Annotated in this window: 49 protein-coding genes and 1 pseudogene; 26 read left to right on the top strand and 24 right to left on the bottom strand. The window is 70.5% G+C overall.

The genetic code is table 11. The features are described 5' to 3' along the window. Nucleotides 1-126: 126 nt before the first annotated feature. The 3 genes from HII36_RS17975 to HII36_RS17965 are packed head-to-tail and all read right to left on the bottom strand — an operon-like array spanning nt 127 to nt 3,496. Nucleotides 127-1,548, bottom strand: coding sequence for a S41 family peptidase (locus HII36_RS17975; protein WP_328807762.1), 1,422 nt, complete (start codon nt 1,546-1,548; stop codon nt 127-129). Next, nucleotides 1,545-2,609: an ABC transporter permease gene (locus HII36_RS17970; protein ID WP_173524350.1), complete on the bottom strand. Its 1,065-nt coding sequence runs from the start codon at nt 2,607-2,609 to the stop codon at nt 1,545-1,547. Before HII36_RS17970 ends, HII36_RS17975 begins: the two co-directional genes overlap by 4 nt. After that, nucleotides 2,606-3,496 carry an ABC transporter ATP-binding protein gene (locus HII36_RS17965; protein ID WP_173524349.1) on the bottom strand — a complete coding sequence of 297 codons (891 nt, stop codon included), beginning with the start codon at nt 3,494-3,496 and terminating at the stop codon, nt 2,606-2,608. The genes HII36_RS17970 and HII36_RS17965 overlap by 4 nt, the downstream gene beginning before the upstream one ends. A 252-nt stretch (nt 3,497-3,748) precedes the next feature. Between HII36_RS17965 and HII36_RS58670 the strand changes: the two genes are divergently transcribed. Together HII36_RS58670 and HII36_RS17955 are read left to right on the top strand one after the other, a co-directional pair. Then, entirely contained in the window at nt 3,749-5,095 is a 1,347-nt protein-coding gene (locus HII36_RS58670) for a sensor histidine kinase (protein WP_328807761.1), read from the top strand. After that, nucleotides 5,092-5,769, top strand: a complete 678-nt coding sequence (locus HII36_RS17955) for a response regulator (protein WP_173524348.1) — start codon at nt 5,092-5,094, stop codon at nt 5,767-5,769. The genes HII36_RS58670 and HII36_RS17955 overlap by 4 nt, the downstream gene beginning before the upstream one ends. A gap of 33 nt (nt 5,770-5,802) precedes the next feature. On the opposite strand, the gene HII36_RS17950 is transcribed toward HII36_RS17955, so the two are convergent. Next, nucleotides 5,803-7,269 (bottom strand): alpha/beta fold hydrolase, encoded by a 1,467-nt coding sequence (locus tag HII36_RS17950; RefSeq protein ID WP_173524347.1) that lies wholly within the window; start codon nt 7,267-7,269, stop codon nt 5,803-5,805. 185 nt (nt 7,270-7,454) lie between these two features. Between HII36_RS17950 and HII36_RS17945 the strand changes: the two genes are divergently transcribed. The 3 genes from HII36_RS17945 to HII36_RS17935 all read left to right on the top strand — a co-directional run bounded on the left by HII36_RS17945 (nt 7,455) and on the right by HII36_RS17935 (nt 11,432). Then, nucleotides 7,455-8,759 (top strand): sensor histidine kinase, encoded by a 1,305-nt coding sequence (locus tag HII36_RS17945; RefSeq protein ID WP_217369652.1) that lies wholly within the window; start codon nt 7,455-7,457, stop codon nt 8,757-8,759. 12 nt (nt 8,760-8,771) lie between these two features. Next, complete coding sequence (locus tag HII36_RS17940; protein WP_173524345.1) at nt 8,772-9,416, top strand: LuxR C-terminal-related transcriptional regulator; 645 nt, start codon at nt 8,772-8,774, stop codon at nt 9,414-9,416. Between the two features lie 96 nt (nt 9,417-9,512). After that, a complete protein-coding gene (locus HII36_RS17935) occupies nt 9,513-11,432 on the top strand; it encodes a tetratricopeptide repeat protein (RefSeq protein ID WP_173524344.1) in 1,920 nt (639 codons plus the stop codon). A gap of 82 nt (nt 11,433-11,514) precedes the next feature. Here the strand turns inward: HII36_RS17935 and HII36_RS17930 are convergent, their stop codons facing one another. Both HII36_RS17930 and HII36_RS17925 read right to left on the bottom strand, forming a co-directional pair. Next, nucleotides 11,515-11,874: a hypothetical protein gene (locus HII36_RS17930; protein ID WP_173524343.1), complete on the bottom strand. Its 360-nt coding sequence runs from the start codon at nt 11,872-11,874 to the stop codon at nt 11,515-11,517. Nucleotides 11,875-12,019: 145 nt separating this feature from the next. Further along, nucleotides 12,020-13,507: an MFS transporter gene (locus tag HII36_RS17925; RefSeq protein ID WP_217369651.1), complete on the bottom strand. Its 1,488-nt coding sequence runs from the start codon at nt 13,505-13,507 to the stop codon at nt 12,020-12,022. A 132-nt stretch (nt 13,508-13,639) separates the two neighbouring features. Here HII36_RS17925 and HII36_RS17920 point away from each other — a divergent pair, with 132 nt between their 5' ends. Further along, nucleotides 13,640-14,197 carry a TetR/AcrR family transcriptional regulator gene (locus tag HII36_RS17920; RefSeq protein ID WP_173524342.1) on the top strand — a complete coding sequence of 186 codons (558 nt, stop codon included), beginning with the start codon at nt 13,640-13,642 and terminating at the stop codon, nt 14,195-14,197. Nucleotides 14,198-14,267: 70 nt separating this feature from the next. Here the strand turns inward: HII36_RS17920 and HII36_RS17915 are convergent, their stop codons facing one another. Together HII36_RS17915 and HII36_RS17910 are read right to left on the bottom strand one after the other, a co-directional pair. Continuing rightward, nucleotides 14,268-14,891 (bottom strand): HEAT repeat domain-containing protein, encoded by a 624-nt coding sequence (locus HII36_RS17915; protein WP_173524341.1) that lies wholly within the window; start codon nt 14,889-14,891, stop codon nt 14,268-14,270. 114 nt (nt 14,892-15,005) lie between these two features. Continuing rightward, entirely contained in the window at nt 15,006-15,401 is a 396-nt protein-coding gene (locus HII36_RS17910) for a MerR family transcriptional regulator (protein WP_173524340.1), read from the bottom strand. Nucleotides 15,402-15,458: 57 nt separating this feature from the next. Between HII36_RS17910 and HII36_RS17905 the strand changes: the two genes are divergently transcribed. The 4 genes from HII36_RS17905 to HII36_RS17890 all read left to right on the top strand — a co-directional run bounded on the left by HII36_RS17905 (nt 15,459) and on the right by HII36_RS17890 (nt 20,446). Beyond that, the gene (locus tag HII36_RS17905) at nt 15,459-17,009 is read left to right on the top strand and encodes an MFS transporter (RefSeq protein ID WP_328807760.1); all 1,551 of its coding nucleotides are present in this window, start codon (nt 15,459-15,461) and stop codon (nt 17,007-17,009) included. A gap of 413 nt (nt 17,010-17,422) precedes the next feature. Further along, on the top strand, nt 17,423-18,517 hold the full coding sequence (locus HII36_RS17900) for a ThiF family adenylyltransferase (RefSeq protein WP_173524339.1): 1,095 nt from the start codon (nt 17,423-17,425) through the stop codon (nt 18,515-18,517). Next, complete coding sequence (locus HII36_RS17895) at nt 18,514-19,743, top strand: hypothetical protein (RefSeq protein WP_173524338.1); 1,230 nt, start codon at nt 18,514-18,516, stop codon at nt 19,741-19,743. The genes HII36_RS17900 and HII36_RS17895 overlap by 4 nt, the downstream gene beginning before the upstream one ends. A 118-nt stretch (nt 19,744-19,861) precedes the next feature. After that, on the top strand, nt 19,862-20,446 hold the full coding sequence (locus HII36_RS17890) for a dihydrofolate reductase family protein (RefSeq protein WP_173524337.1): 585 nt from the start codon (nt 19,862-19,864) through the stop codon (nt 20,444-20,446). Between the two features lie 74 nt (nt 20,447-20,520). Here the strand turns inward: HII36_RS17890 and HII36_RS17885 are convergent, their stop codons facing one another. Next, nucleotides 20,521-21,528, bottom strand: a complete 1,008-nt coding sequence (locus HII36_RS17885) for an RNA polymerase subunit sigma-70 (protein ID WP_173524336.1) — start codon at nt 21,526-21,528, stop codon at nt 20,521-20,523. A 162-nt stretch (nt 21,529-21,690) separates the two neighbouring features. Continuing rightward, nucleotides 21,691-22,137, bottom strand: coding sequence for a DUF2690 domain-containing protein (locus HII36_RS17880; RefSeq protein ID WP_173524335.1), 447 nt, complete (start codon nt 22,135-22,137; stop codon nt 21,691-21,693). A gap of 120 nt (nt 22,138-22,257) precedes the next feature. Here HII36_RS17880 and HII36_RS17875 point away from each other — a divergent pair, with 120 nt between their 5' ends. Then, nucleotides 22,258-25,026 carry an AfsR/SARP family transcriptional regulator gene (locus HII36_RS17875; protein ID WP_173524334.1) on the top strand — a complete coding sequence of 923 codons (2,769 nt, stop codon included), beginning with the start codon at nt 22,258-22,260 and terminating at the stop codon, nt 25,024-25,026. Between the two features lie 32 nt (nt 25,027-25,058). On the opposite strand, the gene HII36_RS17870 is transcribed toward HII36_RS17875, so the two are convergent. Together HII36_RS17870 and HII36_RS17865 are read right to left on the bottom strand one after the other, a co-directional pair. Then, the gene (locus HII36_RS17870; protein WP_173524333.1) at nt 25,059-26,597 is read right to left on the bottom strand and encodes an amidohydrolase family protein; all 1,539 of its coding nucleotides are present in this window, start codon (nt 26,595-26,597) and stop codon (nt 25,059-25,061) included. Nucleotides 26,598-26,627: 30 nt separating this feature from the next. Next, complete coding sequence (locus HII36_RS17865) at nt 26,628-27,197, bottom strand: NADPH-dependent FMN reductase (protein ID WP_173524332.1); 570 nt, start codon at nt 27,195-27,197, stop codon at nt 26,628-26,630. Between the two features lie 86 nt (nt 27,198-27,283). Here HII36_RS17865 and HII36_RS17860 point away from each other — a divergent pair, with 86 nt between their 5' ends. Beyond that, nucleotides 27,284-27,736, top strand: coding sequence for a MarR family winged helix-turn-helix transcriptional regulator (locus tag HII36_RS17860; protein WP_217369649.1), 453 nt, complete (start codon nt 27,284-27,286; stop codon nt 27,734-27,736). A gap of 183 nt (nt 27,737-27,919) precedes the next feature. On the opposite strand, the gene HII36_RS17855 is transcribed toward HII36_RS17860, so the two are convergent. After that, nucleotides 27,920-30,031 carry a S8 family serine peptidase gene (locus tag HII36_RS17855; protein ID WP_173524331.1) on the bottom strand — a complete coding sequence of 704 codons (2,112 nt, stop codon included), beginning with the start codon at nt 30,029-30,031 and terminating at the stop codon, nt 27,920-27,922. A gap of 850 nt (nt 30,032-30,881) precedes the next feature. On the opposite strand from HII36_RS17855, the gene HII36_RS17850 reads away from it, so the two are divergent. Beyond that, a complete protein-coding gene (locus HII36_RS17850; protein WP_173524330.1) occupies nt 30,882-31,331 on the top strand; it encodes a hypothetical protein in 450 nt (149 codons plus the stop codon). Between the two features lie 238 nt (nt 31,332-31,569). Further along, complete coding sequence (locus HII36_RS57905; RefSeq protein ID WP_268959549.1) at nt 31,570-31,698, top strand: hypothetical protein; 129 nt, start codon at nt 31,570-31,572, stop codon at nt 31,696-31,698. Here the strand turns inward: HII36_RS57905 and HII36_RS17845 are convergent. Then, nucleotides 31,695-32,405, bottom strand: coding sequence for a TetR/AcrR family transcriptional regulator (locus tag HII36_RS17845; RefSeq protein ID WP_173524329.1), 711 nt, complete (start codon nt 32,403-32,405; stop codon nt 31,695-31,697). The two genes, HII36_RS57905 and HII36_RS17845, sit on opposite strands and share 4 nt — an antisense overlap. An 89-nt stretch (nt 32,406-32,494) precedes the next feature. Between HII36_RS17845 and HII36_RS17840 the strand changes: the two genes are divergently transcribed. The 3 genes and pseudogenes from HII36_RS17840 (at nt 32,495) to HII36_RS57895 (ending at nt 33,667) form a co-directional block, all read left to right on the top strand. Further along, nucleotides 32,495-32,860 (top strand): SgcJ/EcaC family oxidoreductase, encoded by a 366-nt coding sequence (locus tag HII36_RS17840; RefSeq protein ID WP_173524328.1) that lies wholly within the window; start codon nt 32,495-32,497, stop codon nt 32,858-32,860. Continuing rightward, nucleotides 32,857-33,183, top strand: a pseudogene (locus HII36_RS57900) (NmrA family NAD(P)-binding protein); the annotation flags it as partial. The gene HII36_RS17840 and the pseudogene HII36_RS57900, both read left to right, overlap by 4 nt. 112 nt (nt 33,184-33,295) lie before the next feature. After that, a complete protein-coding gene (locus tag HII36_RS57895) occupies nt 33,296-33,667 on the top strand; it encodes an NmrA family NAD(P)-binding protein (RefSeq protein WP_268959548.1) in 372 nt (123 codons plus the stop codon). 211 nt (nt 33,668-33,878) lie between these two features. Here the strand turns inward: HII36_RS57895 and HII36_RS17830 are convergent, their stop codons facing one another. Further along, nucleotides 33,879-34,505, bottom strand: coding sequence for an STAS domain-containing protein (locus HII36_RS17830; protein ID WP_173524327.1), 627 nt, complete (start codon nt 34,503-34,505; stop codon nt 33,879-33,881). Nucleotides 34,506-35,070: 565 nt separating this feature from the next. On the opposite strand from HII36_RS17830, the gene HII36_RS17825 reads away from it, so the two are divergent. Then, nucleotides 35,071-35,553: a hypothetical protein gene (locus tag HII36_RS17825; protein WP_173524326.1), complete on the top strand. Its 483-nt coding sequence runs from the start codon at nt 35,071-35,073 to the stop codon at nt 35,551-35,553. A gap of 344 nt (nt 35,554-35,897) precedes the next feature. Here the strand turns inward: HII36_RS17825 and HII36_RS17820 are convergent, their stop codons facing one another. Together HII36_RS17820 and HII36_RS17815 are read right to left on the bottom strand one after the other, a co-directional pair. Further along, nucleotides 35,898-36,581, bottom strand: coding sequence for an ATP-binding protein (locus HII36_RS17820; RefSeq protein WP_173524325.1), 684 nt, complete (start codon nt 36,579-36,581; stop codon nt 35,898-35,900). A gap of 412 nt (nt 36,582-36,993) precedes the next feature. Beyond that, entirely contained in the window at nt 36,994-37,722 is a 729-nt protein-coding gene (locus HII36_RS17815; protein ID WP_217369648.1) for a DUF4394 domain-containing protein, read from the bottom strand. Between HII36_RS17815 and HII36_RS55725 the strand changes: the two genes are divergently transcribed. The 4 genes from HII36_RS55725 (at nt 37,715) to HII36_RS17800 (ending at nt 43,319) form a co-directional block, all read left to right on the top strand. Then, nucleotides 37,715-38,008 carry a hypothetical protein gene (locus HII36_RS55725; RefSeq protein ID WP_217369647.1) on the top strand — a complete coding sequence of 98 codons (294 nt, stop codon included), beginning with the start codon at nt 37,715-37,717 and terminating at the stop codon, nt 38,006-38,008. The genes HII36_RS17815 and HII36_RS55725 overlap by 8 nt on opposite strands. 352 nt (nt 38,009-38,360) lie before the next feature. Continuing rightward, entirely contained in the window at nt 38,361-39,506 is a 1,146-nt protein-coding gene (locus tag HII36_RS17810) for a helix-turn-helix domain-containing protein (protein ID WP_217369646.1), read from the top strand. A 666-nt stretch (nt 39,507-40,172) separates the two neighbouring features. Next, nucleotides 40,173-41,150, top strand: coding sequence for an SDR family NAD(P)-dependent oxidoreductase (locus HII36_RS17805; protein WP_173524322.1), 978 nt, complete (start codon nt 40,173-40,175; stop codon nt 41,148-41,150). A gap of 621 nt (nt 41,151-41,771) precedes the next feature. Continuing rightward, nucleotides 41,772-43,319, top strand: coding sequence for a PI-PLC domain-containing protein (locus tag HII36_RS17800; protein ID WP_328807759.1), 1,548 nt, complete (start codon nt 41,772-41,774; stop codon nt 43,317-43,319). A gap of 538 nt (nt 43,320-43,857) precedes the next feature. Here the strand turns inward: HII36_RS17800 and HII36_RS17795 are convergent. Both HII36_RS17795 and HII36_RS17790 read right to left on the bottom strand, forming a co-directional pair. Then, nucleotides 43,858-44,178, bottom strand: coding sequence for a hypothetical protein (locus HII36_RS17795; RefSeq protein WP_173524321.1), 321 nt, complete (start codon nt 44,176-44,178; stop codon nt 43,858-43,860). Between the two features lie 668 nt (nt 44,179-44,846). Next, complete coding sequence (locus HII36_RS17790; protein WP_173524320.1) at nt 44,847-45,557, bottom strand: SIP domain-containing protein; 711 nt, start codon at nt 45,555-45,557, stop codon at nt 44,847-44,849. 424 nt (nt 45,558-45,981) lie between these two features. On the opposite strand from HII36_RS17790, the gene HII36_RS17785 reads away from it, so the two are divergent. Next, nucleotides 45,982-46,635 (top strand): TetR/AcrR family transcriptional regulator, encoded by a 654-nt coding sequence (locus tag HII36_RS17785; RefSeq protein WP_173524319.1) that lies wholly within the window; start codon nt 45,982-45,984, stop codon nt 46,633-46,635. Nucleotides 46,636-47,019: 384 nt separating this feature from the next. Here the strand turns inward: HII36_RS17785 and HII36_RS17780 are convergent, their stop codons facing one another. Both HII36_RS17780 and HII36_RS17775 read right to left on the bottom strand, forming a co-directional pair. Beyond that, on the bottom strand, nt 47,020-47,493 hold the full coding sequence (locus HII36_RS17780) for a VOC family protein (protein WP_173524318.1): 474 nt from the start codon (nt 47,491-47,493) through the stop codon (nt 47,020-47,022). After that, a complete protein-coding gene (locus HII36_RS17775; protein WP_173524317.1) occupies nt 47,490-48,902 on the bottom strand; it encodes a diaminopimelate decarboxylase family protein in 1,413 nt (470 codons plus the stop codon). The genes HII36_RS17780 and HII36_RS17775 overlap by 4 nt, the downstream gene beginning before the upstream one ends. A gap of 128 nt (nt 48,903-49,030) precedes the next feature. Here HII36_RS17775 and HII36_RS55720 point away from each other — a divergent pair, with 128 nt between their 5' ends. Further along, the gene (locus HII36_RS55720; RefSeq protein ID WP_217369645.1) at nt 49,031-50,074 is read left to right on the top strand and encodes an Lrp/AsnC family transcriptional regulator; all 1,044 of its coding nucleotides are present in this window, start codon (nt 49,031-49,033) and stop codon (nt 50,072-50,074) included. Between the two features lie 16 nt (nt 50,075-50,090). On the opposite strand, the gene HII36_RS17760 is transcribed toward HII36_RS55720, so the two are convergent. From HII36_RS17760 to HII36_RS17750, 3 genes are read right to left on the bottom strand one after another with little or no spacing between them, the layout of a single operon-like run. Further along, complete coding sequence (locus HII36_RS17760; protein WP_173524316.1) at nt 50,091-51,140, bottom strand: MaoC family dehydratase; 1,050 nt, start codon at nt 51,138-51,140, stop codon at nt 50,091-50,093. Next, nucleotides 51,137-51,973 (bottom strand): HpcH/HpaI aldolase/citrate lyase family protein, encoded by an 837-nt coding sequence (locus HII36_RS17755; protein ID WP_173524315.1) that lies wholly within the window; start codon nt 51,971-51,973, stop codon nt 51,137-51,139. The genes HII36_RS17760 and HII36_RS17755 overlap by 4 nt, the downstream gene beginning before the upstream one ends. Beyond that, nucleotides 51,970-53,172 carry a CaiB/BaiF CoA transferase family protein gene (locus HII36_RS17750; protein WP_173524314.1) on the bottom strand — a complete coding sequence of 401 codons (1,203 nt, stop codon included), beginning with the start codon at nt 53,170-53,172 and terminating at the stop codon, nt 51,970-51,972. Before HII36_RS17750 ends, HII36_RS17755 begins: the two co-directional genes overlap by 4 nt. A 102-nt stretch (nt 53,173-53,274) precedes the next feature. Between HII36_RS17750 and HII36_RS17745 the strand changes: the two genes are divergently transcribed. Beyond that, entirely contained in the window at nt 53,275-54,435 is a 1,161-nt protein-coding gene (locus HII36_RS17745; protein WP_173524313.1) for an acyl-CoA dehydrogenase family protein, read from the top strand. A 497-nt stretch (nt 54,436-54,932) separates the two neighbouring features. Continuing rightward, the coding region (locus HII36_RS17740) for a DUF6223 family protein (protein ID WP_407940805.1) at nt 54,933-55,161 on the top strand (229 nt) is incomplete at its 3' end.

Raw genomic sequence — 55,161 nt, 5'->3', positions numbered from 1 at the left:
GGTGACGGGTCCGGCCGGCGTGGCCGGCCCGGCGGCTCTGGGCGGGGCGGGCGCGGAGCACGCGGACGCGGCGAGCAGGGCCAGCCCCGCGGCGACCGCCGGCAGGTGTCTCATCGGGCGTTCCCTTCACTCGTGCAGCAGGGTCAGGGCCCTGGCCAGGGCGGGGTCGCGCCCGGCGGCCGCGTCCTCGGGAGTCAGGGGCACGTCGTGGTCGGGCGGCACGCCGATCCGGTCGACGACCTCGCGGTTCGGCCCCAGGTGGTACCTCGTGGGCAGGCTCAGGACGGTGTTGTCGGCGAGCAGGTACTTCCGCACCGGCCCGGAGACCAGGCCGGCGGTCCTGGCGCCGACCAGCGGGCCGGCCCGCAGGTCCTTGACCGCGGCGGCGAAGTGCTCGCACGCCGAGGCGCAGCCGCGGTCGACGATCACCACCAGTGGCAGGCCGAGCAGCGCGACGGTGTCGTCGGTCCGCAGGCTCTGGCAGGCGTCGTCGGCGGTGCAGTGATAGGCGGTGACCGCGCCGTGCACGAACGCGCTCAGCAGCCGGGTCGCTTCCGTGGCGCTGCCCGCGCCGGCGCCGCGCAGGTCGAGCACGACACCGGACAGCGTCCGGCCCTTGCGCAGCCGGGAGATCGCCCGCGCTGTCCGATCCGCGGAGTCGGGCGGGAGGCCGGTCGCGCGTACGTGGGCGATGTCGTCGTCCAGCAGCTTCGACCGCACCACCCGCAGGTCGGAGAGGTCCTGCTGGAACAGGCCGGGCTGGAGCGTCACGCTCCAGCGGCGGCCGGAGCGGGGCCGCAGCAGGGTCAGCTCGACCGGGCGCGCCTCCGGGTAGCGCGGATAGAGGGCGCGGATCGCCGGGGTGGCCCGCCGGTCGATGAAGGGCGCCGAGCCGTTGATCGACTCGATGACGTCGCCCGGGCGCAGCCCGGCCGCCTTCGCCGCGCCAGCCCGTACGGCGATGACGAACAGCGGCGGCACGGCGGCGTCGAGGTCGCCGGCCGCCTGCGACGCGTTCACGTTCGCCTCGAGGCCCAGGCCGTAACCGTCGCCGTCGTGGTGGTCCGGCGGCTGCTCGACGTCGTGCGCCCAGGAGGCGTGCTCGTCGTCGAGAGCGGCCACGATGGCTTCGAGGGTGACGACGCCGAGCCGGTCGCGCAGGTCGGGCACCTGGCCGGTGATCCTCCGGTAGACGGTTTCGAAGGCGGCCCAGTCGGCTTTCCTGTCGCCGGTCAGCGCCGGGAACCGCGCCTCGGGCAGGTCTCGTCCGGCGCGGTGGAGCTCCCGGGTCAGGGCGGCGAATCCGGCGGTGAGCAGGGAGCGGGCGTCCAGCGTTGCGCCCTTGTAATGGTTGCCGAGTACGCAGAAGTACGCCTGCTCGACGACGTCGATCGTGGTGGCGCTCTTCTTGCCAGGGGCGCCCGTGGGAGGCGCGCAGACCGTGCCGGCCGCCGTGCCGCTCTCGCCGCGCGGCGGCGCCGGCGCCGTGCACGCCGTCATCAGGAGGAAAGCGAGCCCGGCGGACGCGACCCGGACGACGGCGGTCACGACAGGCCTCCGCGTATCCGCCTGAAGCAGAGCCAGGTGAGCCCCAAGGTGAGCAGGGCGTAGATCCCGGTCTCGATCCACTGGAAGGGCCAGAAGCGCGCCAGCGGCTGGTAGGTCGCCCGCTGCCGGTAGCCGAGCCGGTTGATCTCGGCGGTGCACGCGTCGGTGCCCAGACCGCCCATGGGGGCGCAGGGTCCCGACGTCGTGGAGACCGGGACGGACCGCGCGATCGTCGAGGACGGCCCCGCCGCTCCGTGACCGCCGCCGGCCCGTCCGGATGGGGCGACCAGGTCGCTGGACAGGACCCAGGCGCCCGCGTGGCCGGGCACGGCCGACGTGCTCAGGAAGATCTGTACGGCGCCGCCCTGCGGCACGAGGCCTTCCACGTTCGTCCGGCCGAGCTCGAACGCCGACGTGACCGGGGGCAGCAGATGGGGCCGGACCAGCAGCGGCATGGCGACCTGGATCGCGGCGAAGGCGATCAGGGTGAGTGCCATGGCGGGCAGGGTGCGGCGCACCAGCACGCCCAGGGTCACGCCCAGGACGAAGGCGAAGGCCGCGTACCCCATCGGCGTGATGCCGCGCGCGCCGAACACCAGCGGAGCCATGCGCGCCATCTCCGGCACGGCCGACCGGTCCAGCGGATCGGACCACCAGGTGACCGCCAGCGCGCACACCCCGGCGGCGGCCATGGCGGCCAGGCCGGTGAGCCCGAGCTTGACCGCCAGCCAGCGGGCGCGGGTGACGCTCTGGTTCCACACCAGCAGGTGCGTGCCCGCCTCCAGCTCACGCGTGACCAGCGGGGCGCCCCAGAAGAGCCCGGCCAGCGCCGGCAGGATCAGCACGACGAGGGTGAGCGCCAGGAAGGGGATCTGGTGCTCGCCGAAGAACCGGTCGAAGAAGTCGGCGCAGGTGTCGTCCGGGGCGCAGGCGGCGATTCCGGCGGCGTAGCGGGAGGCCAGACCCGGGCCGGACACGGCCAGGGCGATACCGAGGACGACGAGCACGGCGGCCGTCATCGCGGCCGAGCCGCGGAACTGGCGCCAGGTCAGCCAGATCATCCCCGCACCTCCTGGGCGGCCCGCCGGTGCTCGGCGGCGCCCCGGTCCAGGTAGGCCAGGACGAGGTCCTCCAAGGTGATCCGGCTGACCGTCCGGTCCGGGTCGCTCATCGGGGCGTCGGCCCTGACCACGAACGTGCTCCGCCGGTCGGTGTGCCGGGCGGAGACCACGTACTGGCCGGCGGGCGGATCGCCGGGATCGCGGCGCGGGCCGGTGATCCGGTGATGGGCGGCCACCAGCCGGTCGGTGCTCCCGGCGATCTGGACGCGGGAGTCGACGAGCACGACCAGGTAGTCGCAGACCCGTTCCACGTCGGAGACCAGGTGGGAGGAGAAGACCACGCTCAGCCCGTGCTCGGCGGCGGCCTCCGTCAACCCCCGCAGGAACTCGTGGCGGGCCAGCGGGTCGAGCGCGGCCGCGGGCTCGTCCAGGATCAGCAGGTCGGGCCGTTTGGCCAGGCCCAGGGTGAGGGCGAGCTGGGCGCGCTGACCGCCCGACAGCCGGCCCGCCCGATGCGCGGGGACGAGGCCGAGCCGCGCGATGCGTTCCCGCGCCATGCCGTCGTCCCAGCGGGGGTTGAGCCGGGCGCCCAGCCGCAGGTGTTCGGCGACGGTCAGGTTCGCGTAGACCGGGGTGTCCTGGGCGACGAACCCGACCTTGGCCAGTTGCGCGGACGTGCCTCCCGGCCGGCCGCCGAGCACGGTGATGCCGCCCGCCGTCGGTTCGAGCCGGCCGCAGGCCAGCTTCAGCAGGGTGGACTTGCCGGCCCCGTTGGGGCCCACCAGCCCCACGACGTGGCCTGCCGGGATGTCGATGGTGCACTCGCGCAGCGCCCAGCGCCCGCCGTACTTCTTGCCCAGTGCCTGGGCTCGCAGAACAGAGGTCACACTATGCCCTCCTGTGAACGGCGCCTCGATCGTCGAGGCATGCCGTACGGGGCCGCGGTCGCACCACGGCCTGGTGCCGGGAACGAAGCTAGGCGCGGCCCCCACCGGCGCGCTTCGGCCGTGCTGCCGAGATCATCTGGCGCTGGAGAACGAGGCGCGGCCGGGTCATCCTCGCGACCTAGTTCTGAAGAGCGGGCGGTCCCGTCACGCCGGCCGATGTGGAACTTACCGGGCAGGCGTGACAATGTGCCGGTGGAGACCAGCGAACGACGGCCGTGGTGGCGGCGGGTGCTCGACCTGTACCGCCGGCTGAACGAGGACGACCCGGCCCCGGACGCGCCAGGGCGGAGCGGCGGCGGGTCTCCGCGACCGTCTCGCCGGGCCCTCGTCTTCGACGTGGTGTTCGCGATCGTCCTGACGGTCCTCGCGGTGACCGTGGCGGCGCAGAATCCGGCGATCGGCGGCGCGGCGCAGCAGCCCGGAGTGATCGAGAGCCTGCGGTTCCCGGCCGACCCCCGCCTCCCCTTCCCCAGCCCGGCGGAGCTCTCCGCGCAGGTGCGGCTTCCGTACCAGGAGGCGCCCGCGTTCCTCGTGGCGCTGACGGCGTTGCCGCTGGCGGTGCGGCGCCGCTACCCGCTCGTCGCCTTCTGGACGGTGCTGCTCGCGACACGGGCCACCCACGCGGACGCGACCTGGATCACCGTGCTGACGTGCGCGATCGCCGCCTACGGCGCCATCGCGCACAGCCGCAACCGGGTCCTGGCGATGGGTGGCCTGGTGCTCGCGGGCGGGCTGCTCGGCGCCGGGTTCGGGGACGTCACGCCGGTGCTGCCGGGCTGGACGGGGCCGTTCTTCGCCCTGCTGGGCGTCGGCGTGCTCGGCAACTTCGTGCGCTTCTGGCGGCGGCGGCTCACCGCGATGCGGCAGGAGCAGGCGGACGCCACGCGCCGGGCCGTCGCCGAGGAGCGCGCCAGGATCGCCGCCGAGCTCCACGACGTGGTGACCCACAATGTGAACGTGATGGTGATCCAGGCCGGCGCCGCCCGCAGCGTGATGGACGCGGCGCCGGAACAGTCGAAACAGGCCCTGCTCGCGATCGAGTCCGGCGGCCGGGCCGCCATGGCCGAGCTGCGCCACGTCATGGGCCTGCTCGCCGGCCCCGGCGGGGAACGCCTCGACGGGCCCGCCGACGGGCTCGAACCCCAGCCCGGGCTCGACCGGCTCGACGCCCTGATGGACCGGGTCCGCGCCGCCGGCGTGCCGGTGGACGCCACGGTGTCGCCGCCCGGGCCGCTGCCTCCGGGGATCGACCTCGCCGCCTACCGGGTCGTGCAGGAGGCTCTCACCAACACGATCAAGCACGCGCCCGGGGCCGCCGCGTCCGTGACGATCGGCCAGGACGGCGACCGGCTGGAGATCGAGGTGACCGACACCGGCGGCACCCGCGGCACCCGCGGCGCCAGGCCCAGGACCGGCGGCGGCAGGGGACTGATCGGGCTGCGCGAGCGGCTCGCCGTCTACGGCGGAACCCTCGACGCCGGACCGGCGGCCGGGGGCGGATACCGGGTCAAGGCCCGCCTCCCGTGGCGGACCGCATGACCGAGCCCCTGCGCGTCGTCATCGCCGACGACCAGGCGCTGGTCCGCACGGGATTCCGCATGATCCTCACCGCCAACGGCATCGACGTGCCCGCCGAGGCCGCCAACGGGGACGAAGCCGTCGCCGCGGTCCGACGTACCAGGCCGGACGTCGTGCTCATGGACATCCGGATGCCGCAGATGGACGGACTCGAAGCCACCCGGCGCATCCTCGCAGGCGGCAGTGCGGACACCCGCGTGCTGATCCTCACCACCTACGACCTCGACCACTACGTGTACGCCGCGCTCGCCGCGGGCGCGAGCGGGTTCCTGCTCAAGGACGTCTCGCCCGAGCACCTGGTGGCCGCGGTACGCCTGGTGCGCTCCGGCGACGCCCTGCTCGCCCCCACCATCACCCGCCGCCTGGTCGAGCGTTTCGCCCGCCGCGACGACCTCAAGCCCATCGTCCACCGCGAGCTGTCCGAGCTGACGCCCCGGGAACTGGACGTGCTGCGCCTGCTGGCCACCGGCCTGAGCAACGCCGAACTCGCCGAGCGGTTGTCGCTGAGCGTGGCCACGGTGAAGACCCACGTCGCCGGCATCCTGGCCAAGCTCGGCCTGCGCGACCGGGTCCAGGCCGTGGTGGTCGCCTACGAGACCGGCCTGGTCTCTCCCGGCGGCGCCGAGCGTCGGTGAGGTCATGCCGCGGAGAGCCGTTCGACACGACTGTCATTCGGCGGGGCAGGTGGTGCCCGGCTCGGCCGGCCTGAGGTCGGTCAGGTACGTGGTGGCGTGTCGGATGGGGCACTTCTTGCCCGACAGGTACAGGACATGGCCCGGCCCGTCGTAGCCGATGGTCACCGATCCCGGGATCATCCTGGTGAAGCTCTCGGTCCACGCGTAGTCGCCCCACGTGCTGCCTGCTCCCAGGAACGGCGGCAGGCCGCGAGCCGGCAGCGGGCGGGACGGGTTGGCGACAGGCAGCGGCCAGCCGGTGCAGCCGAGCGCGTCGAACGCGGCTCCCCCGAAGTTCGGCGAGACCTTCCGCGCCTGGCGGCGGAACTTCTGCAGCTGCGCGTAGCCGCGGTAGCCACGGTCATCCGCGCAGGTCATCGCCAGGACCCCGGGCGCGGCCCAGATCCGTGCGTTGCCGAGAGCGAAATCGGCGAAGCCCGACCCGTCCCCGCGCCGGGCCTTGTCGACCGCCGCGGCGAAGGCGAGCCACCGCGAGTCGTCCGGTCCGGGGTCGCTGATGAAGCCGAAGCTCCGCAGGTGCCATCCGGTCAGCTCGCCCTTGCCGAACTCGGACGACGTGACCGGGATCGGCCTGCGGTCGGCGTCCCGGATGAGCTTGCGCCAGACCGCGCCGGCGTCCTGACCGTGCAACGCGCAGGCGGGGGTGTCCGCGCACCAGGTGGTGAAACGGGTGAAGACCCGTTCCAGGACGGGCAGAGCCCGCAGCGTCTGCTCGGGCCAGCCGTCGACCTGGTTGATCGTCCCGTCGAGATACATGGCGCGGATCCGCTGCGGGAACAGCCGGGCATAGGCGCCGGCGGCCACTCCTCCGTAGGAGTTGGCCATGAAGCTCAGCCGCTCCTCGCCCAGGGCCTCGCGGACCGCGTCCATGTCCCTGGCCACCGACAGTGCGTCCAGGTGGGCGAACAGCCCGGTCTTGTCCGCGCTCCGGCAGGCTTCGAAGGCCCTGGTCATCGCCGCGGCCATGGCCTTGAACCGCTTCCGGCTCCGCGGGTCGGACAGCGACGTTCCAGGCCGCATGCACGACGGGGGCATCTGATCACGCCACACGGTGGCGCGTGGCTTGTAGGCGACGAGGTCGAACCTGCGCCGCAGTTCGGTGAGGTCGGCCGCGCCGCTCTTCAGGTCCTCGATCCCGTCGGCCCCGGGACCGCCGGGGACGCCCAGCACGCTGCCGATCCGGTGCGCGGGCTCGGTGGCGGGCAGCCGGGCCAGGTCCAGTTCGACCTTCGGGCCGTCCGGCTCGGCCCAGTCCACGGGCACCTCGATCGCCGCACATTGCATGCCGGCCGGTATGCCCTGGCCGGCGCAGTCCTGCCAGGTCGGCTGCGTATCCGGGGCGGCGGAGGCTCCCGGGGTCATCCCCGCCAGCGCCGCCGCCACCGTCACCCCGATGATCGCTGCTCTGGTTCGACCGCGCCGCTGCTTGGTTATCGTCATGGTGATCACTCTGGTTTCGCCGACCGGATGGCCACCACCGGGACGTCCTCCGTGTTGGTTTCGGGATGTCCCCCACGGGCTGTCCGGGTGTTGGCGCGCGGGCGGTGTCCGTCAGGCTTGGACGGCGCGCGGCGTGCGGCGTGTGCTGGCCGGTGTCCGGCGTTCGGTGTTCGGCGAGGAGGAGCGTGGACAGGCAGGCGGAGAGGTGGCGGGTGCTGATCGCCGCTCCGGTGCGGGCGCGATCGCGGCGTGAGCTCGCTTACGTGCTGACGTTGCCGTTCCTGGTGGTGACCGGTCTGGTTCATCTCGTTCTCATGCTGCTGAGCGTCATCCTCACGGCGAATCTCGTCGGAGTGCCGATGCTGGCCCTGAGCGTGATGGCGGGCAGACGGCTCGGCACGGCCAATCGACGGCTGGCACGAGCGTGGGCCGGGGTGCGGGTGCCCGATCCCGGCCCGTTCCGTGCCGGGCCGGGCCTGGTGAACCGGCTCGGCGCGGCGCTCGGCGACGTGACGGGATGGCGCGCCGTCATCCACGGCCTGCTCCGGCTGCCGGCGGCCGTGGTCGCCGGTGCGTCCGCCGCCGGGTTGTGGGGAGGTGGCCTGCTCCTGCTCGGCTGCCCCCTGTGGGGGCGGTTCGCCGCCTTGGCCCACCTGTCTCCTCCAGGCTGGCCGGTCGCGGCGCTGCTGAGCGCCGCCGGACTGGCGCTGCTGCTCCTCGCTCCGTGGGGCGTTCACCTCGCCCTGGGCCCCGAGCGCATGCTCGCCCGTACGCTGCTCGGGCCCGCGCCGGGCGACACCCGGATCCGCCGGCTGGAGCAGGCACGGGCGCTGGCGGCGGAGGACGCGGTCGCCAGGCTCCGCCGTATCGAGCGCGACCTGCACGACGGGACGGCGGCACGACTGGTGACGCTGGCCATGAGCCTGGGCATGGCCAAGGACGAGCTCGAACAGGCCGAGCAGCACGAACATGATGAGCAGCATCAGCAGCAGGAACGGCTCCAGCGCGCCCGCGTCCTCGTCGACAGTGCGCACCGCAGCGCCAAGGAGACCGTCGCCGAGCTGCGTGACCTGATCCGCGGCATCCACCCGCCGGCACTCGACCAAGGGCTGGAAGCAGCCCTCGCCACGCTCACCGCCCGGAGCCCGATCCCCGCCCGGTTCGCAGCCGACCTGCCCGAGCGACCGGCTCCCGCCATCGAGGCCATCGCCTACTTCTGCACGACGGAACTGCTCGCCAACGTCGTCAAGCACAGCGGCGCCAGGCACGCCGCCGTCGAGGTCCGGGCGCGTAATGGACTCCTGACCCTGCGGGTGCGCGACGACGGCACCGGGGGTGCGGTGATCGGTGCCGGCGGCGCGGCGATCGGCGCCGGATCCGGCTTACGCGGGCTGGCCGCCCGGGTCCAGACATTTGACGGCATGATCGACATCCAGAGCCCGCCCGGAGGACCTACGGTGATCACAGCCGAACTCCCCTTGCACATCTGAACGGAGCCGTGCATGCGCATCGTGATCGCCGAGGACGCCGGGATGCTCAGGGAGGCCCTGTGCATGCTGCTCACCTCTCGCGGCCACGAGGTGGTGGCCGCCGTGGGCGATGGCGACGCGCTCCTGACGGCCGTGGCGGAACACGGCCCCGACATCGCCGTGGTCGACGTCCGCATGCCGCCTTCCCACACCGACGAGGGACTGCGGGCCGCGATCCAGATCCGCCGAGATCACCCGGAGGTCGGCGTGCTGGTGTTCTCGCAGTACATCGAGACGCGTTACGCGACCCAGCTGCTCGCCGGCGGCGCCCACGGCGTGGGATACCTGCTGAAGGAGCGCGTCGCCGACATCAAGGACTTCCTGGCCGCGCTCGACCAGATCGCGGCCGGGCAGACCGTCCTCGACCCCGAGGTCGTCACCCAGATCATGGGCGCCAGCCGCCGCGCGGAGACCCTGGGCACGCTCACCCCGAGGGAACGCGAGGTGCTGGCCATGATGGCGGAGGGCCGTTCCAACAACTCCATCGCCGCCGCGCTGTTCCTGTCGTACGGCTCGGTGGAGAAGCACGTGACGCAGATCTTCACCAAGCTCGGCCTGTCTCCGTCGGACAACGACCACCGCCGGGTACTCGCCGTCCTGCACTACCTGCAGGCCTGACCATCCCACCCGCGAGGTGTGTCCGGGAACTTCTACCTTCCGGCGGACCCGACGGTTGATGTCGTTCTGTCGTCGGGCCACGATATCGTCCCGATCATGGCGCTCGATCGGATCACTTCGGAGATGTTGCTTCAGCACCCCGTGGCACCTGACGGGCCCAATCCGGATCTGCGATACGCACAGGTACTTGCGAAACAGGTCGAGGCTTTGCGTGAACAGCCCCGCGAAACCTGGCCCAGCCCGGACGCCCCGGCGGGACCGCTCAGGAGCCTCGGCGCCGAACTGAAGCATCCAGGCTGGTACGACCTCGCGCGCCTGGCATATCTCGAGGCGATCGACGTCTACCGCGAGGACGTCGCCACCGACCATCTGGACGATTACCGCCACACGTTGTGGTCCCTGGGACGCGTTCTCGTGGAGCTCAGGCGCTACGAGGACGCGCTGCCGATCCTGCAGGAGGAGCGGCTGGTGAGCCTGCGCCTGGCGGTCGTTGACGGCTCCGCCCTCGATCTGGCGGACGACGCGCGAACCACGTCCATCGAGATTCTGGTGAGACTCGGACGGCACGGCGAAGCGCTCGACTCGGCCGCGGAAGCAGTCCGTGAAATCCGTCAGCAATCAGCTGGCCGGCGGAAAGACCATGCGTTGGCGTACGCGCTCGGCCGGTTCGCGGACCGCCTGGCCGGCGCCGGCCGTTTCGACGAAGCGGTCGACGCCGCGGCCGAGGCGGAGAAGATCTGGCGCAGGTACAACGACGCCGATGACGAACCGGATTGGAACATCAACACCCAGCACGGCAAAGCGTTGGAGCGGCTGAGCGAAGCTTTCGCCCAGGTCGGCCGATACGAGGAGGCGTACGCGGCCCTCGTCGAACGCGTGGAGATGCGCAAGCGACTGGTCGACGCGGACGACGACTTCAACGAAGAGTTCGTGTCGCGCGGCCTCGCCATCACCCTGAACAACGTGGCCCTCGATCTGGGCCGGTTAGGCCGGCATCACGAAGCGCGGGCCACCTTCGAAGAAGCCGTAAGTCTCGATCGTGCACTCGCAGCGCGAGCGCTGGATCGTCAACACCGGTTCGAGCGCTTGTTCCCCGACGAGGAGGACTTTCTCGACGCAGGCGATGAGCCGATCGGCAGGGAGCTTTTCGACGACGGCGGACTGAGTGAGGTCAACGACCTTTTCGATGACGAGGAACTGGACGAAGAATTCATCGAGACCATCGAGTTCGACGACCAGATCCGGGACGATCACCTCACCGATTTCCGCACGAAGGTTCGCGAGGCCGACCTGCACCTGTGCGTCAGCCTCTACAACCTGGGCTCATGCCTCCACGGGCTGAACCGGCTCGAGGAGGCGTTGGCGGCGGACTCCGAGGCGGCCGAGATCGCCCGCCGCCACCAAGGCGCCGACTCGCAGCTCGCACTGGCGTTGAACAACAGGGCATGCGTCCTGGCGGACCTGGGCCGTCATGAGGAGGCGCTGGAGGCCGTACTGGGAGCCGTCAACCTGCTCATCACCCTCGCCGCCACCGACCCCGAGGCGCATGAGCGGACCCTCGCGCTCGCATTGCATACGTTGAGCGTGTCAGCGTCGGGGCTGAACCCGCACGAGGAGGTGGTCCTGACCGCCTCACTGCAGTGCCTGGCCCTCTATCGGCGCCTGTACCGACGCGACCCCCACCGTCTGGCGGGAGATCTCGCCTGCGCGTTGGCCGATCACGGCCTCGTACGATCCCGGCGAGGCGAGCACGCCGAGGCGCTGGCGGCCACGGCGGAGTCGGTGGAGATGTACCGGCGGCCGGCCACCCGACATCCGGCGCGCTACAACAGCGGACACGCGCATGCGCTGCTGACCTTCGCCGAGGTCCGCACGGCCGTCAGCGAAGCCCAAGCCGAAGGACGCGCGGCCGCGGAGGAGGCGGTCGCGCTGCTCCAGTCGCTCGCCGCGACCGTACCCGAGGCCTACGAGCACCGCTTGAGCCCCGCGCGCTCAGTCCTGCGCCGCCTGGATTAGACGGACGTTCTTCCCTGGTGCTGCGCCGAGATCCCTGCCGGTTTCGGCGCCGTACTCGTCCACGACCGTGAAAGACGCGTCCTCATGCCCGCTTCGTGACCAGCGCGCGTACCCACAGGTAGCCGAGCAACGAGAGCCCGGCGCACCCGGCGATCGCCATGATGACCGGCCCCGCCGACGGCGGGCCGGACAGCAGGCCGCGCAGGGTCTCGGTGAGCGGGGTGAACGACAGGTGCCGAGCCAACGACCGCACACCCGGCCCCCGCTTGCCGGCCGGCACGAGCCCGATCGTGATCCCGATGGCGACGAGGCTGGCGAGCATGGCGTCGTAGCAGGCCAGCGGCACCCGCCTGGGGCAGCGGAAGTCGATGCCGTCCAGGACGATCTCGTTCCGGTACGCCCTACGCGGCCTCGCGGCGGCCACGATCAGTAAACCGTTCATGGTCGCTACGGTCGTTGAACGCTCTGATGCCCGGCCGATGCCGCGCTGACACGACCGCTGACGCGGGCGCCGCCAGCCCTCATGCCTCACGCATCCGACAAGATCAGAAAGTTCTGACCTGAGAGAATTCGCCAAGGGCCGGAGATCAGTAGTCCGACTTCGCCAGGTCGGCTTGTGCGGAGACGCCGCGCAGCATGACGGCTGCGAAGATCGCCACCCCGGTGAGGATCAGGGCCGCGAGGCCGCCCGTCCACGCGAGCGCCTGGGTGAACGACGTCACCGCGGCGTCGGCGAGCGCACGTCCGAGCGCGGTGGGCAGTTCGGTGGCGAAGGCGAGGGCTGCGGCGAGCGTCTCCTCGGCCGCCGAGAGCACATCGCCGGGCAGGCCGGCGGGCGCATGGGAGGACAGGCCGGTCCGGTAGAAGCCGAGCAGGACGGAGCCGAGAACGGCTGTGCCGAGGGCTGTGCCCACTTCGTAGGCGGTCTCGCTCACGGCTGCGGCTTGTCCGGCGTGCTCCGGGCGTACGGAGCTCATGATGATGTCGTTGGTCAGCGTCAGGCCGACCCCGGCGCCGAGCCCGACCAGGCACAGCGAGATGGCGATCACGAACGGCGGGGTCTGGGGTGTGAGGAACAGCAGCATCCCGAATCCCGCCGCGGTGATGACGCCGCCCGCCGACACGAGGATCGACGCGGGGATCTTCTTGATGAGCGCGGCGGCGAGGAACCCCGCGATCGCGGAGACCGCGGCCTGCGGCAGCATCCAGAGGGCGGCCTGAACGGTGGAGAGTTCCGCGACGAGCTGCAGGTGCTGCGTCAGCGCGAAGAGCGCGCCGACCAGGGCGAACACCGACAGCAGGTCGACCACGACCGCGCCGGTGAAGGAGCGGACCCGAAACAGCCGGACGTTGATCATCGGGTTCGTGATGCGCAGCTGGCGCACCACGAACAGCACCAGAAGCACGGCGCCAACGACGAACGTGATGAGCGCCGCCGGCGGCTTCTCTCCCTCAGCGAGGGTCTTCACGCCGTAGACGAGCGTCACCATTCCGGCGAGGGAGAGCGCGATGCTGGGGACGTCGATGCGTCCCGGCATCGGGTTGGCGCTCTCGGGCACGAAGATCGGGGCGAGCGCCAGCAGGATGATCATGACCGGGATGTTCATCAGGAAAGCGGCCTGCCAGCTGAAGGCTTCGATGACCCAGCCGCCGACGATCGGGCCCGCCGCGGCGCCCGCGGAACCCATCGCGGCCCATACCGCCATCGCCGTGCGGCGCTGGTTCCGATCGAGGAACATGTTGCGGATGATCGACAGCGTCGAGGGCATGATGGTCGCGCCGGCCACCCCGAGCAGCGCTCGGGCGAGGATCAGCATCCACGCCGCGCTCGCCAGCGCTCCCAGCACGGACGCCGCCGCGAACCCCACCGCTCCGATCAGCAGGAGCCGGCGGCGGCCGATCCGGTCGCCGAGGGACGACATCGTGATCAGCAGACCCGCGAGCATCAGCGAGTAGATGTCGAGGATCCACAGTTGCTCGGTGCCGGAGGGCTGGAGATCCGTGGTGATCGCGGGCAGCGCGAAGACCAGCACCATGCCGTCGATGGCGATCAGCAGCATCGGCAGCACGAGCACTGCCAGTCCGATCCAGGTACGAGCTGTCGCTCGCTGCGTGTTCTCGGTCGTCTCTCCCTCTCGAGCCAGTTACTTCACCAAACGGTATACTACACCAAGCGGTATACTAACCCTGGAGGCGAGGAGGGTGACATGGCACGACCGAGCGGGCGATCAGCGATGATCGAGGCGGCCCTGCGCGTCGTCGAGGAACGCGGCATCACCGCGCTCACCCTGGACGCGGTCGCCGTCGAAGCCGGGGTGACCAAGCGCGGGCTGATCTACCACTTCCCGACGAAACACGCGCTGCTCGCCGGGATTCACGAGTTCCTCGCGGATCGCGTCGAGCGGGGACTGCGCGAGGCGACCGGCAAGGAACCGGAGGACGCGACGCTCGTCGAACGCACGAGGGGATACGTGCTGGCGTGCACCAGCGCCTCCACGCGTCTGGAGACGCGTCTCATCGCGGAGGCGGGCAACGAGCCCGACTGGATGGCTCCCTGGCAACGGGTCTACGACCGCTGGTTCCCCGGTGACGCGGTGCCGATCGACGAGCGCGACGACGAGGCGATGCGGTGCCTCATGGCGCGTATGGCCGCCGACGGGTTCTGGGGATACGAGAACGCCCTCGGCGCCTCCCTGCCCAGCGGGGTCAGGAAGCGGCTCGTCGACGAGATTCTCGCTCTCATCCCCGAGCCGCCGGCGCCCTGAGCGGCAAGGCTCTTTCCGCTTCCTTCTGCTGCCCGAACGATCAGACTGCCCGAACGATCAGACTGGCCGACTACAGAGTCTGATAGTCGCGATATTCGCGGGAAATCGACAGCTTCGCGACTTCCTCGAGGTCCCTTCGGCCTGATTCAGCGCACCGAAGAAGAAAGTCGTGGACGATTTCTCTCGGCCAACCGGCGGCGGCCGCGGCCGGCCAGACGCGGAGCATGTCGATCGGATCGCGTTGCTCCACGAAGCGCAGGATCCTGCTGATGTCATCGTCGTCCGGAACCATCCGCAGCATGGCCATCGCCCGGAACGCGCCATCGGTCAGGTGGTCGTCATCCAATTCCAGGCACCAGAAGATCGGCGATGTGTCGCGGTCGGAGGATCTCCCCAGCCGGACGATGGCATTGCCCAAGGCCGCGTACGTGGCTGCATATGCCGGTTTACGAGAGACGGCGAGATCCTTCAGAAAAGGCAAGGCCCGGTCATCCCCGCACATCCCCAGAGCCATGATCATCTGATACTGCGTCTCCCAGGTGCGGCGCTTTTCTACTTCTCGCCGCAGGGCGGCGAGAAGGGCCGGTACGGCCGCCGGATCCTGCAGTTTCCTCAGCCTCTTGGCGGCGGCGCGCCGTCGAGGCGATGAAGCATCCGCCAGTTGATCCACAGCCTCGCGAAAGCTCAACGTCATATCTTCTCCCCATCGGGTGAGCTGGTCAGAACTTCCAGAAAAAGGCACCATGTTCGCCGCCGTTCGGCATTTTACTTCTCTGGCCTTTGTCGTGGAGCGTCCGAACCGGAATCGTCAGGACGCCGGGGTGAGCAGGGCGCGGGCGGCGCGCTCGGTGTCGGGGGGTGCGGTGGCGATGACCGCGTCCAGGGTGGTGCGGGCGGTCTCCAGCTCGTGGATGGCGGCCTGGATGCGGGCGCGTTCGCGGTGCAGGTCGAGCAGGAGTTCGGGGCAGTCGGCGATGAGGGCGTCGCCGTCCTTGCCCATGCAGGGCAGCAGGTCGGCGATGGCGGTCGTGGACAGTCCGGCGGCGAGCAGGTTGCGGATGTGGCGGACGGTCGCGACGTCCGATTCGGCGTACTCGCGGTAGCCGCTGGGCAGGCGCTCGGGGTGGAGGAGGTCCTGTTCCTCGTAGTAGCGCAGGAGACGCCGGTTGACCCCGGTGCGGCGTTCGAGTTCCCCGATGCGCATGGTTCCTCCGGCGTGCGGCTTGACTGTCACATCGATGTGACAGTTTAGCTTGGCCGCATGACACCGCCATCTGAACGAGAAGTCGCAGGTCGGAGCCCGGATGCCGTCGGGGCGCGACAGTGGGCCGGGCTCGCGATGCTGGCCCTGCCCACCTTGCTGCTCGCCATGGACGTCACGGTGCTCTACCTCGCCGTGCCGCGATTGTCGGCCGATCTACGGCCCACCGGCGAGCAGCTGTTGTGGATCACCGACGTGTACGGGTTCATGATCGCCGGTTTCCTCGTGACGATGGGGACACTGGGCGACCGGATCGGGCGACGCAGGCTGCTGATGTGGGGAGCGGGCGCGTTCGGCGTGGCATCGGTGGCCGCCGCGTACGCCCCCAGCGCGGAGGCGCTGATCGCCGCCCGCGCCCTGCTCGGGATCGCGGGCGCGACGCTGATGCCCTCCACGCTGGCACTGATCAGCAACATGTTCCGTGACGCACGCCGGCGAGGGACCGCCATCGGCATCTGGGCGGCGAGCATGTCCGGCGGAGTCGCCCTGGGGCCGGTGGTCGGCGGGGCGCTGCTGGAATCGTTCGGATGGGGGGCGGCGTTCCTCATCGCCGTGCCGGTGATGGCGCTGCTGCTGGTGGGCGGGCCGCTGCTGCTCCCGGAGTACCGCGACACCACCGCGGGACGGTCCGACCTGGTCAGCGTCGCACTTTCCCTGATCACCATGCTGACGATCGTGTACGGCGTCAAGCTGCTGGCCCACGGCGGCGACCCGATCCTGAGCGGCGGGATCGTCCTGGCCGGCCTGGCCGCCGGAGCGGTGTTCCGGCGGCGGCAGCTCAGGCTCGCCGCCCCGGTGCTCGACGTGACGCTCTTCCGCAATCGCGCACTCACCGGCGCCCTGCTCGTCCTGCTCCTGGGCCTGGCCGCCACCGGCGGCACCTACCTGTTCGTCACGCGATTCCTCCAGGGCGTCGCGGGACTGTCACCGCTGGCGGCGGGCCTGTGGCTGGTTCCCTCGTCGGTCGCCATGATCCTCACCTCCCTGGCCGCCCCCGTCCTGGTACGGCGGCTGCCCGTACGGTTCGTGGTCGCCGGGTCCCTGGCGGTATCGGCGGCCGGCTTCCTCCTGCCGGCCCTGCTCGACCAGGCGGCCGGGCTCCCTCTCCTGATCGCCGGCATCGTCGTCGTCTACGTCGGCCAGGGCCCGATCATGGCGCTGGGCACCGGCCTCGTCGTCGACTCCGCCCCGCCGGAGAAGGCCGGATCCGCTGCGGCCATGTCGGAAACGAGCACCGAACTCGGCCTGGCGCTGGGCGTGGCCGTCCTGGGCAGCGTCGGAGCCGCCGCCTACCGCCAGGCCATGCCTGACGCGCTGCCCGCCGGCCTCCCGCCGGAGGCGACCTCCGCCGCCCGCGACTCGATCGAGGCCGCGGTCACCGCCGCCACACGGCTTCCGCCCGCTCAGGCGGAGGCCGTACTCGTCCCCGCCCGGGAGGCGTTCACCATGGGACTCAACCTGGTCGCCGGCATCGGCGCGGCCGTCACCCTGGCCCTGGCCGTACTCGCCTTGATGGTCCTGCGCAGACGGTCACCGGCCGCGGACGCCTGAGACCCGCCACGGCCGAACGGCCTCTTCGACCTCGGTCACGCCCAGGTAGCAGGTCACTTGGCGGGTGAAACCCGGGAATTCCTCGCCGCACTCGCGTCCCCCGGATCCGCGACTGCAGATTTTTTGCAGCCGTTCTGCATACCCCGTCTGTGATCTTGCCAGTGGACGCGCGTGCGTATGTGCTCGAACGCCCGATCACTCACCCCACAGGAAGGTGGAGGCATGGAAAAGATCGAACGTCCGGTCGACGAGAGCTCGCCCAAGAAGAAGGTCAAGCTGGAGATCAAGCGACTTGAGAAGGTCGAGACCACTCAGGTGGCCCGCCTCAACGGCTGATCGTAGGTAAGTGCTCCATCGGCCGGTCAGACGCATTCTGGCCGGCCATCCCACGTCCAGCCAGCGAAAGGGATCTCGTGCGTCTGCCCCGCGTCAAGCGTGTCCACCAGCCGACGGCCCTGCCGAGGGACCGCATCCTGATCGGCCTCATGCAACTGGGGGTCTCCGCCGAGATCCAGGACGACGAGGACGGCTCGATCGCCCGGCTGCTCGATCTGATGGACGGCACCCGGACCGTCGAGGAGATTCTCGAAGCCTTCGCCGAGACCCATCCGGGCGCCGACGAGGACGACCTGCGCGAGGTCATCGACGGCCTGGTCGCCAACGGGTTCGTCGAGGACGCCGGTGCCCCCGTTCCGGCCGATCTGACCGAGCGCGAGGTCGCCCGGTACGCGTCGGCCAGTCACTACTTCGCCTGGATCGACACCACCCTGCGCAGTTCCCCGTACGAGATCCAGGCTCGGCTGAAGCAGGCTCGGGTAAGCCTGCTCGGCGTCGGCGGCACCGGTTCCGCGGTGGCGGCCGGGCTGGTCGCCAGCGGCATCGGCGCGCTGCGGCTGGCGGACTTCGACGTGGTCGAGGAGGACAACCTCACCCGCCAGCTGCTCTACACCGAGGCCGACATCGACCGGCCCAAGGTCGAAACCGCCGTGGCCCGGCTGCGAGCCATGAACAGCCTGTGCGATGTCACCGGAGACACGGTCAGGGCCGAGGGCCCCGACGACATCGTCAAGCTGATGGAAGGCTGCGACGTGTTCGTCCTGTGCGCCGACGAGCCGGACCCCGACATCATGTTCTGGACGAACGAGGCGGCGCTCCGCACGCGCACGCCCTGGTTCGTCAGCTTCTACACCGGGCCGATGGCTGTGGTCGGCTCGTTCGTGCCCGGCGAGACGGGCTGCTGGGTGTGCCTGCGCAGGCAGGAGGACCAGCGCGAGATGAACGCGCATGGCCGTGCCCTCACCGAAAAGAGGCCGAACGCGGTGATCGCGGCCAGCGCCAACGTCAGCGGGCACCTGTGCGCGCTTGATGTGATGTACCACTTGGGCGGGCTGCCGGTGCAGGCTCGAGGCCAGCTCTTCCACTGGAACTACGCCGTCTGGGATCACTCCTACAACGTCCAGGTCCCGCGCTTCGACGACTGCCCGGCCTGTTCGGTGAACCCGTCGTGACCGGCGCGGTCGAGTTCCACCCGCTGATCAGCCGCCCGGACGACGACGATCCCGACGTGGTCGTGGTCGGCCGGCCGGAGATCGGCGAGTTCGTCGAACTGCCCGCCGAGTACGGCGAGGCCATCCGCCTGCTCGGCGACGGCCTGACGGTCGAGGAGGCCGAGCGACGGCTTGCCGACGAGCGGGACGTGGAGATCGACGTCGCCGAACTCGTCGAAGTGCTCTCGGACCTGAACTTCGTCGCCTCGGTGGACGGCAGGAAGCTGCCTGCCACCGAGGTGCCGCGCGTGCACTTCCCCCGCCTGGCGGCCCGGCATGTGTCGTGGATGTTCAGCCTGCCGATGAAGGCGCTGTGGGTGCTCGTCGTGGCCGCCGCCGTGCTCACGCTGGTCGCCGATCCCGGGCTGCTGCCGCACTACGAGCACTTCTTCTGGAGCGAGTACGTCGGATTGTCGGTGCTGGGCGCCACCGTCATGATGTCGGTCACGCTGAGCGTGCACGAGATGATGCATCTGGTGGCGGCCAGGTCGCTGGGCGTGCCGGGACGCATAGGTTTCGGCACCCGGCTGCACAATCTCGTGGTGCAGACCGACGTGACCGCGGTATGGGGCGTGCCCCGGCGGCGGCGCTACCGCGTCTACCTGGCGGGCATGGCGGGAGACGTGTTCCTCCTGGCGACGCTGACGCTGATGGTGGCACACCTGCCGCTGCCCGGCCTGGTTTCGGCGCTGTGCCGATCGCTCGTGGTGGCCGTGCTGATGACGATCCCGTTCCAGCTCCAGGTCTACATGCGCACCGACCTGTACTACGTGCTGCGTGACCTGCTGCGGACCCGCAACCTCTTCGACGACGGCCTCGCCTACGCCGGCCACCTGCGTGACCGGGTACTGGCCCGGCTGCTCGGACGTCCAGGGCCGGGCCAGGATCCCACCGCGGAGCTGTCCGTCCACGAGCGGCGGGCCACCCGGATCTACTCGGTGTTCCTGGTGACGGGAGTGACGATCACGCTGACCTCGGTCGTGCTGTTCGCCGCGCCGATCGCGATCGCGGGACTCCTGCGGGCAGTGGGCGACGTGGCCGGCGGGCTGACCGGCGGGCCGCTGCTGCCGGGGCTGGACGCGGGCCTGCTGATCCTCATCGAAGGCTGCATCCTGATGCTGTTCGTGGTGACCTTCGTGCGCGGGCACCGGCACTGGTTCCGCCGCCGCCGTCCGCGGACAGCCTGATCGCGAGCCGGCGTCGCGAGGGATCGCCCACCTCCTCTGGACGCGGATCGCGCACCGATCAGGTTTCCGCGCGGCGACCGTCTGTACCAGTGAGATCGACTCACAGGAGGCTGGCACGATGCGGAAACTGACCTTCGCGATGAACGTGACCCTGGACGGCTACATCGCCGCGCCCGGCGACGACCTCGGCTGGAGCGGCGGGGACGGACCGGACGCGTCACCGAACGCCGAGCTGTTCCAGTGGTGGTCCGACCGGGTGGCCGCGACCGGCCTGGCCCTGTACGGGCGCAAGCTGTGGGAGACGATGAGCTCCGACTGGCCGACCGCCGACAAGCGGCCGGGCGCCACACCGGCGGAGATCGAGTACGCGCGCCGCTGGTGTGACATGCCGAAGGTGGTGTTCTCGTCGACGATCGGCCAGGTCGACTGGAACGCCCGCCTGGTCACCGGAGACGCGGTCGCCGAGATCGCCCGGCTCAAGGCCGGGGACGGCGGCCCGATGGACATCGGCGGCGCCACGCTCGCCGGTGCCGCCATGCGTGCCGGACTGATCGACGAGTACGTGCTGGTCACCGCGCCGGTCCTGGTGGGCGGCGGCACGCCGTTCTTCACCAGGCTGGACGGCTGGGTGAACCTGAACCTGGTCGAGACGCGGACGTTTCCCGGCGGCCTGCTGATGACCCGATACGAGACGAGGCGATGAGGAAACCCCTGCTCGTGTCCCGCATGAACTGCTGACCGACTCGCTGAAGACGAGGACGCCGGCCCGCGCGCTGGTCACAGCGTCGCGGGCAGGCCCAGCCACGGTTTGTCGGTGGCGTCGAATCCGGTGAGCTCGGCGATCTTCCCGTCGGCGATGCGCAGGACCGCGATGGTGAACAACCGGTGTTCCGGGTCGCCGGGGGCGCGCAGGTACAGCGCGGCGGCGGGCATGCGGTTGACCGTCGTGGCGATGCAGCGCCAGTCGTCGTAGCCGCGCCGGAAGAGCCCGCTGGAGACCCAGCCGTCCACCGCGTCCTCGGCCGTGACGACCAGGGCGCCCGGGTCGGGCAGCATCGTGAAGCGCAGGTCGTCGCGCAGCAGGGCCGTCAGCCCGTCGAGGTCGTTGCGCTCGTGGGCGTCCATGTACGACCGCACCACGCCGCGCTCGTCGTCCGACAGCTCGTGCGTGGCAGGGCTCCGCCAGTCGAGGCGGCGGCCGGGCAGCCGCTCGCGCATCGTGACGCGCGCCCGCTGCAGCGCGCTGGTCACCGACGCGACGGTCAGCTCGAGGACGTCGGCGGCCTTCGACGCAGGCCAGCCGAGGACGTCGCGCACGACGAACACCGCCCGCTGCCGCGGCGGCAGATGCTGCACGGCGACGATGAACGCCAGCTCGATCGTCTCCCGCGCCACCACCGATTCCTGCGGGTCCTCCGGGAGCATCCGGTCCGGGTAGGGCTGCAGGTAGTGCACCTCCGAGCCGGCGCCGGGCAGCTCGGCAGGCACGGGTACGCGGTCGTTGCGCTTGTCCAGGAAGTCGAGGCAGGCGTTCGTCGCGATCCGGTACAGCCAGGTCCGCAGCGCGGCGTGACCTTTGAAGGACTCCCGCTTGTTCCACGCCCGCAGGAACGTCTCCTGCGTCATGTCCTGGGCGTCCTCGTAGTGGGCGAGCATCCGGTAGCAGTGCACGTGCAGCTCACGCCGGTAGCGCTCGGTGATGAACGCGAACCGTGCCGCGTCCTTCGAGCGGGCCGCCGCGATGAACGCGTCCTTGTCGTCGCCTGGCAGGCTGCCGTCGGTCATGGTCGTCAATCCTTCCGCGGGTGGCGAGGGGCTACCAGGACTGACGACGTGACGGAGGATTTCTGATCGGTGAATTCGCCGCGCTGCGGAGGGCCTGGGGGGTGACGCCCACTGAGCAAAGGGGGTCCACCGCGGCGGCGGACCCCTCGTGAGCGCGCTGCGTCAGTCGCAGGCACTTCTTCCAGTGGCGCCCTTGCCCTGGTTGGCGCTGCCCGAGCCCTGATTGGCCGTGGCGGTGCCCCAGACGCAGATACCGGGCGCCCAGAGCATGTTGCCCCAGTGCCAGCCGTTGTTGCCGGCCTTGTACGTGAAGCTGTCGCTCCGCCCGTCCTCGGTCCAGATGCGGATCACGCCCGTCGCGCGGGATGAGACCTTGATCTGCACCCAGTTGGTCTTGCATTTCGCCGACCAGTACAGGTAGAGCGTCCCGAGCTGCTCGCCGCCCGAGTTCTTGATGGGGACCGTGAGCCGTTTCGAGGCTCCCTCGTCGCAGTTCGTCGCGTACGGATCCTTGTGGTCGTAGGCGTGCGCATACGCGGGTGAGACCAGCAACGCCAGGGCGCCCAGCGCCGCGCCCGCCGTCATCGCCGCACGCGTGGTTTTCCGCATCTGTACCTCCCGAGTCCGAGTGACAGCCAGGAGGCTACGAATATCCGTCCATACAGACGCCATAAAGTCGCAACAGATTCTGATCACCCTGACGCGCGCATTGCCCTAAAGTCAGGACGGATGCGCCATATGTTTGGAGTGCTGGGTCCTGTCCTGGTGCGCCTGGGCGACGGGGGATATGCCCGGCTCAGCGGCAGGCAGCGAGCCGTGTTCGCGACGCTCGCGTTCCACGCGGGCGCCGTCGTCTCCCGCGACCGGCTCGAAGCCGCGGTGTGGGACGATCCTCCCCCTTCCGCGGTGGCCAACCTGCAGACCTACATCGCCCAGCTGCGCAGGATCCCTCCAGTGGCCGAGCGGTTGCTCACGGTGGGATCCGGATACCAGCTGCGGGCCGGGGCCGACGAGGTCGACCTGCTAGCCTTCCGCGAGCACGTCCGCCGGGCCCAGGACGAGGACGACCCGGCCGCCCGGGCGCGGTGGCTGGAGCAGGCGATCGGCCTGTGGCGCGGACGTCCCGCCGAGGACGCCCCGCTGGGGTCCACCATGACGGCGGCCCTGACCGAGCTCGAGGAGCAGCTCGCCGAGGCCCGCCACAGCCGGGCCCAGGCCAGGCTGGCACTCGGCCTGCGCGTCGAGGTCATCACCGAGATGCGCGCGGTCGTCAGCGAACACCCGATGCGCGAGCGGGCGTGGGAGCTGCTCATCGAGGCGCTCTCCCAGGCCGGACGGCGCGCCGAGGCGCTGGCCACCTACCGCCAGGCCCGCGCCGTGCTCGTCGCCGAGCTGGGCATCGAGCCGGGACCGGCGCTGCGTGCCCTGCACGCGGCGGTGCTGTCCGACGACGTCGAGCGGCCGCGGCCCCGCCGCCCGATCTGCCAGCTGCCCGCCGAGATCGCCGACTTCGTCGGCCGCGAGGACGAGCTGGACCGGATCGCCGCCCTGTGCGGCACGGGCGGGCACGCGCCGGCCGTCGTCGTCCTGACCGGATCTCCGGGCGTGGGCAAGAGCACCCTGGCCGTCACCGCCGCGCACCGCCAGCGCGACGACTTCCCCGACGGGCAGCTCTACCTGCAGCTCGGCGGCGCCACTCCGCGCGATCCCGCCGCGCTGCTGGCCGAGCTGCTGCGGGCGCTGCACGCGCCGTCGATCCCCGACTCGGCCGAGGAGCGGGCCACGCTCTACCGCTCGACCGTGGCCGACCGGTCCATGCTGATCGTGCTCGACGACGCGGCCGACGAACGGCAGGTGATCCCGCTGCTGCCGGGCACGCCGCGCTGCGCCGTCCTGGTGACCAGCCGCGGCCTGCTGCCCGCCTTGCCCGGCGCCCGCGTCGTACGCCTCGCCGTGCCCTCGCCCGGCGAGGCGATGGCACTCCTGGAGCGCATCGCCGGCCGCGACCGGGTCCGCGCGGAACCCGCCGCGGCCGTGGAGATCGTGAGCTCGTGCGGCGCCCTGCCGCTGGCCGTCAGGGTCGCCGGAGCCCGGCTGGCCGCCCGGCCCGCGTGGCCCCTGGCCAACCTGGCCGACCGCCTGGCCTCGGCCCGCACCCTCGACGAGCTGGCCCTGGGCGGTCAGGACGTCAGGACCCACTTCGCTCTCAGCTACGAGGCGCTGGCCGCGGACGCCCGCCGGGCCTTCAGGATGCTGGGCCTGAGCGGGCTGCGATGCACCGCCGAGTGGGCCGTCGCGGCGCTGATGGACCGCCCTGACCAGGAGGCCGAGCAGGCCCTGGAGACCCTCACGCTGGCGGGCCTGGTCGCGACCGACGACAGCGGCCGCTACCGCGTGCACGACCTGCTGCTGGCCTACGCCCGCGAGCGCGCACACGCCGACGACCACCCCGCCCGGCGGGCCGTGGCACTCGACCGCTTCACCCGCGAGTGCCTGCGACGCCTGCGCGACGCGGCCCAGGACCACCCGCCCGCCATGATCCCGCCCGACTCCTGGACGCCCACCGGGCCGGCGGACGGAGACTGGCTGCACGCGGAGCGCGAGACCCTGATGACCGCGATCACGCTGGCCGAGCCCTCGGTCGCCGCCGGTCTCGGCCACCACCTGGCGCCCTTCCTGGCCGTGAGCGGCTTCGCCGACGAGGCCGTCGCCGTGCTGACCTCCCTGCTCACGCGGGCGCCGGGCCAGGCGCGGCGCACCGGCCTGCTGCTGGCCGACATCAGCCTGGAACGGCGCCGTCCTGCCGAGGCCAGGCGGATCGCCCAGGAGATCATCGCCGACCCCGGCAGCCCGCACCTCGCCCTGTACGCCATGAACGCGCTGGCCGCGTCCCACCTCATCCAGGGCGAACTGGACTCCGCCCGCCCGCTCCTCGACCGCGCGGTCGCCGGCTTCGAGGCGCTGGGCGACACCAACGGCCTGGTCAACGCCCTCACCACCACCGCGGGCGTGCACATCAGCGCCGGGGAGCACCGCCAGTGCGTCGCCGTCTCCCACCGGGGCCTCGCCGTCGCGACCACCCGCGGGCTCGGCGACTACGCGGTACGCCTGCATCGCGGCCTCGGGATCTCCCTCTACGCGATGGGCCAGGTCGAGGAGGCGATCCGCCACTACGAGGACAGCATCGCCCGCAGCCGCGAGCTCGGCTGGGGACCCGGCGTGCAGATCACGATGCGGCGGCTGGGTGAGGCCTACGCCGCACTCGGACGCCACGACGAGGCCGCGGCGATGCTGGAGCACTGCCGCGACCTGTTCACCATGACCGGCGACACCTACGGCCAGGCGCTGACCGCCTACACCCTCGGAGACCTGCGCCTGGCCCAGAACCGGGTCGAGGAGGCGCGCGAGCACTTCATGCGCTGCCACCGGCTGAGCGGCGACGCCGGCCTGCGCGCCCGCGCGCTCCAGCGGGCCGAGGAGTGCCTCGCCGACCGCTAGGACCGGGGCTCGCGGAGGGGCTTTCCTGGGCGCTACGCGAACAGGTCCTTCCGCACGCCGTACGCCTTGAAGAGGTAATCGCGCGAGGCTTCGAGCTCGTGCCGGAGCCGGTCGAGGTCCGCATCGAGCAGGCGCCCGCGCCACTTGCGGACCTTGCCGGCGACGATCACGGTCTCCACGTTGGTGCGGTCCATCAGCGAGACGACCGCCCCGGGCACGTTGTTGAGCGGGGCCACGTTGAGCGCGGTGGCGTCGAGCAGGACGATGTCGGCCTGCTTGCCGGGCGTGAGCGTCCCCGTCCTGTCGCCGAGCCCAAGGTGCTCGGCGCCGGTCGAGGTCGCGTACCGCAGCACCTCCTGGACGGTGAGCAGCGACGGCGTGCCCTCGGCCGGCGTCGGCCAGTGGTTCGGCGGCACCGGGTCGCCCTGGTCCAGGACCAGCTGGTTGACGAGCATGCGCTGCATGGTCATCGCGCCGCGCATCAGCGTGAACGGGTCCGCGGCCATCGTGGTCTCGACGTCGGAGCTGAGCGAGGGCTCCATGCCCAGCTCCCGCATCTTGAGCATCGGCGGCGTGCCGTGCCGCATGACCATCTCGATGGGGACGGCGAGGGAGACCTGTGCTCCGGCGTCCCGGATCTTCCGCCACGTCTCGTCGGACATGCCGGTCATGTGGATGAAGAGGTTGTCCGGCCCGACCCGAAGCCCTCCGGCGCCCTGGGCCACCTCGTCGAGCGTCGGCCGCATGCCGAACGCGCCGACCGCGTGCGCGGCGATCTGGAGGCCCAGCTCGCGGCCGATCGTCCAAGCCCTGGTGTACACCTCCTTGCCGAGGTGCAGTTCGCCGCCCATGACCATGGTCACCAGCTGGTCGTCCGAGGAGAACCACTGATCCCTGATGCGGCGAGCGTCCTGCGGGTAGCGGGCTCCCGCGCGGCCGTCGCCCTCGAAATAGCCGAACGCGGCGCGCCGCCCGGTGTCCGTCAGCGCCTGGATCGCCGCGTCGCTGTGCTCGGGGGAGTGGTGGATCTGCGACACGTCGAGGACCGTGGTCACGCCCGCGTCCAGTTGGGAGAGCCCCGCGAACAGCTCGTTGACGTAGACGTCCTGCGGCCGGTACACCTTCGCGAACCCGCGCAGGACGTGCTCGATGTAGTTCGGGGACGCGCTCGGCGACCCGGAGCCGTCGTCCTGCAGCAGGCCGTTGGGGAGGAACGCGCGCACGGCCGTCTCGAACTGATGGTGGTGGGTGTCCACGAAACCCGGCATGACGATGCGCCCGCGCGCGTCGATCACCTGCGCGCCGCCCGCGTCGACACGGGGCCGGACCGCCACGATCTTCTTGCCTTCGACCAGCACGTCGGCGACCTCGAAGTCGCCCACCTTCGGGTCCATCGACATCACCGCCCCGCCGCGGATGACATAGCGCCGGCCGGGGCCGCCGCTGCCGGTAGGCGCCTGATCACCGCTCCGCGCCGCGGCCGGTGACGCCGCGAGCAGGCTCGCGCCCGCTGCGGCGGCGGCCGAGGTCTTCAGGAAATCCCGGCGTCGCGCAACGCTCTCGTTCGACATGTGAATCGCCTTTCAAAGGTGCTCAAGAGATCAGGAGACGGGGACGGCACGCAGGGGGGCGAGCGCGGCGCTCCAGGACACGACCTGGCCGAGCATGGTGCCGAGTGATTCGAGCTGATGGTCGCCGGGCGTGAACGCGGTGAGGTCCTGGAAATCCGTCATCAGGTGGAGCGTGACCTGCTGGCGCACGTCGGCCAGGTGCAGGTTGCCGGCGATCGTGCGCAGGTGCTCCACCGCACGGGCGCCGCCCGCCATGCCGTACGACACGAAGCCGACCGATTTGTTGCCCCACTCGGCGTACAGGTAGTCGATGGCGTTCTTCAGCACGCCGGGGATGCTGTGGTTGTACTCGGGCGTCACGATGACGAAGCCGTCGAAGGAGGCGATGACGCCCGCCCACTGCTTGGTGTGCTCGTTCTCATAGACGCCGAACGCCGGCAGGAGCGCCTCGTCCAGGTGCGGCAGCGGGAAGTCGCGCAGGTCGACGAGCTCGAAGACGGCGTCGTCCCGTCGCGAGGCGACGGAGTGCACCCAGGCGGCCACCTGTTCGCTGTTCCGGTTGGGACGGGTGCTGCCGACGATGATGCCGATCCGGGTCACGGCGGTCTCCCTCAAACGAGTTGATGTGTCAACTGGAGGCTAGGAGCCGTCGAGTTGATATGTCAACTCGCTGGTAGGGTGACCTCATGGCGCAGCTGGGATTGACCGAACACGAGCTCCGCGCATGGCGGACGTCCTTCCGGATGGTGGAGCTGCTGCGAAACCGCATCGAGCAGCAACTGCAGGCCAGCAGTGACCTGTCCAACGCCGACTACACGGTGCTCGCGCTGCTGTCCGAGACACCCGGCAGGCGGCTGCGCGCCTACGAGCTGGCACGGGTCGCCGGCTGGGAGAAGAGCCGCATGCACCACCAGCTCACCCGGATGGAGCGGCGCGGCCTGGTCGCCAGGGAACGGTGCGGCTCGCGCGGCATGGACGCCGTGCTCACCGAGGAGGGCCTCGCCGCGCTGAAGAAGGCCCTGCCCGAGCACGCCGAGGAGGTACGGCGCCTGTTCGTCGACCGGCTGACCCGCGAAGAGCTCGACCAGTTCGCCTCGCTCGCCGCCAAGATCCTCAACGGCCTGGAAGCGGAACAGTGACGTACGCGCCGGCGTCACCGCCCATGGGCGTGGGGCGTCTCCAGCCGGCCGGCTGGAGACGCCCCACGTGTGCGTCGCGGCCCGGGGAGTGGCCGCATGTGGTCTGATCCGACGCCGACGTGATCGGCTTCACCGGCGACCGCGAACGGCCTGACCTGGCCCGGCGCGGTCACCCGGCTGGGCTCAGCCGAGGAACATGTCGTCCCAGCCGGTGCCGATCACCGTTCCGTGACCGATGAAGGGGTCGGCGCGCCTGCCGGTGTTGGCGAACAGCAGCAGCTCTCCCGTGCTCGTCCTGCGGGTGACCAGGTCCGTTCTGCCGTCGTTGTTGAAGTCCCGCGCGAGCAGGGCGTTCAGGCTGGCGCCGGTGCCGACGCGGGTTCCCGCGCGTCGCAGGGGGAGGGTGGGATTACCGGAGTGGGTGAACAGCAGGAGCTCTCCGTTGCTGGTTCTGCGGGTGAGCAGATCGGGTTTGCCGTCCATGGTGAAGTCGCCCGCGACGAGGGCGTTCATGGTGTCGAAGCCGGTGCCCACGCCGGTCCCGTCACCGGTGAAGGGGGTCGCGGGGTTGCCGGTGTGGTCGTACAGCCGGAGTTGTCCCGCGGCCGTGCGGGTGAGCAGGTCTATTCTGCCGTCGAGGTTGAAGTCACCTGGGACAAGAGCGGTCATGGGACCGAAGCCGGTGCCGACGACGGTTCCGTGACCGGTGAAGGGGGTCGCGGGGTTGCCGCTGTGGGCGTACAGCCGGAGCTCTCCCGTGGACGTCTTGCGGGTGAGCAGGTCCGCTCTGCCGTCCAAGGTGAAGTCGGCGGAGATCAGGGCGTTCATGCCGCCGAAACCGGTACCCACGCGATAGCGGGGCTTGAAGCCAGAGGCTCCGTTGCCGGGATACAGATAGAGGTCGCCGGCCGCGTCGCGGGCCAGGACGTCGGCCTTGCCGTCGAGGTCGAAGTCGGCCAGAGTTTTCGCCGGTGTCTTCATACCGACGGCGGTGTCGAGCTGCAGCCGCGGCGTGGTGACGGTTTTTCCGTCGCTTTGGTAGGAGATGGGCCGACCGGCGTTCTCGATCTTCCCTTCGAGAGACCCGACGGAGGGGGCCCGCCCGAAGACCTGGCGCAGCACGGCGAAGGCGCCGGCGACGTGCGGGGCGGCCATGGAAGTTCCGTCAAAGGACTCCTGCTTGTTGGTCCCGCGCGGGACGCCGGGGACCGAGGAGGTGATGTCGTCACCGGGGGCGAAGACGTCCAGGAGTGAGCCGCGGTTGCTGAAGTTGGAGATGTCGTCCGCGTCGGTGGTGCTGCCCACGGTGATGGCCGTGGAGATACAGGCGGGGCTACCGACGGCGTCGAGGTGACCGTCGTTGCCGGCCGAGATGACGGTGGCCACTCCGGCCTCGCGTAGGCGGTCGATGGCTTCCTTGAGGGAATCCCCGTCGCAGTCCCCGATATGCCTCCCGCTGCCCAGGCTGAGATTCGCCGCCGCTATCGACTTCCCGTCCTTCGTGGTCAAGCCGTAGATCCAGTCCAGCCCGGCCAACTGGTCGCTCGCGAAGCTGAGGACGCACGGCGGACCCGCGTCCCCGCAGTCGTCGCTGGAGTTGTGCCTGCTGAAGACCTGGACCGCGATGATCTCCGCCCTCGGGGCCACGCCGCCGTTGCCTGCGGCGATTCCGGCCACGTGGGTACCGTGCTCGCATTCACCGCGAAGGTCGTCGCGGGCGCAGGGGGCCTCCGGGTTCTGGACGTCTGCGGTGCCTGGCCCGGTCTGCCGTTCGCTGCCGTTCGGGCACAGGCTGGTGACCTGCTCATCCTCGTCGTTGGTGGAGAAGCACGCCTGGGCGACGACCCGGGGGAACAGGAAGGGGTGCAGGACGTCCACCCCCGTGTCCAGGATGGCGACCGCGGTGCCCTCGCCGGTGTGTCCGGCGACACGGGTACGATCCGCGCCGATGAGCGCGGTGCTCTCGTCGAGCGTCGGAGGGACGGCTTTGTCCTCGGAAATGCTGACTACGCCCGGCTGGCGCCTCAAGCTGTCCAGCGCGGCCCGGTCGGCGCGCAGGGTGACCACGGGAAAGTTGACGTACCTCTGAAGCACCTCGCCGGTGGCGGCCATCGCGGCGGGGAGGTCGGCGCGGTCCTCGGTCACCACGTTCACCCGGACGGTGCCGCCGGCCGCCACCTTGTTCGCCAGCCCGGGTTCCACCAGCGGGTTGGCCGGGTCGGCCGGGTCGGGTGGCGTGGCGGCGGCCACGCTGCCGGGGACCACCGATAAGGCCACCGCTGTCGCGAGGGCCATAGCCGCGGTTAAGGCGCGGCGGGCCAGGGAATTCATGATCACTCTCCACTCCAATCGTTGATCACGGCCGCCGGTTCGGGGCCGTGCGGGAGGATCCATGGCAATCGGGCTCGCCCGGCACCGCCGGCCACCGGAGGTGGCGGGTCCAGAGCGGCGCCATGACGAGGAGAGACGTGGGCAGGGTGATGTGTGCTCTCGACGGGCTGGGTTCAGACGTACGTCGACAGGCTTGACGGAGGCTCCCGGCCCGTACCTCGGCCGCCCCGCGTGAGGGGCCTTACAGAAGCACGCCGGCCACGGGCTGTTCAGGGAGTCACTGGAGGCGTACGGGTCCACAGATGCGCATGCCGAGCAGAGGCTGGATCGGTGGCCGCGCACGGCCACCGTCCCTGTGCCTCGACGTCAATTCGCGACGCGGCCCGCACGCCTGGATATCTGTCTTTCGCGAAAAGTTTCATGAGGAGCCGGGGCGGCCGTGAGGGCCGTCTTCCACCCAACGATGGACATGAGTTCTCCCTTTCGGTTCCCTTCTGCCTCTCCGGCCTTCATTTCGTGAAAGGAAGGGCGTTCGACCGCTCCGGACGCGATGGGCTTCCGGCCTGCTTCCCCGAGCATGTCGGCGGGCGGGTTAGTGACGCTTTCACAGCGCTTTAGCGGCTGGTCAGGCCCACGAAATGTGATTCATGCGATCGCCCGCCCATGCAAGGTCGAACCTCCCAGCGCGACCGGCCGTCGGGGAGGGATTCCGCGCCGTACGACCCCGCGCTCCGCGCTACCTGTGACTCCCGGCAAACTCGCTCACCCGATGCCGCGTCCAATCAGCTGAACGTGCACGCGGAAGGAGACGATCGTGAGCCCGACCGCCGGTAAGAAGGCCACGAAACGTGAACAGGCCACCGGCTGCGGCTGTCTGGTCGTGATCGTGCTGCTGATCGTCGCCGGCTGCAACGCGCTGTTCGCCGGCGATGAGCCCGCGCCCGGGCCGATGACCCCCACGCCTGCCGTGTCCGCATCCGTGCCGAGCGCCACGGCCGAGCCCGCCGAAGACCTCGACGAAGACGGCATCGAAGACACCCTGGACAACGACGCCGACGGCGACGGAGTGCGGGCGGCGAACGACATCGACGACCTCGACCCGGACAAGGGCAAGCGCCGACCAAAGCGCACGCCAACCGCACGGCCGGAGCCGGAGCCGGTCAGAACGATTCGCCCTGGCGCGTTCTGTGGCGACCCTGGCGCGGTCGGGGTCGGATCGAACGGCCGCACCTACACCTGCCGGGACGGGCACTGGCGGCGGTGACCTTAGCCGGTAGAGGGCTTCGAGCGGGGCACTCGCGTCTCTGTCAGTCCGCCGTGTCCTGTGACATGTTCATGTGATCACCGATAGGACGTGGGCTGAAGCCGACCCGCGATGTCCGTCGTCGAGTCGGCGCACCGCGTGGCAAAGCGGTCCTCATCGACGAAGGCCCCGCCGAGGCCGCACCCGAGGACGTCGCGGCCACGGTGCGCGACTCGACGACCGCAGCAGCTACAACATCGTGAAGATCTTCCACGACCCCGAGCAGCTCACCGCCGACCTGGCCGACGCCTCCGGGCTGGACCGAGACCGGTGCCTTCTCCACGGTCTGTTCCGGGCGCCTGCGGAGACCGTACGCGGCCGCTCCTAGGTCGCCCAGCGCCCGGTGAAGATCTCGGCGCCGGGCGGGGAGCCGGGCAGCGGCTCGTTGCCCGGGCGCAACCCGTCGAGCGCGATCGCGACCAGCCGCACGCGGGCCTGGTTCGCGGCCGGCAACAGGTCGTCCCTGCCCTGCTTGCGCACCTGATCGACCGCCGGGGAGCGGCCGAACTGCTCGACGAGCAGCGCGATGTCGACCGCGGTCACGTCGCCGCGCAGCACGCCGGCCCCATGTGCCCGCCGGACGAGTTCGTCGAGCAGCTTGTCGCCGCGGCTGGACTTCGCGCTCATCTCTGCGGTCACCTCGACCGTCCCGGCGATGGGCGCCAGTGTCCCCTGTCCGAACTCCACGCAGGCGCGGACGAATCCGGCCAGGCCGGCCCACGGGTCGGGATCGGCCAGGCCGCGCTCGGCCGCGGCGTTCCAGTGGTCGAGCGAGATCACGCTGAGCCGCTGGAACAGCTCCTCCTTCGTCCGGTAGCGACGGTAGAGGCTCCCGATGCCGACGCCGGCCCGGGCCGCGATGGCGGCCACGGACGCGTGCGCGCCGTCCTCGGCGAGCACGTCGCGGGCGGCCTGGAGCAGCGCGCGGTCGTTGCGCTCCGCGAGGTCCTTTCGCGTGGCGCGGTCTCCTGGGACGTCGCGGTCTCCTGGCGCGTCGCGGTCTTTCCGTACGTCGCGGTCTTTTCGTGTGGTCATCGCCACAGACCTTACCAGTTGCGGAGCGATTCGCTCCGGCATAGTCTCCATGCGGAGCGAATCGCTCCGCGAATATCGAGAGGTGTGACATGAACCCTGAGATCGAGGCGATCGAGCAGGTCGTCCGCGACGCCGAAGAGCTGCAGAACGACGTGGCCGGCTTCACCGCGCTGCTGACCGAGGAGGTGTCCCTGGTCAACTTCACCGGGATCCGGCTGCGCGGCCGCGAACAAGTTCAGGAGGTGATGGCCAAGGCGGTGCGGACCCCGCTGAAGGACGTGCTGACCAGGAACGAGCTGCTCGACATCACGTTCCTGCGGCCGGACGTGGCACTGGCCAACCTGATCAAGCACGTCAACGACGGCCGCACGGGAGCCCTGACGTTCGTGCTGGTCAAGGACGACGGCACCTGGCGGATCGCGCTGGCGCAGACCACCCCGGTGGTGACGTCATGAGGACCGCGCTGGTCATCGGCGCCACCGGCCAACAGGGCGGCGCCACCGCGCGGCACCTGCTGGCCCGCGGCTGGCAGGTCCGCGCCCTGATCCGAGACACACGAAACCCCAAGGCGCACCGCCTGGCCGGTGCCGAGCTCATGACCGGCGACCTCGAAGATCCCGCTTCCCTGGTCAAGGCCATGCGCGGAGTGGACGCCGTGTTCAGCATGCAAGCCCTGGCCTACGAGCCGGACACCCTCAAGGCCGAGGTACGGCAGGGCGTTCACGTCGCCGACGCCGTCCTGGACGCCGGGGTCGGGCACCTGGTCTACAGCTCGGTCGGCGGCGCCGAGCGGCGCACCGGGATCGACCATTTCGAGAGCAAGGCCGCGATCGAGTCCCTACATCCGTGCCCTCGGACTGCCCGCGACCATCCTGCGGCCGGTGTTCTTCATGGACAACCTGCTGCACTACGCCGACGCCCGAGGCGAACGGGTGATGGAGCTCCCGGTGCTGCCCGACCGGCCGATGCAGTTCATCGCCACCGACGACATCGGCCGCATCGCCGCCGAGGTCATCGACCACCGCGACGACTACCTGGGCGCCGAACTCGAGATCGCCGCCGACGAGCTGACCTTCACCGAGGTGGCCGCGACCTATGAGAAGGTCACCGGGGTGCCCACCCGGCTGGTTCCCCTGCCGGTCGAGGAGCGGCTGTTCGAGTGGTTCGCCGAAAGCGGCTACCAGGCCGATCTCGCCGGGCTGCGGGAGCGCTTCCCCGGCCTGCTCACCTTCCACGACTGGCTCGCCCAGCGAGTCCGCTAGACGGCCGCCGGGTCCAGACGGGCGCTGGGCTCATGACGGTGGGTTTCCTGCTCGCGACGGTGTCATGGGCGATCAGCAGGTGGCCGGCATGCCAGGCAGGGCGTTCGTCTCGCTGCCGTCCACTTGACCTGGATCCAGACGCGGCCGTGCGCTGGGCTGCCACGTGGTCGGGGGTCGCCGCGGGCGAGCCCGAAGACGCATCCGAGACCGATCAGGACGTGAGCGCGGTCAGGGCGTCCTCCACACTGGGGTACCAGCGCAGGTGCCGCCAGGCGCCGGCGACTTCCAGCAGGCGGGCGGGCATGGCCCGCAGGGCGGCCAGGTGCAGCCCACCGCCGTGCCGCTCGGCGTGGACGTGCGCGCGCAGCAGGACGTTCAGCCCGCGGTGGTCGAGGAAGGTCAGGCCGCTCAGGTCGAGCACGAGCGGTTCGCCCTGCCGGCGGCGTGCCTGGTCGAGGTAGGCCTCCAGCCGGGCGGCGTTGGTCAGGTCGACCTCGCCGGCCACGCGTACCAGAAGGCCGCCGGGCAGGTTCTCGCTGGTCAACCGCAGCGGACTCACCATGTCCATGCGGCCGGGGTCGTCCTCGCGCAGCCGGTGCTGGTCCCGTGCCAGGCGTTCGGCGATCTCGGCGGCGCGGTCTCTGGCCTGCTGGGCACGCTGCGCGGCGGCCCGTCCGCGGTCGGTGCCGGCATCGGTCTGCGGAGCGGTCAGGCGGGCTATCTCCCGGTTGAGCGCAAGCAGCAGCGAGGCGACGTCCTGGAGTTCTGTCCGTGGTTCTGTCTGTGGTTCTGTCGCGGGTTCGTTCGGGATAGGAAGTGGCGCATCGTGGTCGGCCATGAGATCGCACACCCCCGGGCAGGGGGTTCCCTTCTGGGCGATGGATTGTCGCTGCGGCGACATGTCCGGAGATCGGACCACCATCGCGGGGAGTATCCCTCAGGCAGATGACCGGCGCTCACCTCGTTGAGCGGTCGGTCAGCCGCAAAGGCATCGGCATCAAGCGGTGCCGTTGCGGCCGGATCGGCGAAACACGCAGTCAAAGCGCTTTCACCCTGCACGCTACCCGCTTTCGGTCGGGCGGACGAGCCCCTCGGCGCTTGGGCCTCGCTGGGGGCTTGCCGTACGGCTTCAGGCCCGCACCAGATGCTCGGACAGGCGAGCCACCGCCACCGACGGCGCCGAGGCGCACGTCGCCGGGCACGAACTCGAGCCAGGGCAGCGCACAGATCCGGACCAGCCTGCCCGGCCGATCGACCATGACGCGCAACGCCGAAGGGCACCGGGGCAACCGGTAATTGTGCGCTGCTTGTGCGATGTGGAGGGGCGACTCTGCGAGGACAGGGAACCGTGTTCCCCGCAGATCGGGGAAGTCCCACGCGCCCTCTACTCGGAAGAGAGCAGCATGCAATCTCACAAGCTGATCGCCGGAATGGCCCTGGCCGTGGGCCTGGTGGTGTCGCCGGCTGTGACCGCGAGCCCGGCTGCCGCCCAGGCCGCGTCGTGCCGCGTCGAGCTTTACGACATCGACTCACTCAACGCCGCCGAACGGGACGGGCGGGATGAACTCCGCTTCCTGGTCGGCGGGAACCTGTTCCCCAGGTTCAACGACAACTACTTCCCGATGGTGACCGGCGGCGACGGAGACCCCGCCGACTTCGAATTCCCGACCACGGTCGTCGGAACCATCGGCAGCGTGGGCTTCGACCTGCGCGAGGTCACGCCCCCGGCCGCCGGCACGGGCGACAGCCTGGGCGTGGCGATCGCGAACGGCGTCACGTGCTTCGGGCTGGCCAGGGGGCAGGTGGCCATCGAGGAGACCTTCATCGACGGGACCAACGAGACCTTCTACTCCTACCACGTCAGGCTCAAGCTGACCGGGCTGTAGTTCCGGTCCTCCTCGACAAGTGCACCCGTGCCCGCTGAGCGCCGCCACGCAAGCCTCACGTCCGCGAACGGTTGAAGCCAAAGGAGAGCCCTCTCAGCCGGGCCCGTTGGCCTGGGCAGGAGTCCTGCCAGGCCTCGTACGGTAGGGGGCCCTTGCCCGCGAGGCGTAGCTGGCTGGCGGGGACAGTCGTCGGGGGTGTGCGGAAGTGGCGGCGCTTGCGTGGGCGAGCGCGATGAGCCGGCTGGTACCCGCCGGGGGCGTGATGTCGCGCGGCGCGGAGCACCGTCCATAGGGGGGGGCGGGAGCGGAACGGTGACGGCGGGCGGGCTGGAAACCCGTCACGTTCAGGGGAGACGCATGGACAGGCGGGCGACGGTGCCCGCGCCGTCCGTGACGAACTCCACCTCGTCGGCCAGATGACGCATCAGCCAGATCCCGCGCCCGCCGAGCGCCGTCGGCGCGGGCAGCGGCTTGCCATCGAGGTCCATCGGGGCCATTCCCGGCCCTTCGTCCTGGACTTCGCACACCAGCCGGTCGTCCTCGCGCCACAGGCTGAGCCAAGTCTGTCCGCCGCCGTGTTCAAGTGCGTTGGTGAGCCCTTCCTTGACCGCGGTGATCAGGTCGCTGAGCCGCTCGCCGGTCAGCCCTTCGGCGCGGGCGCACCCCAGCACGGCATGACGGGCGGGCTGGAGACGATCTTCGTCGACCGGCATGCCGAGCAGCCAGTAGGCCGTCACCGGTCGCGTCTTCATACTGCTCACCGTCGCCTTCCTTCGGCCGGCTCGGGACCTTCGACCGAGCCGGCGCCGGATCTTCTCGTCGTCGCGCGGGGAAGCCTTGACGATGCCCCGCAGCCGGCCTGTGGTGTGCATGGGGATCGTGACCGGGGGAGTGCTCATCACGTCTGCGGCGACGGGGCCGACCGCCTTCGCGGCGCCGTCCTGGTCGCGGACCTCGATGGGACGGAGCCGCTGATCGCGCCGCGACAGTCGGAGTTCCTCGCCGCAGCGCAGCTCGTCCTCGCGCATCAGGTCGCACTCGTACGCCAGCCACCCCTGACGACCGCTCGTCCCCGTCGACCACCGGGACGGCGCGCTGATCCGTTCGTGACCAGCACCCGTGCGATCTCCGTGACCGGCCGGGCCGAGACCACCCGGGTGGTCATGACGTTCATCACGATTCGCATCTTCGAGCCTCCCTTCACTTCCATGAGACGGCCAGTCACGGCGCCGCCGTAGGGGCGCAGGACCCTGGATTCCCGCCGTTGGTCGGGGGCGAGGCGTCCAACGGTCGGTCCGGCGGTCGGACGAGCAGGCGGTCGGCGAGTTCGCGACCGGGTTCGACGGATCGGTCGGTGCACGCGCCGCCCCGGGAGCACGCTCAGCCCGCGCCCGGCAGGGCCGCCGGGCACGGGCTGAGCGGTACGAGTCGGACGGAGCGTCAGTTCGTGTCGAGAGCGACGGCGATGTCGGTGATCGTCAGCGGGAACGGCTGGGCGCTGGGAGTGGCGGCGCCGGTGAGCACGTCGACGGTGTAGAGGAAGGCGTCGCCGGTGTAGGCGTTGACCAGGGTGGCGAACGCCGTGTTGGAGACGGTCTTGCCGCCGCTGAGGTCGCTGTAGACGTCCAGGCCGGCGTTGAGGTCGGCGTCAGTGCCGAGCGCGCCGGTCGGGGCCAGCAGGCCGAGGTTGGCCGGGGACTGGACCACGATCTGGTCGGCCCTGGTGTTGAGGTCGAACAGGGTGGTCACGGTGTCGTCGTTGAGATCGTTGTTGGTGTATCCGGCGGCGGTGACGCCGGTGATCGCCGGGCCGCCCGGAGCGGCGCTCAAACTCTGGTCCGCGATCGTCTGGCCGGTGGCGAGGTCGTGTCGCAGGTTCTGGCCGGTGCTGCTGATCACCCGCAGCCGGTCGGCGGCCGGGTTGAAGTCGACGCCGAATTTGGTGCCCTTCAGCGGGAGGCTGAGCTGGGAGACCTTGGTGACGACGACGTCCGGGACGTCGTCGGTGGGCAGCGTGATCGTGTAGATGCCGCCGTAGTTGCCGACGGCGTAGAACTTGCCGTCCTGGACCCGGAAGTCGATCCCGATCACGTAACGGTCTTCGACCAGGCCGCTGATCCGCCTGACCCAGTCGAGTTGTTCAGGCTGGTTGGTCAGGAACGTGGCCATCAGCCTGCCGTCGTCGGTGATCCCGAAGGCGCGTAATGACGGTGTCGTGGCGGCGGTGGTGGCGGTGGTGACGGAGTTCGCCGCGGTCCCCGGCCCCGCCGAGCCAACGGTGATGGCCGCCGCGCCGGCCAGTGCGATTACCGCGGCGATCCCTCTTTTGATGGTCGCGTGCATCGATTTCCCCATGATGTCGTGCCGGCGAGTTCGTCCCGCCGGCCGCTTTGTGTACGCCGAGGTCGTCGGCGCACATGAGCTTCGCCCAGAGCCGGAGGCGCTGTCATCGTGACGTGTGTGGAATCAAGTGGTCGGGGGAACGGCCGGATTGCCATTGTTCGCAACGCCGCCAAGATCGTCTCGCATTCGGCGAAGAATCTACTTGACCGGAGCAGTGGAACTGTGGCAAGAACGGAGTGCGACAGGCCGAGCCCAGAGATTCAGGCCGATCCGCAGACGATGCCGGCCGCTCATGGCATGATCTGACACGAGAACGCGCTCGGCAGTAAACGTGAGAGTATTCGGCCGGCGCGCCGCGCGAAATGACACCCACCCAAAATGGGGGATCGATCAGCGTGAGCGATCTTTTTCGATTATTGATGAAACGATCCGAAGAGAACGCGAAAGCCGAAGTCAGTATCTATATGCACGAGTTGCCGGAATACCGTAAGGAGGCCGCAGGTCCGAAGGGCTATGCGGACACGCTCGACTACGCCGTCTGGTTCCGCCGGCGCACGATCGAGCTCGTCGGCGAAGACCGGCCGCTGCCGGCGGAAGACCTGTCCTTCATCGCCGAGATCGGCCGTCAGCGGGCGCGGCACGGCTTCTCGCCCGACACCGCGCAACGGGTGCTGACGCTGCACGCCAACCTGATGCTGCGGGAGATCTACGACGCGGTCGAAGGCCATGAAGTACAGGACCTGCTGCACCTGCTGAACTGGATCGGCGCCCAGGGGGCGCGCGGCAGCGACGCCTACTTCTCCGCGTTCATGGACGAGCAGCGGCTGCGCCTGACGGTGGCGACTCGCGTTTGCATGCTCACCCGGCTGCTGCTCGCCGCCGACACGAGCGCTCCCGGTCTCGCGCACAGCCTGGGTATCGAGGCGTACGAGCACTACCTGGTGGTCATCGTCCGGGTGCCCGGCCAACTGCTCCGCCGCGCGGACGCCATGAGCGACATCACGCGCGACGACCTCGTGGCCAACGTGTTCAAGACCCACCAGGTGCCGCTGTGCTGGCAGCAGGCCGACGAACTGCTCGCCCTCGTCCCGCACGACGGCACCGCGTCACTGTCACCCCTGTCGTTGTCGCCGATGGCGTCAGCAGGCGACCGGCTCATGAGCCTGGTCAGCGAAATCGTGGAACGGGTGGGCCGCCCCTGCGCGGTGGGCACCGCCGCCGGACCGTCCGGCACCCTGGCCGAGACCGCCGACCTGGCACGGCGCGTGGCCCACGTCGCGCCCGTGGAAGCCACGCCGCGAACCCTGTCCGGAGTCGCAGACGTCTTCGCCGAACTCGGCGCCGCGCACCTGCCCGAGGTCGACCGCTGGCTGCGCGAGATCGCCCGCCGTCTCGCCGGCGGCCCTGACCTCATCCCGACGCTGGACGCCTACTACCGCGCCGACATGAACCGCCTCGCCGCCGCCGCGGCCCTCCACATCCACCCCAGAACGCTGGACTACCGGCTGCAGCGGGTACGCGACCTGACCATGGTCAACCCCGGCTCGGTACGTGGCGTGCGCGTCCTGAGCACCACCATCGCCCGCGTCCTGGCAGGCGCCTGGTCCTGAACCTGCGGGTAGGCGAAGATCACCGCCCCTTGTACCCGGTCGCGCAGCTCCAGCAGCATCCGCCCCAGATGCGTTGCACCGTGGCCTCAGCCGGTGGTCGCCGCTGGCGAGACTCCCGCGTCGCCCGACGTGACGGTCCTGATGGCACAGAGCGGTTCGGCCGGTAGGACGCTCCTGAGCAGGAACCGGACGCGCCGACCCTGAGCCCGACGAAAGCGTACTGGTCAGGCTGAGGACCTTGATCTGCGGTGAGATCCGGGTGATCCGGCGGGTGGCCTCGACGCCATCCATACCTGGTCCCGCCCGACCGACACTCGAGGGCCAGGGCGTAGATCGCCATCGATGGCTGCCCGCCGCCGGTACTCGGTTGAATGCTGCTGCTACCACGACCGCGCCACGCTGTGCAGGGTCCTGGTCGGGTGATCGTACGACGGCCATCTAGAAATCTACATTGTAAAGGCGTCGACTTTTTGAAAACCAAAACGCGCCCAACAACCACCCCTCATCAAGGGAGAAGGCTTCGTAGCATTCGAGCGCCGCAGTAGGCGAGCACCTGCCGGATGACCTCCTGCGTCATCCACGCGACTTGTCTCCACTGCCCATGGACCAGGCGTTGATGGCCGTCCCGGTACGTGCGAGGGTGGTCAGCGACGGAGGGGTCGAGCGATGAGATCGTTCACGGGAAAGATGGCCGTCGTCACCGGAGGCGGCGCCGGGATGGGACGCGAACTGGTCGTTCAGCTGGCCGCTGACGGCTGTTCGGTCGCCGCGTGCGACGTCGACGAGGCCGGGCTGGCCGTCACGGCCGAGCGAGCCGCCAAGGCCGCACCCGGCGGCGGCGATGTGCGGGTCACCACCCACCTCTGCGACGTCTCGGACGAGGCTCAGGTGACGAGGTTCCGCGACGAGGTGGCCGAGCGGCACCGGACCGGTCATATCAACCTGCTGTTCAACAACGCCGGCATCGGCGGTGGCAGCAGCTTCGTCACCGGCTCGCGGGCTGAGTGGGAGCGTACGTTCGGCGTCTGCTGGGGCGGGGTGTACAACTGCACGCGTGCGTTCATGCCGCTTCTGATCGCCAGTGATGAGGGGTGCCTGGTCAACACCAGCAGTGTCAACGGGTTCTGGGCGGCCGGCCCCGGTGTGCCGATGAGTGCGTACAGTGCCGCGAAGTTCGCGGTGAAGGGTTTTTCCGAGGCGATGCTGACGGATCTGCGGATCAACGCGCCGCACGTGCGGGTCGCGCTGGTGATGCCGGGGCACGTCGGCACGGAGATCGTGATCAACTCACGGCGGATCCACGGCCGCCCCGAGCCTGATGACATGACCGCTGAGGAGCTCGCGGACTTCCGTGTGCTGGCCGCCGCCGTCGCGGGCGTTCCCGCCGACCGGTTGAGCGATGAGGAGGTTCGGGCTGCGGTCAAGGGCATGGGGGAGTGGTTTCGCGACAGCGCGCCGCTGTCGGCCGCCGACGCCGCGACGGTCATTCTGGATGGCGTACGTGCCGGGACGTGGCGCATCCTGGTCGGTGATGACGCCCACGCGCTCGACGCGGCGATACGTGCCGACCCGCTGGACCTGTACCGGCCCGACAGTCCGACCCTGGCGGCCGTGTTTCCCGACATGCGCCGTCACGAGGAGTGACTCGGGTTCTGCACGCCGGTAACCCGAAGGTCCCGGCGTCGTTGCCACGCTGAGGGGCGCCGACGTTTCTCGAGTTCAGCGCGGACGGCGGCCCTGGACTTGCCGGGCCGGTGCTCCTGCAGCTCGCGGGTGCTGTTGGGGTACCGCCGCCGTCCACCTGACATTTCCTCCGTGAGCGCATCTCTCTGCGTGGGCCGGGTGATGTTCGGAGTGGGCAGGTTGCGTACGGCTGACCTGGGCCAGGGCGGTCAGGCCAGCGTTGGCCTCGGCGCGGTCGCATTCGGCCACCCGGTACGTCCAGCTCTCGCGATGGCGCAGGTGCTCGGCGTAACCCTCGGGGCCGCCGCTGTCCTCGGGCGGACAGGCGCGGCCGCCGGCGCCGCAGCGCGCGGGTGGACGCTGTTGCGTGCGGCCTGGTGCGCGACTCCACCACCAGGTCGCGGTCTCACATGTCGCCCATGTCGTAGCGGCGGCGACCTCATGGGTCTGAGCTGCCGCTAAAGCGCTGTGAAAGCGCCACTAACCTGCCCGCCCGCATGCTCGACGAATGAACCGGCCAGGTTCATCCCCGGATCCCTTGTGCCACTTCTCTTCCGACCTGTGCCGAAAAGGTTCGCGGGCGTGCAAGTCGCACCGGTCACCGGTTCTGCGGCCCGTCGTCACATCCGACCGAATCACGGAGGAATCGCGTCCATGACCCGCACGAGAAGATTCGCAACTGCTCTTGTTCTGGCCGCTGCCACTGCACTACCCCTGAGCGCGGGAGCGGCACCCGTCGGCGCCACCGCACTGACCACGGTCGCGGACGTTCCGTTACCTCAGGCGATTTTCCGCGCCACCCACAACAGCTACTCGGGCGACAACGGCGACAAGGAGAGAGGCTCGATCGTGGAGCAGCTCGACGCGGGTGTCCGTTTCATCGAGTACGACGTTCACGACAACTGGCGCTTCACTCGGCGCGGCTACTACCTGGGCCACTTCTTCGCCGGCCAAGACGTGGACCACAACGGAAACCCCGTGTCGAACAGGCTCTACGACTGGCTCCGGATCGTCGATGCCTGGTCCGACCAGCATCCGGATGCGGCGCCCATCACCCTGGCTCTCGACTTCAAGTCCGACATCACCGACGGCGACAACACCTCCTATTCCTCGATGAATCCGGCGTTCCTCAACGACATGCTCACCTCCGTCTTCGGCTCTAACCTCTTCCGGTCCGAGGATTTCGACGAGGCCGACCCGCCGACGGTGAACGAGCTGCGCGGCCGGGTGATCCCGCTGATCTCCGGCAACTCCGGCACCCGCGCGCGGTACAAGCGCGACCTCGGCCGAGACCCCGCCATCGCGATCAACGGGCGCGGCCAGGTTGTCGAGGTCCACAGGTCCGAGAGCTCGAATACGCTGTGGTACTGGTCCGGCACCTACGTCAACGGCCGTGTGACCTGGCTCCGGCACGGCAGGTACGACTTCGCCGGTGACAACCCCGCCGTGGCGCTGAACGACAACGGCGACCTGGTCGAGGTCCACGAATTCCCGGAGTCCGACGTGTTGATTTACCGCGTCGGGCGCGTCAGCGCCGAAACCGGCGAGATCACCTGGTCGTTCAGCCGCCCCTATGACACCGGCACCAATCCGACGGTCCAGTTCGTCGACCCGGCGGGCACCCGGCTGCGTGAGATCCACACAAGCGAGAACGACCCCGGCCAGAACTGGGACTGGGACGGCGAACTCAACGCCGCCGCCATGAGTGTCTCCTGGGACAACAACGAAAAGACGTCCGACGCTCTCTATGACAAGGCCACCTCGCAGAGCGATTCCTCCAAGGTCCACGTGTGGACCGGCGCTGACGGCGCTACCCCGGCCGAGACCCTGCGCGTGGACACCGACGTGTTCCAGGGTGACCTGATCCGCTACCAACAGGTCGCCTTCGTCGAGTTCCAGAAGGGCGACTCCGCCGAGCTCAAGCAGAACGCACTGTACTACGCCGCGGGAGCCGACCCGGAGAACGACGCCTTCATCACCGCCGCGCGGGCGGACAACCGATTGGTGCGCGCCTGGGACTTCGACGCCCCGGACGCCGCCACGAACCCGCTGGCCAGCTTCCCCGCGACGAACCACCCGTACGCCGGCTGGTACGAGACCCTTCTCCAAGCCGCGGGCGCCAGCAAGTAGCCGACGACCTGCCCGGCTGCCGAGCAACAGTCCGTCATCTCACAGAACGCTCCCGCAGGCTCGCGCCGAACTCGGCGCCATCAGCGCCATCGCCGCTTTCGACACCGAGACCACCTCCACGTCATCGTCGAACTCATCCAGAACGGGCCGTAATAAGCCACCAGGGGTGGCCCGCCCATGGCGCGGGCCACCCCTGGGTGTCCGCCGCTCAGAGCGGACCGGCTGACGTCGATTTTTACCGGCCCGGCCAGGACGATCTCCACCATCCTGGTGTGCAGGTAGATGACCGCCGCACTCGACCTCGTCCTGCAGTTGCTGCGCGAAGGCGACATACCCGAGGTCACCCGCCTCGATCGGCTGCGGTCAGGAGCTGTGTAACGCGAAGACGATCCAGCAGATCGCTGACCTGTTCCGGATCCCGGGTTCCACGGAGTACGGACATTCGGACAAGGCCACCGCGCCGCCGTCTCGTCGGCCGCACGGACCGGCGGTTGGGCGAGAGCCGGTCCGGCCCTCGCCCAGTCAGCCGCTGAGGACGTCAGCAGTACTTCGCCTTGCGGATGCCACCCCCATGGGACCAGCCACGGATCACCCTGCTCTCGCCGCGCTTGATGGTCCTGCACGGCGGGTCGGGCGCGAGCGAGACATCAAGGGTCACCCCATGCGACGGGCCGCAGTTGAGGACGTCGGCCCAGAGGAAGTCGCCGCTGCGGCCCTTGTCCTTGATGAACAGGCCCTGCGTGTTGCCGTAACAGGGGGCGCCGCCCGGGTCCGCCGAAGCGGTGGAAGCGGTCAGGGTGAGCCCGAACGCGGCCACAGAGCTCGCCACCAGTACGGTGACAACGCGCTTGATCGCCATTGGCGTCCTTTCTTCGAGGGGGATGCGGATGCCGTTCCGCGCGCGCCCAGCATCGCGAGTGGCATATGCGTGGCGGCTGCAGGAAATCTGCGGTCGGGACGACCGCCCGCAGATCAGCCACAAAGCCGACGCGCGGGCCTTGCCCACCCAGATGATCAGCGAGATGGAAGCCCGGCTCGCTGAACCAGCAACAGGCTGACCAGAGCCGCCTTCACGCTGTGGGCAGCCGTCCCGAACGCATCACAACCTCCTGCGACCGGCCAGGAGGTCCGTCACGACGCTCACGCGGCTCGTCGTCAGCCTGGACCTCAGCGACGACGACGCCATCACGCCCGAGGCCGCGATGGAGGTCCTCGAGCCGGTGATCGCCCTCCCGCAGCGCCTCCCGCGGGACCGGCAGGCCTTCACCGGCCGGACCAGCAGGAACCGACCCCGAACGGCAGCTGACCGCGCCTGGGAAACACCCGAAACCCTGGGACTCCTGACCTGCCTGAAGTTGGCCGCCTGCCGCGCATCAGCGGCTGGGTTGCAGGCTCGAAGGACGTGGCTGACCATCTGATGGCGCTGGTGACCGGATTCCCAGGGATGTACCGACGCGCAGGTCATGCCTGGAGGCTCCCGCTGGGATCGTCTTCCAGGCGTGGTGTGTGCAGGCGGTTGGCTTGGTGTCACAAGCCTTGTTTGCCGGTGGCCCAGTACGGCTTGGTGGTGATGGCGCGGCGCGGCAGGATCCCACCGTCGATCAGCGTGCGGCGCTGGCGCTGGAGGGATTGGGCGTGGCCGAGCAGCAGCGCACCTTCCACGCCGGCGAGTTCGCCGTTCGCGGCGGCGTGTTCCAGCCAGCTCTGGAGCGCGTCGCCCGGTGCCTGGCCGGCGGGGAGGAAACGGTGTTGCGGCCAGCGGTCAGGGAGGAGATGCAGGGCGTCGGAGGGCACTTCGATGACGACGATGTCCCGGGTGCCGGCGTGAGTATGAGCGTAGGCGTCGATGGTGCCGAGGGTGCAGCCGTCGCCGAGGTAGAGGCGCGGGGTTCCGTGCTCGCGCGGGGGCCGGTGGCGTCCGGTCAGCACGGTGAACTCGGCGCCGGCGCGCAGGTCGCGGATCCAGCGGGTGCCGGGGCCGCCGGCCTGGGTGGTGGCCAGGACGGTGACGTGCTCGGGGTCGTGCGCGTCCACCGTCCGTACGGTGTAGCGGCGGCCTTGGGTGGGGGTGGCGCGGACCTGGATCTCGTGGCCGGGCTGCCAGCCGCCGGGGGGCGCTTCGGCGCGCAGGTCCACCTCGACGAACCCGGGGGCGGGTTCGTCGAGGCCGAGGACGCGCGCTCGGCGGCCCATGACGGTTTCGGCGAGCTTGCCGATGAGCGTGGGTGCCTGCGGCATGGGTGTTCTCCTCTCCCGGGGGCTGCGGTTAAGCCGTCGTGGTGACGGACGCTGCCGGTTGAGTGGTTTGGTCTTCGGGACCAAGAAGGTGAGCAGGAGTGGCAGAGCGCCGAACCGTTTCGAGATCCACCCCCTCGCCGGGATCACGGCCGCGTACGTCGGCAGATGCCCGGTTGCCACCCATTGGGTCCGGGCGGCCGAGGTGTCGGACTGCGTGCGCAGGTGGTCTGGGGCGATGTTCGCGATCGTGGAGTCCAGGAGCGTGGTGTGAAGGCTCTCGGCGCCAGAACGAAACCGATGGGGGACGAGACCGATGAAGGTCAGCCGGCGGTCGGTGACCGGTGCGCTCGTGAGAGATTGCGACACGCCTTCTACACTACACCGTGCAGTGTAGAACTACACTCACCGGTGTAGCCTGGGACGGGTGGGAAGCACTGTGAGCTCGGACAAGCCGCTACGCGAAGGCGACCGGGAGAAACGGGCGGCGATCATCTCCGCCGCGCGTGAACTGTTCGCGCGCCAGGGGGTGGACAGCGTCAGCATGGATGCCGTGGCGGCTCGCGCCGGGGTCTCCAAGCGCACCGTCTACGACTACTTCGGTGACAAGAACCGCCTGTTCCTGGCCATCTTGTCCGAGACCTCCGACACCCTGAACGCGTCGATCCAGCACGCCCTGGACCGGCACCTCCCCATGGACGGGACCATCACCACGGTTCCCGGGCTTCAGGAGGCGATCACCGCGCTCGTCCTCGAACTGGGCAGGACTCTCGTCGGCTCCGCCGACTACGCCGCCGCGTTCGCGCTCGTCGCTCAGCGACGCTGGCGGGAGCCGGGCAACCAGGACGACGTCGTGACCGTGTCCGCCGAAGACGCCCTCGCCGATCGCGTCGCCCACTTCGCGAACGTGGGGCTCCTCGACACCGACGACCCGTCCATGGCGGCCGGCCACCTCGCCGCTCTGACCATTCTGCTGGCCTACAACGACCAACCCGACCCCGCGACCGCCGACCCTGAGCGGATCCGCCAGATCATGACCTCCGGCGCCCGCGCCTTCATCCGCGCCTACGCCACGCGCTAGCCCGTTTCGCAGGTCACCGCGAGCCCGGACCCCCTCCTCGCCTGGCAGCCCGGTGCGCGGCACCGGGGCCCTCAACCAGGACGACGTGACAGGAGTGCAGCCATTTCCTGTCACATAGGGTCCGACGGGTGATCCCCGCACCAGGCCCCACTCCCGACCAACAGCGCGCCGCCGGGGCGCTCGCCTTCGAGACCGCAGGCAAACTGCGCCGGCCGAGCGAGCACATGCAATCGCTCGGCCGGCGCACCGACGCGTACAGCGTCGGCAGCCCCGGAGCGCGTCGCTGATTCGCCCGGCGGCATGTCGATCCCGGCCGTGACGCCCAGCGACGACCCCGGCATCGTCAGCATGGTGACGGGCAAACCCATGATCCGCCAAGCACACCTAGACGGCGAACTGGACCAGTTCGATCACGTGGCGGTCGGGGTCGAGCACGTACACCAGCCGCGCACCGTCCCACCGTCCAAGTCCGGGCCCTGACATGGTGACCGGCGTGGCGGTGAGCGGGTGGAATCCGGCTTCGGCCAGGCGGCCGAGCACCAGGTCGAGGTCCGGGACGCCCAGCGCGACGTGCCCGCCCCCAGGGCTGCTGACCGGCGGCGCGACCGAGGCGCCGCGGGAGCCGCTGGAGCTGCTGGAGCCGCTGGAGTCTCGGTACTGCAGCAGTTCGATCATCTGGCCCCGGCCCGCGTCGAGCATGGCGTAGGTGAGCCAGGCGTCCTCGATGCCGGCGGCGCGGCCCTGCGCCTCGCCCGATTCCAGCAGGGGCATGCCGAGCAGGTCGCGGTAGAAGACGAGCGAGGCGTTCAGGTCGGCGCAGGTGAGTCCGGCGTGGTCGAGGGTGGGGGTGGCGTTCATCGGGCGGCTCCTGCGATCGGGTGGCGGAGGTGGTCGGGGAGGGTGTCGCGGGCGAGCAGGTCGCCGATGTTCTCGGCCCGCCGTACCAGGTGGGCCTGGTCGCCGTTCACCAGTACGGTGGCCGGCCTGGGCAGCAGGTTGAGGTTGCTGGCGTTCGCGTCGTTGTAGGCGCCGGTGAAGCAGAAGGCGAGCAGGTCGCCGGGGCGCATGACGGGCAGCGCGGCGGTGCGGGCGAGCACGTCGGACATGCAGGAGCGGCCGACGACGCGGACCTCGGCCAGGCCGCCGGCCCCGGGGAGGTGCACGGGGATGACCGGCGGGCGGGCGGCCTCGTCGGGGATCTCCGACAGGAACAGCTGGCTGGTGTCGGTCTCGTACCAGGTGAAGGGGAAGGGCCGGGTCTGCCGCTTGACGTTGAGCAGGGTCGCCACGTGGATGCCGCACGGTCCGAACAGCGCGCGGCCCGGCTCGACCTCCAGGACACGGCCCCGCGGGTCGACGCCGCCGCGGGCCAGGCCCTCGGCCAGGTTCTCGCAGACGACCTCGGCGTAGCGTTCGATCGGCGTCGGGTCCGGTGGCACGAAGTCCGGGTCGGCGCGGCCGAACCCGTCGACCTGCGGCGCGAACCCGCCGCCGACGTCGATGGTGCGCGGCGTCCAGCCGTCCCACAGCTGCGACACCTCGGCGATCAGCTCGCCGAACCGCCCGGCGTACCCGCCGATGACCGACAGGTCGGTGGTGTAGCGGCCCATGTGCATCATCGCGCCGCTGACCCGCAGCTCCGGCGCGGACAGCGCCTGGCCGGCCGCGGCCAGGTCGTCGTGGGGGAGTCCCGACTTGTAGGTGCCGTAGATGTCGTTGATCGGCACGCCGAAGGCCTGCATGCGGGCGTCGGTCTCGAAGTGGGGTCGCAGCCGTACCCGCAGGTCGGCCTGCCTGCCGGTGGCGCGGGCCGCCATCACGGCGAGTTCGATCTCGCGTACGTCGTCGACGGTGACGCGGGCGCCGAGCGCGACGGCGCGCTCGATCGTGGCGTAGTCCTTGGCGGTGCCGTTGAGTGAGATCAGGGCGGGGTCGATCCCGGCCCTGACCGCGACCTCCAGCTCGCCGGCGCCGACCAGGTCGGCGCCGAGGCCCTCCTGCGCGAGGACGCGCTGCACCGCGACGACGGGGTTGGCCTTGACCGCCGGCAGGACGTGCACCTCCCCGTGGCGCCAGACCCGCTCGAAGGCGGCGCGGATGCGGCGGGCCCGCCGGCGCAGGGCGGACTCCGAGATCACGAACAACGGCGCGGAGTACCGCTCGACCAGGACGTCCACCGGCACGTCCTCGATCAGCAGGCGGCCGGCCTCGCGGCGGAGCATGCCGTCCGACAGCGCTACCGCTTCGGAGTCGTACGAATCGCTCATGCTGGTGAAAATAGTTGAGTGAACATCATCAAGCAACTCTTTCTTAAAGAAAGCATGGACGCTACCTAGCATTTTCGCTGAAGCGGGGCGATGTGGCAGGAGGGCCGCCGACATGCTTCGATTGCCGGGTGACCGATGTGCTCCCCGACAGCCGTGAACCACGGGACGCGCCCGTGCTGGACGAGATCGACCGGCGGATCATCGCCGAGCTGCAGCAGGACGGCCGCCGCACCTACGGCCGCATCGCGGAGGCGGTCGGGCTCACCGAGGCGCCGGCCCGGCAGCGGGTGGCCCGCCTGACCAGGTTCGGGCTCATCGAGATCGTGGCCATCACCAACCCGGGCGCGTTCGGGTTCCGGCTGCGGGTCGCGGTCGGGCTGCGCTGCGAGGGCGACCTGGACGCGATCGCCGCGGCGATCGCGCAGGTGGACGAGGTCGACTGGCTGGTCGCCACCGCCGGCCGCCACGACCTGATGGCCGAGCTGCGCTGCGTGGACGAGCAGCACCTGTACGCGCTGCTCACCGATCGGATCCGGGTGATCCCCGGGGTGCGCGAGGTCGAGACCCTCCTCTACCTCAACCTGTTCAAGGCCTCCTACTCCTGGCCGCCCGGCTCGGGCCGCCGGGTGCCGGACGAGCCGGGCGGCGCCCGGCGCTGCTCCCCGGTCCCGCCGGCGCTCACCGGCGGCGGCGAGGAGGTCACCCTCGACGAGATCGACCGGCGGATCATCGCCGAGCTGCAGCAGGACGGCCGCCGCACCTACGGCCGCATCGCAGAGGCGGCCGGGCTCAGCCTCGCGCCGACCAGGCAGCGGGTGGCCCGCCTGATCGACACGGGCGTCATCAAGATCGCGGCCATCGTCAACCCGAAGGCGGCGGGGCTGCTGCGCCGCGCCGCCCTCGGCCTGCACTGTGAGGGCGACCTGGACGCGATCGCCGCGGCGATCGCGCGGGTGGACGAGGTCGACTGGCTGGTCGCCACGGCGGGCGGCTTCGACCTGATGGCGGAGGTCGGCCACCTGGACGGCGAACGCCTGCACCGGCTGGTGACCGACCGGATCCGCACGATCCCGGGCGTGCGCGGCGTGGAGACCCTGGTCTTCCTGTCGATCTACAAGGTCAGATATCCGTGGCCGCCCGCGATGACGCACCGCGACCAGTCCCGCCTGTAGCCGTGCAGCCCGCCGCCTACCCGTAGCCGGCCGGGCCGTACGGGCCATCCGCGCCCCGGCGGTGCACCAGCAGGGTGCGCCGGAACGACAGCACCCGTTCGCCGTGCTGGTTCACCGCCCAGGTGGCCACCGACAGGACGCCCTCGCCGGGCCGCGATCTCGACGGCCGCGCGTCGAGGATCTCCGACTCGGCCCGTACGGTGTCGCCCGCGCGCACCGGGACCGGCAGCTCGATGTCGTACCAGCCGAGGTTGGCCACCACCCGGCCGAAGGTGCGCGTGGCGGCGGTCGTGGCCGCGGCCAGCACGAACGTCTCGGCGATCAGCGGCGGCCCGTCCAGATGCCGCTCGGCCCACTCCAGGTCGTGGAAGCGCGGCGCGAGCTCCATCGATCTGCGGGCCTGCGCGATCGCCTCCTCGCGCAGGAAGGTGTAGCCGGGGTGGTGGACGAACCGCTCACCGGGCAGGCAGTCCTCGAAGAACAGGCCGAACCGCTCCCGCAGGTCACCGTCCACCAGGTCGTAGACGGCGAAGCGCGGCTCGGCCACCGGCGGGCCGCCGGGATCGGCGTCCGGGCCGCGTCCCCGGCGGTGGATCTCCACGCGGTAACGCAGCTCGATCACCTCGGCGCCGGAGGCGTTCAGCCCGCGGGTGCGCACCCGCACGACCCCGAGGTCAGGATCGTCGCCAGGCTCCACGGCGAGGATCTCCGACTCGGCGTACAGGGTGTCGCCGCCGAACACCGGGGTGCGCAGGCTGATCTCCTCGAACCCCGGCACCCTGCGGCGCCGGGCGAACGTCTTGGCGCACAGGCCCATGACCCGCTGCGCGGTGAGCGTGCTGACCATCAGCGGCCTGCCCCACGCGGTGTGCCCGGCGTAGGCGGCGTCGAAGTGCAGCATCGCGGAGTTCATCGTGTCCAGCGCGTGCTCGGTGTTGTCCTGCTGGGACAGGGTGACCCCCGGCCGGTGCCGGAACCGCTGCCCCGGGGCGAAGTCCTCGAAGTCCAGCCCGAACCGCTCGGCGTACCGGCCGGGACCGAGCAGGTAGTAGGCGGGGAACGTCACGACTCACCTCCCGCGCGGTCGATGACGCGCCGTGCGCGGCGCATCACGGCGGCGTCGACCATCTGCCCGCGGAAGCGGACGGCCCCGCCGCCCGCGGCCGCCCGCAGCAGCGCGTGCGCGTCGGCGACCTGCCGCGCGGTCGGCGTGAAGGCCCGCCGGACGGCGTCCACCTGCTTGGGGTGGACGGCGAACTTGCCGGTGAACCCCATCGCCCGGGCGCGCCGGCACTCCTCGTCGAGCACGTCGGCGGAGTCGAGGTCGAGGCAGGGCATGTCCAGCGCGCGGATCCCGGCCGCCGCCGCGGCCCACACCAGGCGGGCCCGCGCGGGCATCATCGGCTCCCACGCGGCTTCGGCGCCCAGCGACTCGGCCAGGTCGGCGCCGCCGAACCCGAGCGCGGCCACGTGGGGGTCGGCGGCGGCGATCTCCGCCGCCCGTTCCAGGCCCTGCCCGGACTCGATGCTGCAGATCAGCTCGCCGGGCCAGTCCGGGCCGCCCAGCACCCGGGCGCACAGCCGGGCCTCGGCCGCCGACTCGACCTTCGGCAGGATGACGAAATCCGGTGGGGCGGCCGCGTCGAGCAGCGCGGCGAGGTCGCGGATGCCCTCCGGGGTCGTCAGGGCGTTGATCCGCACCCCGACGGGCGCGGTGCGGTGGGTCTCGACGACGTTCACGGCCGCCTGGCGGGCGGCCGGCTTGGCGGCGGGGGCGACCGAGTCCTCCAGGTCGACCACCACCGCGTCGGCTCCCGCGGCCGGCGCGCGCCCGATGCGCTCCGGCCGGTCGCCGGGCACGAACAGGATCACCCGGGCGGCGCCGGCGCCCCCGCTCATATGACCCCCAGCGCGCGCAACGCGCCGATCTCGGCCGTCGTCCTGCCCAGCGCGGTGAGCAGTTCGTCGGTCTGCTCGCCGAGGGCCGGGGCGCGGGTGGGCCGCCGCGACGGGCCGTCCGTCCTGATCGGGCCGGCCAGCAGGCGCAGGGCGGATCCCTGGCCGACGTCGACCTGTTCGATCCGGTCGCCGTCCGCGACGATGTGGCTGTCCATGGCCTGCGGCAGCGTCAGGATGGGCGCCGCGGGCACCGCGTCGCCGAACACCGCCAGCCACTCGGCGGTGGTGCGCGCCGACAGCTCCCGGTCCAGCAGCACGGTCAGCTCGTCCCTGGACGTCAGCCGGTCGGCGAACGTGCTGAACCTCCGATCGTCGGCCCACTCGGGCCGGCCGATCCGCTCGCACAGCGCCGGCCAGAACTTCTCCTTGTTGCACATCAGGTAGATCCAGCCGTCTGCGGTGCGGTAGCTCTGGCACGGGGTGAGCGACGGGTGCGCGGAGCGGGGCAGCCGGGAGGTGCGCAGCCCGCCGTTCAGGTACCAGTGCGCCGGGTAGTTGAGGCTGAACAGCGCCACGTCGAACAGGCTCACGTCCACGTCGCCGCCCCGGCCGGTGTCCCGGGCCCGCAGGATGGCGCTGACCGTGGCCAGGGCGAGCATCACCCCGCCGGTCAGGTCGATCATGGAGATGCCCATCCTGGACGGCGGGCCGCCGGGTTCGCCGGTCAGGTCGAAGTAGCCGAGTTCGGCCTGCATCAGGTAGTCGTAGCCGGGACGGGCCGCGCGCTCGCCCGTCCGTCCGTAGCCGGTGAGGTGCCCGCACACGATCCGCGGATTGGCCTCGCCCAGCGCGGCGAAGGTGAGGCCCAGCCGGTCGGGCACGTCGCCGCGCAGGTTGCTCACCACCGCGTCGGCGTCCGCGGCCAGCTCGGCCAGGATCTTGCCGCCCTCCTCGTGCGCCAGGTTCAGGGTGAGGCTCTTCTTGCCGCTGTTGAGCCCCTGGAAGAACACGCTGCGCGCGGTCCGCGGCAGGTCCTCGCGGAACAGCGGCCCCACCGAACGTGACACGTCGCCGTCGCCCGGCTGCTCGATCTTGATGATCTCGGCGCCGAGGTGTCCCAGGAGCTGGGTGCCGAACGGCGCCGCGCCGTACTGCTCGACCGCGAGCACCCGGACCCCGCTGAGCAGGTTGGTGCGCATCACACCTCCAATCAGTTGGATTTAGATCGGCCTGCGACTATTTTCGGCACGATCTGGCCCGAATGCTACACATATTCGTCGAATGGCGTACAGTCCCGAGCCATGGACTTCCAACTCTCCGAAGATCACGAGGCCATCCGGCTCGCCGTGCGCGAGGTCTGCGCCCGCTTCCCCGGCCAGTACTGGCGCGACCTGGAGGCGAAGGACGAATACCCCGCGGAGTTCGTCCGCCTCATGACCGAGCTCGGCTGGCTGGCCACGCTCATCCCCGAGCAGTACGGCGGCGGCGGGCTCGGCATCACCGAGGCCGGGATCATCCTGGAGGAGATCCACCGCTCGGGCGGGCACGCGGGCGCCTGCCACGCCCAGATGTACACGATGGGCACCCTGCTGCGGCACGGCACCGACGAGCAGAAGAAGCGCTACCTGCCGGGAATCGCCGCGGGCGAGCTGCGGCTGCAGGCCTTCGGCGTCACCGAGCCCGACGCGGGCTCCGACACCACCAAGATCACCACGAGGGCGGTGCGGGACGGCGACCACTACACGATCACCGGCCAGAAGGTCTTCACCTCCAGGATCGCCTACTCCGACCTGATGCTGCTGCTGGCCCGCACCACGCCCGCGGCCGAGGTGGCGCGGAAGACCGACGGCCTGTCGGTCTTCCTGGTGGACCTGCGCGAGGCCGGTTCCAGCGTGCAGTGGCAGCGGATCCCGGTGATGTCCGCCCACCACACCTACCAGGTGTTCATCGACGACCTGCGGCTGCCCGCGGAGAACCTGATCGGCGCGGAGGGCGACGGCTTCCGCTGCATCCTCGACGGGATGAACGCCGAACGCGTCCTGGTCGCCTCGGAGGCACTGGGCGACGGCCGCTTCCTCATCGAGCGGGCGGTGTCCTACGCCTCAGGACGGGAGGTCTTCGACCGGCCGGTCGGCGCCAACCAGGGCGTCCAGTTCCCCCTCGCCCAGGCGCACGCCCAGCTGGAGGCCGCCTCGCTGATGCGCTTCCACGCGGCCTCGCTCTTCGACCGCGGCCTGCCGTGCGGCGCCGAGGCCAACACCGCAAAACTGCTCGCCTCGCAGGCGTCCTGGGCGGCGGCGAACGCGGCCATGACCGCGTTCGGCGGCAACGGGTTCGCCGTCGAGTTCGACGTGGAACGCAAGTTCCGCGAGACCAAGCTGCTGGAGATCGCGCCGGTCAGCAACAACCTGGTGCTGTCCTACATCGGGCACCGGGTGCTCGGTCTGCCGAGGTCGTACTGACCCGCGCGGCGCCGTGACCAGCTCCCGGCGTCGCGTTCGGCCACCTCCTCGAGGACCGCGTCCTGGACGTCGTGGAGTTCCTTGCGGCCGTCCAGCGGGTCGCGGCCGTCCAGCGGTGGCGGACGGCGACTCCGCCCTCGACCCGCACGCGGTGGGCGCCTGTCTTGATGGCGGCCTGTCGTGACGACCCGCTGGACGGCCCGTCCGCTTCGATGCCCTGACGGGAGGCCGGTGACCAGGAGCCCGGTCGGTGCGACGCCGGGCCGGGCGTGGAACTCGCCGAACGGGGTCGGCACCGTGATCCCCGCAGCGTCGTCGCCGCCCCCGACGACGCGCGGCCGGCTACCACGACAGGCGTACGGAGGCATGAGCCGGCTACGCAGAACTGCGTAGCCGCTGCCATCCGCCGCCCGAGGCCGGGGCACCCTCGGCGGCGCGATGATCGATCCCGCGAGCCCGCCACGGCGCGGGCGTCCGACGACCGAAAGGGATCCTCGATGTCCGTCCTGCTTGTACTTGCCGCCGAGGCGGCCTCGCCGGTCTGTACGACGGCCGCGGAATGCGCCGACCAGGGGGTGGACACCTTCATCGGGACCCCGGCGCGGGTCTGGGCGAGCGTGGCCGCGGTGGCGGCGTTGGGCGCGGTGGTGATCGGCTGGCTGGCGCTGCGTTCCGTCCGTCGCGGCGGCGGCGGACGGCGGGGGGCCGTCGTGGCGTTGCTGGTGG

This window comes from Nonomuraea antri, from assembly GCF_013283785.1.
In the GTDB taxonomy this organism is placed as follows: Bacteria; Actinomycetota; Actinomycetes; order Streptosporangiales; family Streptosporangiaceae; genus Nonomuraea; species Nonomuraea antri.
This window is presented reverse-complemented; position numbering and strand designations above follow the sequence as displayed.

What these genes read in the sequence shown, in the direction of transcription:
- HII36_RS17970 (WP_173524350.1), bottom strand. Translation starts at nt 2,609, where the DNA reads ATGATCTGGCTGACCTGGCGCCAGTTCCGCGGCTCGGCCGCGATGACG.
- HII36_RS17955 (WP_173524348.1), top strand. Translation starts at nt 5,092, where the DNA reads ATGACCGAGCCCCTGCGCGTCGTCATCGCCGACGACCAGGCGCTGGTC.
- HII36_RS17950 (WP_173524347.1), bottom strand. Translation starts at nt 7,269, where the DNA reads ATGACGATAACCAAGCAGCGGCGCGGTCGAACCAGAGCAGCGATCATC.
- HII36_RS17940 (WP_173524345.1), top strand. Translation starts at nt 8,772, where the DNA reads ATGCGCATCGTGATCGCCGAGGACGCCGGGATGCTCAGGGAGGCCCTG.
- HII36_RS17935 (WP_173524344.1), top strand. Translation starts at nt 9,513, where the DNA reads ATGGCGCTCGATCGGATCACTTCGGAGATGTTGCTTCAGCACCCCGTG.
- HII36_RS17930 (WP_173524343.1), bottom strand. Translation starts at nt 11,874, where the DNA reads ATGAACGGTTTACTGATCGTGGCCGCCGCGAGGCCGCGTAGGGCGTAC.
- HII36_RS17920 (WP_173524342.1), top strand. Translation starts at nt 13,640, where the DNA reads ATGGCACGACCGAGCGGGCGATCAGCGATGATCGAGGCGGCCCTGCGC.
- HII36_RS17915 (WP_173524341.1), bottom strand. Translation starts at nt 14,891, where the DNA reads ATGACGTTGAGCTTTCGCGAGGCTGTGGATCAACTGGCGGATGCTTCA.
- HII36_RS17910 (WP_173524340.1), bottom strand. Translation starts at nt 15,401, where the DNA reads ATGCGCATCGGGGAACTCGAACGCCGCACCGGGGTCAACCGGCGTCTC.
- HII36_RS17905 (WP_328807760.1), top strand. Translation starts at nt 15,459, where the DNA reads ATGACACCGCCATCTGAACGAGAAGTCGCAGGTCGGAGCCCGGATGCC.
- HII36_RS17890 (WP_173524337.1), top strand. Translation starts at nt 19,862, where the DNA reads ATGCGGAAACTGACCTTCGCGATGAACGTGACCCTGGACGGCTACATC.
- HII36_RS17885 (WP_173524336.1), bottom strand. Translation starts at nt 21,528, where the DNA reads ATGACCGACGGCAGCCTGCCAGGCGACGACAAGGACGCGTTCATCGCG.
- HII36_RS17880 (WP_173524335.1), bottom strand. Translation starts at nt 22,137, where the DNA reads ATGCGGAAAACCACGCGTGCGGCGATGACGGCGGGCGCGGCGCTGGGC.
- HII36_RS17875 (WP_173524334.1), top strand. Translation starts at nt 22,258, where the DNA reads ATGCGCCATATGTTTGGAGTGCTGGGTCCTGTCCTGGTGCGCCTGGGC.
- HII36_RS17870 (WP_173524333.1), bottom strand. Translation starts at nt 26,597, where the DNA reads ATGTCGAACGAGAGCGTTGCGCGACGCCGGGATTTCCTGAAGACCTCG.
- HII36_RS17860 (WP_217369649.1), top strand. Translation starts at nt 27,284, where the DNA reads ATGGCGCAGCTGGGATTGACCGAACACGAGCTCCGCGCATGGCGGACG.
- HII36_RS17855 (WP_173524331.1), bottom strand. Translation starts at nt 30,031, where the DNA reads ATGGCCCTCGCGACAGCGGTGGCCTTATCGGTGGTCCCCGGCAGCGTG.
- HII36_RS17845 (WP_173524329.1), bottom strand. Translation starts at nt 32,405, where the DNA reads ATGACCACACGAAAAGACCGCGACGTACGGAAAGACCGCGACGCGCCA.
- HII36_RS17840 (WP_173524328.1), top strand. Translation starts at nt 32,495, where the DNA reads ATGAACCCTGAGATCGAGGCGATCGAGCAGGTCGTCCGCGACGCCGAA.
- HII36_RS57895 (WP_268959548.1), top strand. Translation starts at nt 33,296, where the DNA reads ATGGACAACCTGCTGCACTACGCCGACGCCCGAGGCGAACGGGTGATG.
- HII36_RS17830 (WP_173524327.1), bottom strand. Translation starts at nt 34,505, where the DNA reads ATGGCCGACCACGATGCGCCACTTCCTATCCCGAACGAACCCGCGACA.
- HII36_RS17825 (WP_173524326.1), top strand. Translation starts at nt 35,071, where the DNA reads ATGCAATCTCACAAGCTGATCGCCGGAATGGCCCTGGCCGTGGGCCTG.
- HII36_RS17820 (WP_173524325.1), bottom strand. Translation starts at nt 36,581, where the DNA reads ATGCGCGAGGACGAGCTGCGCTGCGGCGAGGAACTCCGACTGTCGCGG.
- HII36_RS17815 (WP_217369648.1), bottom strand. Translation starts at nt 37,722, where the DNA reads ATGGCCACGTTCCTGACCAACCAGCCTGAACAACTCGACTGGGTCAGG.
- HII36_RS17810 (WP_217369646.1), top strand. Translation starts at nt 38,361, where the DNA reads ATGCACGAGTTGCCGGAATACCGTAAGGAGGCCGCAGGTCCGAAGGGC.
- HII36_RS17805 (WP_173524322.1), top strand. Translation starts at nt 40,173, where the DNA reads ATGAGATCGTTCACGGGAAAGATGGCCGTCGTCACCGGAGGCGGCGCC.
- HII36_RS17795 (WP_173524321.1), bottom strand. Translation starts at nt 44,178, where the DNA reads ATGGCGATCAAGCGCGTTGTCACCGTACTGGTGGCGAGCTCTGTGGCC.
- HII36_RS17790 (WP_173524320.1), bottom strand. Translation starts at nt 45,557, where the DNA reads ATGCCGCAGGCACCCACGCTCATCGGCAAGCTCGCCGAAACCGTCATG.
- HII36_RS17780 (WP_173524318.1), bottom strand. Translation starts at nt 47,493, where the DNA reads ATGAACGCCACCCCCACCCTCGACCACGCCGGACTCACCTGCGCCGAC.
- HII36_RS17775 (WP_173524317.1), bottom strand. Translation starts at nt 48,902, where the DNA reads ATGAGCGATTCGTACGACTCCGAAGCGGTAGCGCTGTCGGACGGCATG.
- HII36_RS17755 (WP_173524315.1), bottom strand. Translation starts at nt 51,973, where the DNA reads ATGAGCGGGGGCGCCGGCGCCGCCCGGGTGATCCTGTTCGTGCCCGGC.
- HII36_RS17750 (WP_173524314.1), bottom strand. Translation starts at nt 53,172, where the DNA reads ATGCGCACCAACCTGCTCAGCGGGGTCCGGGTGCTCGCGGTCGAGCAG.
- HII36_RS17745 (WP_173524313.1), top strand. Translation starts at nt 53,275, where the DNA reads ATGGACTTCCAACTCTCCGAAGATCACGAGGCCATCCGGCTCGCCGTG.